This window comes from Paenibacillus sp. BIHB 4019 (genome assembly GCF_002741035.1).
Taxonomy (GTDB): domain Bacteria; phylum Bacillota; class Bacilli; order Paenibacillales; family Paenibacillaceae; genus Pristimantibacillus.
Map to the genome: position 1 here is coordinate 1499322 of NZ_CP016808.1, position 57671 is coordinate 1556992.

Here is a 57671-nt window from a genome sequence, read left to right on the forward strand (position 1 = left end):
CCGTACGCTCTCCGGTCATCTCATCGAGCAAATTATGCGTCAGCATCGTCTCCGTATATCCAACGACAGCCAGCGACAAGGAATAAGGAAAAATGATTGCGAGCGTCTCCCAGCTAAGCGGAATATTCGGCAGCAGAAACGATGGCAGCGAAGCGTCAATTGCGCCAACACGAGTAACACCGTCCATGCCGAATACCCATACAGCGAACGTTAGCACGACAACCGCCACCAGCGGTGATGGAATCGCCTTGAAATAACGGGGGAGAAAATAAATGATCGCCAGCGTCGCCGCAACTAACGCATACATTAGCCACGACTCGCCCTGAAAATAACGGAGCTGCGACAGGAGGATGAGAATCGCCAGCGCATTAATAAATCCGGTCAGCACGCCCTGCGGCACATATCTCATCAGCTTGCCCAGCTTAAATACACCCATAAAATATTGCAAAATTCCGGTCAAAATCGTAGCTGCAAACAAATATTCGATGCCATGCTCCTTTACAAGCGTCAGCATCAGCACTGCCATCGAGCCCGCGGCTGCGGAAATCATGCCGGGACGGCCGCCAAGAAACGTCGTAACGAGCAGGATACAGATTGAAGCATAAATCCCGACAACAGGCGGTACTCCCGCCATAAACGAAAAAGCCAGCGAATCCGGCACCAGTGCGAGCGTCGCCGTCATGCCCGCCAGCACATTCACCCGCACATCGGTCATCCACTGTCGCTTCCAAGATAAACGGCTCATACCCTTTTCACCTAATATCCTTCGCCTTTGCCGCCGTTCGCGATGGCGACGCTTGCGCTTGCACCAATGCGGGTGGCGCCAGCAGCCAGCATTTTGAGCGCGGTTTCCAAATCTCGTACTCCACCGGAAGCTTTAACACCCATGTCTGGCCCAACTGTACGGCGCATTAGCGCAATATCTTCCTCCGTTGCGCCGCCTTTGCCGAAGCCGGTCGACGTTTTGACAAAATCGGCGCCAGCCTCCTTGCAAATTACGCAAGCCCGCACCTTTTCCGCATCCGTAAGCAAGCCTGTTTCCAAAATGACCTTTACGATTGCCCTGCCCTTGCAAGCAGCCACAACCGCTTCAACATCGCGCTTCACGCCTGCTTCGTCGCCCGATTTCAGCAGCCCAATGTTCAGCACCATGTCCACCTCCGTTGCTCCGCAGGCAATCGCGTCTTCCGCTTCCGCTGCCTTCGCCTTTGAAGTCGTTGCGCCAAGCGGGAAGCCCGCTACCGTCGTAATGCCTACGCCAGAGCCAGCCAGCTGAGCAGCCGCAAGCGCGACCCAGCCTGCATTCACGCAAACGGTGGCAAAATGATACGTTTTCGCTTCGGCACAAAGCTGAATGATTTCCTCTTTTGTCGCGTCGGCCTTTAGCATTGTGTGATCAATAACTCCAGCTACATTCGCTGCATTCGTACTGCTCATTAATAAATCCCTCCACCTATCGTCTCTCTAGCCCGCCTTGTTCACGCCTCCGGCTTGTAATCCAGCAAATGCTTCGCCGTAATGTGATCGGTAATCAACGTATTAGCATATTGGCCAGCAAGCGCACCATACACCGCTTCGACCTTGCTTGGGCCGCCAGCTACCAGCACGGACCATTCCTTGCGCTTCAGCTCCCCCAAATCAATGCCAATCGTGCGCAAGTCCAGCTCCTCGCTGACCAACTGCCCGTTGATATCTATGAATCTTGAGCAAATATCCCCTACGCCGCGCGAGAAAATAATGCCCAAATCCTCATCGGAAAAATAATTCGCCCGCATCAGCACCGAATCCTCGGTTGGCGCTCCTACGGTAACAACAGCGATATTCGCTTTTTTGCCCATATCAAGAATTTTGCGTATATGACGATCCGCTTCAATCGCATGCTTCACAACCGCATGGTCAACAATAGCTGGAAGCGGAATCAAATAAGGCGACGTTTGATAAGCTTTAGCGAACAGCTGCGCGATCTCGTGGGCATACGTATCGGTCTCGGAATGGCTGACACCTCCGTTGAGCTGCACCACCTTGACCTTCTTCGCATGCTTGTTCGGCAGACGGGTCGCTACTTCATACAAAGTCGTGCCCCAGGTTACGGCAATCGTATCGCCATCCTGCACCGTTTCATTGAGAAATGCAGCAGCAGCTTCTCCTATTACCCGCTTGGCCATCGCATCCTCATACTTAGGTACCGTGGCTACAATTGCGCGTTTCAAGCCGAAGCGCTCCTGCAATTGCCGTTCGCGGTCCGCATTGTCTGCTGCCGGGTCCATAATCTTGATCTGTACGATACCGTCAACCTTCGCCTGCTGCAAAAAACGCGAAACCGTTGGACGTGACACGCCGAGCTTCTTGGCTATTTCCTGCTGATTGTAGTCAAGCTCATAGTACATGCGCGCTGCTTCAATCATTTTCATCTTTTTGTCGCTGAGTTCCTCCATCGGGCATCTCCTTTGGTGAGTCGCTCTTCCACATTTATCTATCTTGAGAATATGTTCAAATAATTGTAAGCAATATTTCAGTTTCATTATATAAGGAAAAAAGCAAAACAACAACTACAGCTTTTGGACAGGATTTTCATGTCAACATGTGGAATACGTATAAGGCGCGACCATAAACGACATTCTGATGGGAGGTATCACCTGCTATGTTGAACAAGTTTAAGTGGTTCACATCCATTCTTTTGGCCGCGGCCCTGCTTCTAGGCGCTGCAAGCGTCTCGGCGGCTGCATCCACCCCAGAGAAGGCCGGCAAGCATATTACGCTTCTGCATACGAACGATATGCATGCCCGGGCGGTCGAAGCCGAAAGCAACGGCGAGCTCGGCTTTGCACGGCTGGCCGGTATTATCGACAGCTACAGGGCCAGCAATCCGAACACGCTCCTGCTGGATGGCGGCGATGCCATTCACGGCACTACCTTCGCTACGCTTGTAGAAGGCGAAAGCGTCGTACGCGTCATGAACGCAATGGGCTACGATGCGGCAGTCCCCGGAAATCATGAATTTAATTATGGCTACAACCGCCTCGTCGAGCTAGAACCCCAAATGGAATATCCGCTTCTGAGCGCCAACATTAGAGTAAAGAAAGACGATTCGCCGCTGTTTCATCCTTATGTCATTAAAGAGGTGGACGGCGTAAAAATCGGTATCTTTGGCCTGACCACACCCGAAACCGCCTACAAGACGCATCCGAAAAATGTCGACGGGCTTGTGTTCACCGATCCAGCCGAAGAGGCGAAAGCGATCGTCGCCGAGCTGAAGGACCAGGTTGACGTCATCGTGGCACTCGGCCATATCGGACAGGATGAGTCGAGCGCCGATACGAGCATTGGCATTGCCAAGGAAGTTTCCGGCATTGATGTTTTTATTGATGGGCACAGCCATACGGTGCTGAAAAAAGGGCTTGAAGCCGGACATGGCACCCTTATTGCAAGCGCCGGTGAATATACCAAATACATTGGCGTCGTCGATTTGTGGATCGATCAAGGCAAAGTAGTCAGCAAAGAAGCCAAGCTGATTGATTACAAAGCTGCTGCGGCAATTGCTCCTGATCAAAAAATTGCCGAGCTGGTCGATTCCATCGTCGCTGAGCAGCAGGAAATTCTCTCAACCGAGGTTGGCGAAACCGCTGTAAGGCTTGATGGCGAGCGCGAGCAGGTTCGCGCGGGAGAAACGAATCTTGGCAATTTGATTGCCGACAGCCTGCGTTCTATCACGAAGGCCGACATCGCCCTAACGAATGGCGGCGGTATCCGCGCTTCAATAGATGAAGGAATCATTACGCTGGGCGAGATCATTACGGTGCTGCCCTTCGGCAATCAAATCGTGACGCTTAACGTCACAGGCGCCGATATAAAAGCCGCTTTGGAAAATGGCGTTTCGGATTACCCGAATCCGAAGGGCGCTTTTCCGCAAGTATCCGGCATCGCCTTCAAGATCGATACCGCCAAGGCAAAAGGCTCGCGCGTCCATTCCGTAACGGTAGGCGGCGCTCCGCTCGATGCAAAAAAATTATATTCGCTCGCGACGAATGATTTTATAGCAGCCGGCGGCGATGAATATACGATGTTCGCCAGCTATCCGCAGGCCGGCATGTTTGGCGCACTGGACGAAGCGCTCACGAGCTATTTGCGGGAGCTTGGAACAGCGGCAAAACCAGCTGTTGAGGGACGTATAACAGAGGGAGCAACGCCTAGCTCCGCTTCGCCCTCCCCGTCTTCCAGCACGAAGCCTAAGCCGGAAGTTATCCAGCCCGGCCCGTCGTCTCCGGCAGGCACCAATCAGGCGGAGCCTGCGAAGGCTGCCGACTATGCCAACTACACGGTGAAAAAAGGCGATACGCTCTGGTCGATTGCGAAGCGCTATAATACGACGTGGCAGGCGATTCGCGACGTAAACCAAATTAAAAATCCCGACCGCATTTACATCGGACAGCAGCTCAAAATTCCGGCATAGCAGCAAAACAGCCCTTCGCCATTTTCAGAATGGTGAAGGGCTGTTTCTCTTATATCTCTGACATGTCCCGGCTAAGCTTGTATGGACTTGCTGCTAGACTTGCTGCTGGCCTTGCTGCGCAGCCTGCGTTCAAAGCCTACATACAGCACAATGTACAGGACGAAAAATCCGCCGGACAGTAAATACATCGTCGAATAGTTGGTCACAGCGGCTACAGCTCCCAGCAATATTGAACCGCTTCCGATGCCGATGTCAAAAGCATTGTAATAGGTGGCCGTCGCTACGCCTCTGCGCTCTGGCTCTACAAGATCGATAACCCAAGCCTGCAGCGCTGGGAACAGGGCGCCAAAGCCAAAGCCATAAAACAACCCCGACAGCAGCAGCATCGCGGTAGAATGCGTAAAATAAAGCATGACGCTAGCAATAATGCATAGAATAGCAGCAGGCAGCAGCACCCACATGCGCCCTTTGCGATCAAACAACGGGCCGCTAATAAAGCGGATCAGAAACTCGCTGATTGCCACGACAAGGAAGAAAATGCCGACACTGCCCAAGCCCTGCTCTTTGCCAAACAAAGCGATAAAGCTGAGCACCGTGCCGAAAGGAATGCCGATAAGCAGGCCAAGCAGCGAAGGCATAAACGCCTTGCGCTCCACGACGCTGTCCATCCAGCTTCCCGTTTCCGCCACAGGAGCGGCTGCGGCTGGCGCCTTCTTCTCCACACGCGGAAAGCGGACAAAGCAGGTGCTGATCAAGCTAAGCAGCATAACAACTGCCCCAATTAGAAACAATGCCTTAAACCCATATTCCGTCATAATCCAAATGCCAAAAAAGGGTCCTAAAGCGAATGAGATCGAATTCCCTGTCGCAAAAAAGCCCATGCCTTCTCCTCTTCGAGAGGCTGGCACTAAATCGGAGGCCGCTGTGCCGAACAGCGTCGTTGCAATGCCGAAGCCGACGCCGTGCACGACGCGCAGCACAAGCAGTACGGCAAGGGTCGCAGCTAAATAATAGCCGGTAAGCGCGATAAGACTGATGGCTACTCCAAGAAGCAGCAGCTTCTTCTGGCCCAGCCGCTTAATGCCGTAACCCGTTCCAAGCCGGGAAATGACGGCCGTAAACGTAAATAAGCCCATAATCAAACCAATTTGTGTTTGGCTGCCTCCCTGCTCCGCGGCAAACACGGGAAGTGTCGGCAGCAGCATCTCAAGCGCCATAAACAGCAGCAGATTAGAGCCCATTAATAAAATGAAATTTTTTGACCATAGCGCCTCGCGCATTTTTCTATCTCCTTTATGTCTACAATCTAAGTATGAGACGTTCCGATCCCCTTACGATTCGTTCATCATATAGCAGTTTAATTATCCTGTCTACGATGAAAATGCCGGTCTTCAATTTTCTATTGCGGTCTTCGGCAAGTGTGATAACCTTTAGAAGAGGTTGTCTTCAGAAATCTCATTTTCCACACGAAGTGAGGAGCCTGTCTATGAAACAAATGATAAGCGATGAACGGCTCGATGTGATTATTTTCAAAAAATTTATTGTTCAGCTTATCCGTAATTATCTGTTTGGCGGGGCTGTCGCTGTCCTTGGGGTAGGAAGCATCCTCATCTTTTCAACCTTGCAGCTATCCAGTATTGAAATTATTCGGCTGGCGCTGCTGCTCGTCGTTTCGCTGATCATCATGTTCAGCTGCGAATGGCTGGCTTTCAAACGGCATATTAGGCCTATACGCAATATTTTTTACATAGAAGCTACTTCTGCCCAGCTTCGAGAGGCCTATTTGCAAGTACATAACTTTCCGCTTTTATCGGTTAAACGGATCGCAGGTCCCCATTTTCTAGGTTTGGCAATTCCCGTTGGCAGTCTCACTTATATAAGTATAAAGCTGCAATGGATCGTATTTCCTTATTACTATATTGCGATAGGCGCAGCTTGTGCGGTGCTGATTGCGGCGATGCATGCCATGCTTGAGTTTTTTCTGACGACCAGGGCGATACCTCCGCTCATTACGCATATACGCGCGATGCATATTAAACGGTTTAACGCTGATTTGACGCTGGAGGGGCAAGTGCTGGTGACGATCAGGCGCAAGTTTCTGCTCAGCGCTTTTATTATCGGAACGCTGCCGATGCTTATGTTCAGCCTGGCGACGCAAATTCGCATAGAGGGGTACGCCAGTACCAGCTCCGCTTCTGCCGCCTATTGGCAATGGGCCGTCCTCATTCTTATTATTGGCATTTTATTTTCCTGGCTTAGCGCATCGCTGCTTTCCAAGGATATTCAATCGCCCATCGAGACGCTCCAGCAGGCGTTGGTCAGCGTTCAGGAAGGCAAGCTCGACCATAAGGCCGAGGATATTTATTCGGATGAGTTTTCCAAGCTTGTGGCCGGATTCAACCATATGGTCGATGGGCTGAAGGAGCGCGAGAAGCGCAACGCCCAGCTGCTGCAAAGCTATTTCATTACTCTAGCTGCGGCGCTTGAGGCTCGCGACCTCTACACCGCCGGGCATTCCGAGCGCGTAGCTGAATACGCTGTGCTCATCGGGCAGCTCGCTGGCTGGGACGATTCCGTTCTGGATACGATTCGCAAGTCGGCGCTGCTCCATGATATTGGCAAAATCGGTGTTCGTGACGCCGTGCTGCTGAAGGACGGCAAGCTGACTGACGAGGAATTCGATCAAATCAAACAGCATCCGATTTTGGGTGAAAATATTTTACGGCGCATTGAGCCGGCTGATGCGATGGAGCATCTGCTTCCGGGCGTGCGCTCCCATCATGAGCGTTTTGACGGCAAAGGCTATCCCGACGGGCTCGCAGGCGAAAATATTCCGCTGCTCGGCAAAGTCATTGCCATCGCTGACGCCTTCGATGCGATGACCTCCGATCGCCCCTACCGCAAGGGCATGACTGTATGCAAGGCGCTCACCATTTTGGAAGAAGGCAAGGGAACCCAGTGGGACCCTGGCCTAGCCGAGTTGTTCATCCGCTGGCATAGGGAGCAGCAAGCATCAGAAGATACGCGTGCAGAGGCGTAAGCAAGCAAGCTCTGACGCTCGATGCACGGCATGCGGCATAAAGACCAAAAAAATCCGCCTGCATGAGGCGGATTTTTTTATAAAATCGTTTGAATGTTTGGATTAACGTTTAATTAATTGGAAATCATCATAATGGAAGCCCGGGGAAACAATACAGGAGAACAGCGATGGCTCGTCGCCAAGCGGCTGCGACATTTGCCACTCGCCTGCTGGAACTACCGCTTGCGGCTGCTGGCCATTCAGCACATCGCCGCCTACAATAATTTCCTTTCTAAGCGTTGGGTCGTCTGCAGTGCCGCCCAGGGAAAGGGTAATTGGGCCGCCAGAATGCCAAATCCACAGCTCATCAGATAGTACTTTATGCCAATCCGACATCTCATGCGGATGCAATAAAAAATAAATCGAGGACGCTGCGGCACGTGGTCCGGAATAAGCCTCACCAAGCAGCTCCTGCGGAATTTGGAAGGAAGCCTTCCACAATTCTTTATACCAACCGCCCTCTACATGCGGTTGTAAGCCCAATGCTTCAACTAACGGCGAAATCGCCTTGTTCGCTTCACTCATCATTCAATCTCCTTCCAGCTGGAAAAAATGCTTATTTCATTTAATTCCCCCAGTGTATCCAACACTTGGGACAACGTCAATACCTTTCGCAGCAGCCTTGTGACATTCGGCCTACAATCATTTATAATAGTAATAAGAGACAGGGGGTGAATAGATGAACAACAACGTTTTGCAGCAGCAAGCAAGGCAAAGCCGGTTAGTGAAAGGCCTGATCATACTAGCATTGCTGTGTACAGCCATACTATTTGCTTATCAGGCGGAGGACTTGCCTGAGCTGAAATCTCCCTCCGACCAACTGACGATTGCAGCAGGCGACCATCATGGTGTCGCGATCCGATATCAATCCGGTATTTTGAAGCAGCTTTTCCAGATGACGCTTATAGGCGTCACCATTATTTTAGGAATACTCGCATGCCGAAAGCAGCGGCTGATTCCACTATCCATTCGCCGTGCCTTTATACCGCAGCAAATAAAGGATTTATTTTTGATGCCTGTTAAATTCACCGGAAGCTTTATATAATCTATAGCCAGCATTATACGTATCCGTCCTATCACGATACCCACACAAACTCACGATATAGGAGCTGGCGAATATGAATATTAGAGAATCGGATTTACCAGGCATTGGACGTAAGTATCAAATGGAGACGAGAGGCGGCGACAAGCTTGTTGTCGTCATCCATGATGACGGAAGAAGAGAAATGTACCATTTTGAATACGATGATCCAGATGACAGCATTTCCATGGTTTCCATGGACGACGAGGAGGCCCGTCAGGTTGCTGCCATTATTGGAGGAATGACCTATACGCCGAAGGCGCTTGAGACGATTGAAGTCGCGCTCGACGATTTGACCATTGAGTGGTATAAAGTCGAAGCCGGAGCAAGCTGCGTAGGCAAAACGATCGGTGATTCGGATATCCGCAAGCGGACGGGGACGACGATTATCGCCGCGATCGATAAGGACGGCAAGCATATTAATCCGGGTCCGGATTATATTTTCAAAGCCGACTCTACACTGATAGTTGCAGGTGAACGCCCGCATCTTAAGACGCTTAAGCAGTTGCTCGTGAATGGGAGCCGTTAATTATGGATCATCTGGTGCTGGAGATTGGTCTCGCCGTCACTTTGATTGCCCTAGTCGGCTTAATAGCAAATAAAGTAAAATTTTCAGTCATTCCGTTTTATATTTTGATCGGGATGGCTGTGGGGCCGCATGCTCCTAAATTCGGCGTTTTCGACTTCCGCTTTATCGAAAGCGCCCCCTTCATTGAATTTCTCGGCCGATTAGGCGTGCTGTTCCTGCTCTTTTATCTCGGTCTGGAATTTTCGGTCGGACGCCTGATGAAATCGGGAAAAAACATCGCCGTCGGCGGTACGATTTATATTATTATCAATTTCACGCTTGGACTTGTCTATGGCTTCTCCTTAGGCTTCCCGCTTGAGGAAACGCTCATTATGGCCGGTATTACAACGATTTCTTCAAGCGCCATCGTTGCAAAGGTGCTCGTAGACCTGAAACGAACCGCGAATCGGGAAACCGAGATGATACTCGGCATTATTATGTTCGAGGATGTTTTCCTCGCTGTGTATATTTCCATCCTCTCCGGTCTTGTACTGAGCGGCTCCAGCTCGCTTGGCGGCGTACTCCTCTCCGCAGCCTATGCGCTTGGATTTATGCTCCTTGTACTCGTAGTTGGACGCAAGGCTGTTCCTCTGTTGAACAAAATATTAAACATCCGCTCGAACGAATTGTTTCTTCTGCTGATCTTCGGGGCTTTATTCCTCGTCGCAGGCTTCTCCGAAACGATTCACGTCGCTGAGGCAATCGGCGCCCTTCTAGTTGGGCTAGTGCTAGCTGAAACCGCTCATATGAAGCGGATCGAGCATCTGATTTTACCTTTCCGCGATTTCTTCGGGGCGATTTTCTTCTTCAGCTTCGGTCTGACGATTGATCCGACGGCGCTTGGAGGCGCAGTATGGCTATCGCTAGGTGCTGTTGCTATTACGCTGTTCGGCAACGTGCTTGCAGGCATGCTGGCGGGGAAAAGCGCAGGGCTTTCGCCTAAAGCGTCCGCGAATATCGGTCTGACGATCGTCTCGCGCGGCGAGTTTTCGATTATTATGGCGAATCTCGGCAAAGCCGGAGGATTAATGGAACTGCTTCAGCCATTTGCTGCCTTGTATGTTCTGCTGCTTGCGATTTTGGGGCCATTGCTCACCAAGGAATCCAAGCTCATCTACAACGGCATGAACAAAGTATTCCGCTTTGACCGCAAGAAGGCTAAAGACAAAGAACCCATCAAAGAGCCGGACGTTTCCAATTAAACGACGGGTCTGCCTTTGCAGCCTAAAAATTTAACAAGCCTGCCCCAACCGACGAAGTGTTATTTTCGCGGGTCAAGGCAGGCTTGCTTTTTTTTATAATTGGTTTATTTAGCTTGGCGTCCTAGTCGATGCCGTCTTTAAAGTTTTTGTTCCAATTTTTATCGCCTTTGTGAACATAGTCCTCCACTGTCTTGTGCAGGGTGTTCACAAGCTCTTCCTTGATCTTGGCAATCGTGTCGTAAAAGACAATTTCCTCCGCGCCCGAAATTCTCACTCCGGCTACTGCCTGTGTGGCAGCGAAGCGGCGATGCTCCGATTCAAAGTTTTCCAACGCCTGCAGGGCATGCTCTACATAATGGGATAATTCCTGATGTTCCTTCGGAAGTTGAGCTTTAAGCTCTTGAATGCGTGTTTTTAATGGCATTAGAATCACCTCAGCGTTAGTATTTACCTCTGTTTATTTACTATAACCGATTTTTATGCTTCGAGCATCCCAAAATATGCTAACCCGGCAATGATGCGCCTATTCACGACGGATTGACCTGTACCATTACCTGCTTGCCGCTTACTTGAATGCCGGTCTGCGGCTTGCCTTGCTCTGCCAAATCGGCGAGCAGGCGCTCCAGCAGCGTCTTGCCAGCAGCCCCCTGCTTGCCTCCTTGAACGCGCACGACGAGCTGCACCGCATGGCCCGACTCCAGCAGCTTCGCAGCCTGGCGCTGCTTGGTGTCGTAATCATGCTGCTCGATATCAATGCCGAGACGCAGCTCCTTTACCTTCGCTGGCTGGCCTTGTGCCTTCTCCTGCCGTTTGGCCTGGCTAGCCTCCTGCTTCGCTGTACCGCGCCCCATCAGCTTGCAGGGCGGCGGACTGCTCATAATGGACAGGCATACGAGATCTGCCTTGTGCTGCTTCGCAAGCGCAAGCGCTTCTGCGCGGGAGACGACACCAAGCGGCTCGCCGTTCAAGCCCGTGAGCTCCACCTCAGAAGCTTTGATTTTCTCATTCATCAGCATCGTAACAACCTTCTTTCTGCTGCTCTGTTCTATTCTCATTACCCAGCTAATCCCGCAGCTACTCTTGATGCTGCTGAATCAGGTCCATCTTCATCTGCCACGTTTTCTCGCTTAGATGAATCGGATAAAATTCCGGATTCAGCTTGCGCTTCACTTCCGGAAGGAAGCTGCTTAGCTGCTCCTGATGGAACTGCCGAACCTGCGAAAGGGACGGCAGCTCATAAACGAGACTGCCCTTGTCGAAAATACATTTGAGCAGCGGGACCGCTTCGTAATTGTTCACGTATTTGTATATATACGGGTGCAGCGGATCAAATAGCTTAAGCCTGCTGCCGTCCGGCTTCTCTTCCTCGCCGCATAAAGCAATATAATCAGCCCGCGCCAGTCCCGTATTCAGGTTGCGGATACGGAACACATCCTTGCGGCCCGGCGTCGTCACCTTCTCGGGATTCGCAGACAGCTTGATGACGGGCACGTAATGCCCGTCCTTCCAGCGCGCGGTCAGCTTGTACACGCCGCCCAGCGAAGGCTGGTCCGCAGCGGTAATCAGCTGCGTGCCCACGCCCCATATATCAATGCGCGCCCCTTGCGCCTTGAGGTTAAAGATCAGCGTCTCATCGAGATCATTCGATGCGACGATCTTCACATGCGGCAGCCCCGCAGCATCCAGCTGCTTGCGCGCCTCCTTGGACAATAGCGCGAGATCGCCGCTGTCGAGGCGAATCGCGCTGAGCTGCTTGCCTTGGCTCTCCAGCCAGCGAGCCGTCTTAATCGCATTCGGCACGCCGCTTTCCAGCGTGTCGTACGTATCGACGAGCAGCGTCACTTGATCCGGCAGCGCCTCGGCATATTTCATGAAAGCTTCTTCCTCGGTATCATGTCCCTGCACCCAAGAGTGGGCATGCGTTCCTTTAGCCGGGATGCCGAACAGCATCCCCGCCCGCATATTGGATGAAGCGTGGAAGCCGGCAATATAAGCGGCACGCGCGCCCCATACGGCAGCATCCGCCTCTTGCGCCCGTCTTGTCCCGAACTCCAGCAGCGTATCGCCGTCCGCAACCTGCACAATACGCGACGCTTTCGTCGCAATCAGCGTCTGGTAATTCATGAAGTTCAGCAGCGCCGTCTCAATAAGCTGCGATTCAAATATGGTGCCCTCCACGCGAATGAGCGGCACACCCGCAAAGACGACCGTGCCTTCCTCCATCGCATACATGCTGCCCTTGAAGCGGAACGCCCGCAGCCGTTCGAGAAAAGCGGGCTCGTACTGTTCCTCCTGCTCAGCCAAATACGCAAGCTCCTCTTCTCCGAAGCATAGCTCTTCTATATATTTTACAATGCGTTCAAGTCCCGCAAATACAGCATATCCATTGCCAAAAGGCAGCTTGCGGAAATACGCCTCGAATACCGCTGGCGTATCTGCCGTTCCATTTTTCCAGTGCGCATACATCATGTTGATTTGATATTTATCCGTATGCAGCGTTAAATTTGCGCTATTCACAGACACAAGTCACTCCGTTCTAAATGATGTCTGACAGGGGCTGCGAAGAAGGATTGTCCATGCCTGATGAACGGCGGCGCTTTCAAGGTGAAACGGCTGTCGCCGTTCTCTGGCGGCGCAGCACGTCTCAGTCCGAGAAATATAGTGAAAGGATGGCGAAATCATGTCCTTTCCTATATTTCAAGGTGAAACGGCTGTCGCCGTCCTCTGGCGGCGCAGCGCGTTTCAGTCCGAGAAATATAGTGAAAGGATGGAAGATCCTATCCTTTCCTATATTTCAATTTAACGCGACCTTCCTTTTCTATATAACAGCTTTACCATTGCCAGCAGAAGCAGGCACACCGCAATTCCGATACACGCTCCTGTAAAATCAACGACCACATCCATACGATTGCCCGTCCGGTTCAGGCTGGTTAATTGGTTTCGCTCATCGAGCGCTGCCAAGGTTACCGCCGCTAACAGCGACAGCATCGCTGGCGCAAGCAGACGTCCCTTCATGACGACGCGCAGCAGCATAAACCAGATTGCTCCTAGCATAGCATAAACGAACAGATGGGCGCTCTTGCGAAAAATAAATTCGACAAAATGATACGGATTCGTTTTGGCCTCAATCGTCTTGCCTAAATACGTGATCGACAAATCAGGCAACAGCCGAATCAGCTGCTCCTTCCCGATCCATGCTTGCAGCTTTGGCCTAATCGTCTGCTGGTCAAAGGACTGCGAGGAGAGATGAAACACGAACAAAATCCAAGCTGCCAAAATAACAAGCCATATTCCTATTATATAACGATTGCTCCTAGTTTCCACCTTGATCAGCTCCTATCCCTTCATTCCGCTCTTTCGAAACAAAACGTTTCATAATTGATCCTAATTGTATCAAATTTTCATTCCGACCTACAACTTGCTCACGCATTACCTGTTAAAAAATAAACGAAAAGCCCCCGACTTTGGATCGGGGACCTTTCATCGACTGGCTATACATCGCTCAAAGCGACCTGCCCGCTTTAGAAGGAGCTTCTTATGGCATTCAGGGCATTACGCCAACGATTCAGCATAGGAAAGCACAGTCGCCAAATCCTTCTCAAATGCGGTGCGGTACTCCGCAATAACGGCTGTGCTGTGGCCGTTAGCCGTCAGCTTGGCTGCCGTATCCGCTAATATCGCTTCGAAATCGCTTTTGATCCGGGCAACCTCCGTCTGGGCCTGCAGCTTTAGCTGCTCCTTCGTTGCTTCATCTCGCGCTGCCACAAACGACATATACAAATTCGTCAGCGTCGAGGTCGCTTCGGTTTTGAGCGTATCAAGCTTGCCCTCCGCCTCGCTTGTAATAACCTCATACGCCACCTTCGGCGTATTGTCGACTGCTCCGCCGCCTGTGCCAGGCTGGCTGCTTCCTCCGGTACCAGGCTGACTGCCTTCCCCGGTACCAGGCTGCGTGCCGCCGCTGCCCGCCGAGCCGCCGCCGCTCCCACTGCCGCCTGCTTCAGCCTGCTCCTGCTGATAAGCGGCGGTTTCGCCAGTTACAGCGCCTGTCTTGCTATCCCATTTAATCGCAGCTCCGGATGCTTCCGCCATAAAGCGGATCGGCACATAAATCGACCCTTTGGAATAAAAAGCAGACTGATTCGCAGGCAAAGCCTGTTCCTTTCCTTCAAACACGAAAGAAGCCTGCACCTCTGTCAGTCTAATTGATACGGGTGAAGCAGTCGCCGCAGCCGCAGCCGCAGCCGCAGCCGCATCATCCGCAATCGCGCCAGCAAGCTGCTTTTTCAATGCCGCCGCTTCTTCCGCCGTTGGCTCAGCTACCGTTACCGTCGCCGTCTCGCTATTCCATTTCACCGTCTTTTGAAGCGCATAAGAGACGAATCTAACCGGTACATAAGTCCGGCTTTGATATTCAAATACGTATTGACCGTTTGGCAATTCGAGCTTCTGCCCATCAAAGGCCAGGCTGACGGGAAGCGGCTTTGCAACAATCGCTTTATTGGAACTGGAATCGCCCTGCGCCGAGGCCGCATGAGGCAGCAGCATGCAAAGCATAAGGCCAAGAAGCATAACGGATTTAATTTTAAATGTTTTCATTGGGTGGTCGTTCACTCCATTCCTCGCCCGGCCCCCTTGCTCCCAAATGGCTTAGCCAGCAGCAAGCAAAATGGAAACCGTGCTTTTCCTAAAATCATCTCTTAAATAGGAAGCAGCAGCAAGGGACTCGGCTCTTATATTCAAAAACGGGTTTTGTCCGCATTCAGTCTTCATTCAGCCCTCATTCGATCGGTTTCGACATTATTCTCGCCACCTCTTGCATTTGGACCCCATTGTCCTAGCTCCTTTCAGCCCACAGCAAGACTTTGCGAAAAAAGGAAAGTCTCTTGCGGCAAATTTTGCGCATGGTACAATAACCTTATAATGTAAGAGACTGCGACGAAATAAAGTACCGCTAATTTCCTCGCAGCTCCTAATCCACATGAAAAGATAAGGCGGGATGTTGTATGTCATATTTATCGCTGAACAGCTGGAGCCTGCATAGACTGCTTGGCCCGCTTCATTGGACGTCCTGGGATGCCGAAACGCAAACCCACCAAACGACTGATCATGAGCAGCCCTTGGAGCTGACACTGCTGGAGCTGCCAGCTGTCGCAGCAGCTAAGGGCTATAAAGCCATCGAAGTATGCCATTTCCATTTCCCATCTACGGAAGCCGCTTATTTGCAGCAGCTAAGAGATTCTTTTTCGGCTGCATGTCTATCCTTTGACACACTGCTCGTCGATTATGGCGATCTCACCTCACCCGAGGCGGCACGCCGGGAAGCTGACTATCAGCTCATGCAGCAATGGATCGAAGTAGCGGCAGCTTGCGGGGCCAAGCAGGTCCGCATTATCGCCGGCGAAGCAGAGCCAACCGATCACGCAGCCATTCGCCAGTCTGCCGAAGCTTTAATCAAGCTGGTGGACTACGGCGCCGCGCGCGGGGTGAAGATCGTAACCGAAAACTTTAAATTGCTGACGAGTGTCGGAGACAGCTGTATGGAGCTGCTGGAACAGGCAGGGGATTCGCTTGATCTCATTACGGATTTCGGAAATTTCAGCGGACCAGCCAAATATGAGGATATTGGCCGCACAGCTGTGCGCAGCGTATCCATTCATGTGAAAGCGATAAATAATGAGCATGGATATCCCGATCAGGACGAGCTTCGCCGCTGCCTTGATCAGGTACAAGCTTCCGGTTTTGATGGCGCATACGTGCTCGTCTATGATGGGCCGGGAGATATGTGGGAGGGGCTGGAGCGGGTGAAAGCTGTTGTTCAGCCTTATATCGCTTAGTTATTCATAAGAAAGACAGCTAGCGAATAGGCTAGCGGCTTCCTACTAAGTGGTGTGACGCATTAAAAAATTAAGCAATGACGTATTTGTATTATAAATAGCGTTGCTGCTCGCATAAGGAAGAAGCCTTTCTCTACCGTTAACCCTATGGCAGGGAAAGGCTTCTTCTTGCTTGCACGCAACTTACATGATATATCCATATACCCACGCTGAGCCGAAGTCTTCACTTCAGCCGTTTATGAGCCGGAAGGCTTCATTTTGCGCCACAGCGTCGAGCGGTTAATGCCCAGACGCTTGGCAGCAGCAGATTGGTTCATATCCTCCTGCTCCAGTACTGTGCGAATAATATCATATTCAATCTCATCAAGCGTCTTGCTCAGATCAAGCCCGCCTGCATCGGAAGAATGCTCGGAGCCTTCATGCCCCCCGGCACCTAAGCCGGAGCCCGCCTGCTTCAGCAGCTCCACTCGCTCCGCTTCCACATATTCGCCGTCGGAGCTTCTGACAAATTGATCAATAACGTTGCGCAGCTCGAACAAGTTGCCGCGCCACTCATGTGTGCGCAGCGCCTCCATTACTTCCGGGCGCAGGCCGACAATTTGCTTGCCATAACGCTCGTTGTACATAATGAGGAACGTGCGGATGTATTCGTCCAGATCATCCAGCCGCTCCCGCAATGGAGGCATGCTGACGATTCGCCCGGCAAACGTGTCACAGAGCTTGCCGTCAAGCGCATTGCTGCTTTTCAGCTCTAGCGGACTGCGGTCAAACGATAAAATGATTTTGCCTGGCGCTGCGGCAAGCACAGGTGCCAGCTCGCGCTGATCAGCGAGCGACAGCTGGTCAACGCCGCGAATATAAATAATAAGCTCCTCATTGTCCGTTGACAGCAGCTTCGTTAATGCAGCGAGCGCTGCTGCATCATAACGCTTTGTGATGGACAGTTCAATCATTTCACTGCCGCTTTGCGGCATGGAGCTCCAGCGCTTAATGGCAAACAGCCGCTTGCCTGCTCCCGTCTCGCCAAACACAGCCAGCGGATAAGCGCGCTCGGAAGGCGACTGTCCGGCAAACTCATGATCGGTCATTACGAGCGGCGGAAAGGAGTCATCCTGCTTGCTTGTGTACATCATCGTAATGCCAGAGCCCGGCTGGTCTACTGGGCGAACCTTCAAATAAAACATGCCGTCGCCAGCCGCATCATTCATTTTGCCGCCAGATACTGCGACCTGGCGCTGCCCATCCAGCTGCACGAGCACCTCCAAAGCAACGCCCTTGTCCAAATCAGCCATATAACGGCTGAATACGGGATAATCGGCGTACAGCCCGGTTTGATTTTCAGGCAAATGGAACCACGCATTAAAAGCTTCATTGGAAAATTGGATAATGCCCTTGCCATTCACAATGGCATAGCCGGTATCCATCGTGTCCAGCAGCCGCTCGAAAGCGAGCTTCTTCTGCTTGTAGCTTTCCGATACTTTATAAATTTGCTTCGCCTGAGCGAACGCTTCAAGCACCGACTCGCGCCCAGACGTAATGAGCACCCCCTGCATGCCATGCTCATTGGCTTTGCGCACCGTAATGTTATCGCCTACTATGACTTTGACGCCCTCAGCCTTCGCAAGCTGCAGCGCCTCGTCCACCTCGCTCTCCTGCTGAACCGAGGCATAGGGTATATCAACCTCCATTAAACCGGATACCGAAATAAAGCCCTCTATAATATTAGGAAATCCGATCATCTTGATCTTCGCCTGATAGCCCTTCACAACCATCAAAATCCGCATAATATCAAAGCCGGACACCTGAATGTCAATGACGGGCAAATACGAATGCTTGCGCAGCAGTCGAGCCGTTCCGCCCCGGCTAATGATAATATCATAACCGTCCAGATGGATGCGGTTCATAAGCGGCAGCACTTCGGACAAATCGCCCTGCAGCACCTTGATTTCGAATTCCTTCAGCTCTTCCCGCAAGCTAGTTGTCAGCTCTACGAGCCCCGGGTAAGGGGCAACTACTACTATTTTTATTTTCATCCTCATCATCACCGTTGCAGTTTAATACACTCATTATAGCTAAACGCGATCCGAATGAACAGTATTGTGCCCGGCAGGGTGCGGCTTGCTGCCACCTGCACCTTGCAGCAGATGCAGCGTGCGGACGAATACATCGCCCGAGCCGAAGCCGCCCGCCTTCGTTACCCCATATACTTCTTTTGCTCCTGAAAATAACCCAATCGGCACGCCCGTCTCCACTTCGCCCTGCAGGCGGAACTTCTCCATGCCGGCGAAGCGGCAAAACTGCTTCGCCGTATCGCCTCCCGTCAAGATGAGGCGATTCAATCCATACGCCTCCATGAGCGTTGCGGCCGTACGGCCAAGCGCTTCCGCAATCCGGTCGCTGACTTCCGTCTGTCCCATGCCCAGCTTGCTTCCAGCTTCCATTGCCAGCCTGATCTCATCTGGTTCGCCGGAGGAATAGAGTACAACTGGCCTCCCCTGCTCCAAGGCAAGTGCCGCCGCAGCGTATACGCGCTTTAACTCCGCGTTGCAAGCCGCATCAGGTGCAACCATTACATGCGCCTCCAGCCGGATGCCGGCAACCTGCGGCTCAGCGAGCAGCAAGGCGAGCTGCTGGCGCGTCTTAAAGTTGACGCTCCCGATAACAGCAAGCACCGGCACAGCGCTCGTCGCCAGCTTGAGCACATTTTCACGAACGGCTCCGCCAGCTGCGGTCAGGCAACCCGCTAATCCAGCCGAACCTGCCCATATGATGCAATATTCAAGCTTCTCAAACAGTGATACGATCCCCCGCAGCTCCTGCTCGCTTTGCGCATCAAATACGAGATAATGGCATCCGTCAGCTGCCAGCTCAGCAAGCCTTTGCTTCAAATGCGCTTGACCAAGCGCCATATCAGCGCTCTTGATTAAGGCTACTCTACGCCCGGATTGTCTGCGAATAAGCTCAGGAATGCCGGAGATGGTAATCGGCGTCTTCGGATCAAGCGCAAATTCCGTCTCATGCAGCAATTGCCCATTTAAATATAAGGAACCGTCCCTCACCGTACGGTTGTATTCCGGATAGGCAGGCGTACAGACGATAAAATCCGGCTGAAGCACGTCCTGCAGCGCATCGAATTCTGCACCAAAGTTGCCCCTGAGCGTCGAGTCCACCTTTTTGAAAATCACATCAAAGGGCTTCGACTTCACATATTCAGCCGCCGTCCGCACGCGATCATACGCCTCTTGAGCAGCAAGCGAGCGGCTGTCCGTATCTATAATCACAACGTCATCATCGAAGGCTGCGGCTGTATTTTCATCAAAATTAAGCAGAACCGAAGCTTTGAGGCCGCTTCTTGCGAACTGAACGCCAGAGTCGTTAGCGCCTGTAAAATCATCTGCGATTATTGCAATTTTCAAGTCATCACCCCGCGTCCAAGATCAGCCTTTGACCGAGCCAAGCAGCATCCCTTTCGTGAAAAACCTTTGCGTAAACGGATAAATAAGCAAAATCGGCACAACCGCGAGAAATATCGAGGCCGCTTGCAGGTTTTGCGGCAGCAGCTGTACGCCGTTTACCGTAATATTTTCAAGCGAAGTACCGCCCTTGCTGGAATTAATAATCATATTGTAGAGAATGACCGTAATCGGCTGCATGCTGCGGTCCTGCAAATAAATCATCGGAATGAGGAACTGGTTCCAAATGTAGACCGCATTAAATACGCTGATCGTTGCAATAATCGGCTTGCTGAGCGGGAAAAACACCCGCCACATGATTTGCCAATCGTTCGCGCCATCGATAACAGCCGCCTCCTCCAGCTCATAGGGCAGCTCGTCGAGGAAGGATTTTGTAATGATGAGAAGAAAGGTGTTGACCGCCATCGGCAAAATCATGACCAGCCAGGAATTGACCAGCCCCAGCCCGTTATAGACGATATAGTTCGGAATGATTCCCGCCTCGAACACCCAAGTGAATAGAAACAGGAGCATGATCGTGTAGCGCCCAACCAGCCTTTTGCGTGACAGCGGGTAGGCCGTCATGAATGTCACCAGCACCGCCACAAAGCCGCCAACGACCGTATAAAAGAAAGAATTCAGCAGCCCTGCCGTTACCCCAAGCCGTTCATTGCCGAGTATATATTTGTAAGCTTCGAGATTGATGCCCTTCGGCAGCAAATATACCGAGCCTGCCACGACCGCTTTGCCGTCGCTTAAGGATGTGGCCATTATGAGCACGAACGGGTAGACGCACAGCAAGGCGACAAGGACAAGCAAAGTGTTGTTGATCAGATCAAACCAGCTAAACTTCTTCATCTTGCCGCCTCCTAGAACAACCGGGACTCGGAATATTTTTTGGATACTTTATTCGCCATCATCACGAGCACGAAAGCAATGACAGACTGCATCAGGCCAACAGCCGCGCCAAAGCTGTAATTCGGGAAGCCGTCGCTTGCGAACGCTTGGCGATACACGTAGCTTTGAATGACATCCGCCGTATCGTAAATGCTCGGGTTGTACATAAGCAAAATTTTATCCAGATCGACGGTCAATATTTGGCCGATAGCCAAAATGAACATGACGACGATCGTGCTGGAAATCGAAGGCAGGGTCACATGAATAATTTTCTTAAATCGGTTCGCGCCATCAATGTCCGCCGCTTCATACAGATGCGGGTCGATGCTCGTCATCGCCGCCATATAAATAATGGCGCTGTAGCCAAATAGCTGCCAAACATTAAGCATGACATACAGCGGGCGGAACCAGCCGGGATCAGCCATAAAGAATACGCTTTCAAAACCTGCGAAATTGAGCATTTGGTTCACTAGTCCGCCTTGGGGCGACAGCACTTTATACAAAATTGAAACGATAACCGCTGAGGAAATAAAATAGGGAAAGAAGCTGAGCGTTTGCACGAAACGCTTCACCGCCGACAGCCGCACCTCGTTAACGAATAAGGCGAAAATGATCGGGATCGGAAACACAAACAGCAGATTGAAAAAAGCGAGCAGCAATGTATTTCTGACCAGCTTCCAGAAATAAGGGTCGCTCATGAACTTGCTGAAATGCTCGAGGCCGATCCATTTGCTGCCCATTATGCCTTTAAATATGCTGTAATCCTGAAACGCAATGACCAGCCCGAACAGCGGCAGCAGCTTGAATAAAATTAAATGAATCAGGCCCGGCAGCAAAATCAAATATAAAATTTTGGCGTCCCACATCCGCTTAAGCAGTCCGCTATTTTTGGATGTTGCCCGTTTTGCGATTGAGCTCATCTCAGCCCACCTCTGGATTCAAATTGAAGGGCAGCCCCTCTCTTCCCAAACGCCGGAGCGAAAGGAGCCGCCTAAAGCTTATTTAGACATAGCGTCGTAGGCGGCCTGGTCGATATCGGTCAGCTTGTTGTAGCCCGCCTGCTCCATTTCGCCAAGGAAAGCATCCCACTCGGTCAGGCTGCGCTGGCCGCTGATGAATTTCACAAGCGCCGCATTCAGCGCCTGCTTCACATTCGCGAGAAGCGTCGTTCTTTCTTTCAATTGATCCGTCGAATATTTCAGCGAGCTGAATTCCTTGGATGTGTATTTGTCGAAAAACGTTGTTGCAAAGGACTTCGTCAAATCATCCATCCACTGGTAATACGCTTCATTGTTGACAGGTACCGGGAACGTCAGGCGATCCTGAAGGAAGTTCCATACCGGCGTGCCAATCGGCTTGTTGCCCTGCTCCTCGAATTTGACGGTAAATGCCTTCTTGCCGCCTTCCTCCTTGTAGGACTTGCCTTCTACCCCGTAGTCCATCAGCGTTCTGCCTTCATCCGAGAACATGTAGTCCATAAATTTGATAATGCCTTCCGCTTTGTCCTCCGCCTTCTCATTAATGACGAAAACCCGGTCCATTCTGTATTTCTCTTCTGTTGGAGGCAGCATCGTCTGATTGCCACTCGCATCCTTGAACGGTTCCATTACTTTAATGCTGTATTTCGGATCATTTTCCGGTCCGCCGTTGTTCATGAACCACGATGGGCGAGTGAAGAAGTCGCTGCTGATTGCGCCTTGGCCCGTCAGCATTTTTGTCTGCCATGATTCCTCGGTTGCGGTACCAGCTACCCATTCTGGATCAATGAGCTTATCTTGGTACAATTGCGCATACCACTCGATGAGCGATTTAAAGCCCGGCGAATAAATATCCGATCCTTTGCCATTCTCATAAATGCCATGCACTTTGCCATCGACGATTTTGTCATTAGCCGCAAAAGCTTCCTGGAACTTCAAGTAGCCGTCCCGCCCTGTAAACGGGTAGAAATTAGCTGTATCCTTGTACGTTTCCTTTAGCTTTTTCAGTACATCTGTAAACTCCTGAACCGTCGTCGGGTTCGCCGTAATGCCTGCCTTCTCAAACATATCGGCCCGGTAAAAGGTTACATTCGATATTGTCGGATATTCCTGCGCCAAGCCAAAAATTTCGCCATCCTTCGTCGTCATCAGCTTGGCGTAATCCGGATTCGCATCCAGATAAGCTTTAATGTTTGGCGCGAATTTATCAATATAGGGCTTTAGATCAATGAACAGCCCTTGGCCGCCGTATACCTCAGATTGTGCCAGCGAGACGATGCCGGAATCCGGGAACTGGCCGGAGCCGATTTTGAGCTCCAAATTTTTCTTGTAAGCATCATCATCTTCACCGCCGTTCACCAGTTCAACCTTCGTATTCGTCTTCTCCTCAAGCACAGGGTACCAATTCAAATCCTGAAGCCAATTCGTATATTTTCCCGCCATCATATAGGAAAAGGTTGTCGTTCCTCCGGCCGATCCTTCATCTGTACCCGTTGAAGCTGAAGGAGCCGCCTTATTTCCTCCATTGGAGCAAGCGGTCATTGCAAGAAGCAGCACCATCGACATCGTCGTAACGGATTTCCAATTCCATTTGTTGTTCATTTGAGCATTCTCCCCCAATTGTCATTTGGCTTGCATAAGTAAGCACTAACAATTCGAACATCTCCACTCCATTAATTGTTGCTTATTACAACACATTTCAGTAAATCAATTGACCTCCTGCGAAATGTAATCGCTTTCTTGTATCTAAATTATCGCAAAATAGAGCAAATTGCAACCATTTTTTCTAGGAACAAGCTTCTGGTGAAGTTTACCTTTTGGCATTTGCAACAAATAGTTGCGATTTCCTTACCTTTAGTTGAAGCTTCATCCCTTCAGGCGCCTCAATTTCTAATAAAATCAGAGCACTGACTTTAAAAAATAAAGGCTATAGTATGAAATTAAAGCTCTTACTTATCAAGTCCGCATAGATTCCCCATTTTTTAGTTTCATTTAGCAACACTATTGCCTTAGAGGACTTCAATAAATCGGATCAGAACCCTTCGCTTTTCCAAGTGGGCATATCAAAACGGGCGATCATTATTGCGGGGAACTGAACGCATATTACATATGTCAGCTTCTTCGAGGACTGGATACGGGGCGCCGGCAAAAATAAATGGCCATGGGACAGCTTCCCGATGGAATAGCAATAATAGGAAAAAGCCCACTCCTCGAAGCGGGCTTCTTCACGTGCGAACGCATAGCTGTACGGTCACAGAATTATAGAGCTTTCATATACCCCTTTCTCCAATCATCGTGAGCAGGCTTAATAAGGCGCTTGAGCCCTTCATATCGGAGCGAAAAATAAATTCGACAGGCAGGTCCCTATACGCTTCCGGCAGTTGATGAAAGGAGACTAAACCTTCCTTTGCCGCCTTGGCGATTGCGGATTTCGGCAGCAGGGAGACGCCAAAGCCCGCCGACACCCCCTTGACGATTAAATCCAATGTGCCGAACTCGCGAATTTCATAGGAAGTCCGCCCGCTTTCGTGTAAAAAATGCTCTGCCCTCGTCCGATGCGTACAGCCCACGTCAAAAAACAGCATTGGCTTAGCCAGCAGCTCGGCCCTATTGTCCTTGCCTGCTTCCGATACGAGTACCAGCTCCTCAGAAAAGGCCTGTACACAGCCGATATTCCGTTCCTCAATCGGACCATACACAAAGGCGCCATCAAGCTCGCCTCTAACAACCTTTTGCACGAGCGAATGGGTTCCGCCTGTAGATAGAGATAGCTGGACAGCAGGAAACTCAGACTGATAGCGGCTAAATAGCGGAAGCAAATGCGTCAATGCAGCCGTCTCAATGGAGCCGATTCGCAGCGGCCCGACGGGCTGCTCGCTATATTTGGTTGTACGAGCCGCTTCATCCAGCAAGGCCAATATACGGTCAGCGTATTGCAGCAGATTTTCGCCCGCCTCCGTTAAAGCCATCCCTCGATTGGAGCGAACGAATAGCGGGAGCCCCAGCTCCGACTCCAAATATTGAATTCGGGTCGTCACGTTGGACTGCACATAGTTCAGCGCCTCAGCCGCCTTCGTCGCACTGCCCTCGCGGGCAACCGCACGGAATATTCGCAAATCCCCGCTTTCCATCTCGTCCACTCTTTTCACTATGATTATTTGTGATAGCGACTATCTAATTCAATCATTTTACTTGATGATTTTCGCTGTGTACAATTCGTTTAGCTAAGAGCTACATCAACGATTATTGGCAGGAGGAATTAGAATGAAGGCAATTTCACATAGAGGAGCAAGCGGGATCGAAGGACTCAAATACGAGGAAAGTGCCGATCTCAAGCCGGGGACTGGCGAGGTAAAAATACGGCTGATGGCGGCCGGAATCAACCATCGGGATTTATTTCTAATGGCGGGGCGAACGGCATCAGACGATCCGTTCATTCTCGGCTCGGACGGCACAGGAATCGTGGAGGCAGTCGGCAGTCTGGTCAGCAGTGCCACCATTGGCGATGAAGTGATTATTCATCCTTGCATAGGCTGGGAAAAAACAGATGAAGTTCCTCCAGTGCCCGCTATATTAGGCTGCCCCTCAAACGGCACATTGGCCCAGTATGTTATTGTTCCAGCGGCAAATGTGTTTTCCAAGCCAGCCTATTTAAGCTGGGAGGAAGCCGGGGTGCTGCCCTTGTCCGCCTTGACCGCCTATCGGGCGCTGTTCACGAAAGGGCAATTGCGGCGGGGAGAGCATGTTTTGATCCCCGGTATTGGCGGCGGGGTCGCTACCTTCGCCATGCTAATGGCGCTAGCAGCAGGGGCAACGGTAAGTGTAACCTCCCGCAGCAAAGCCAAGCAGCAAGCGGCTGTCGAACAAGGAGCTAGCTTCGCTTTGGACAGCCATAGCGACTGGAGCAGCGGCTTGGGGCGGCAAGCCGTCGATCTGATTCTGGATAGCATTGGGCCGGCAACCTTCGGGCAATATTTCGAGGTTATTAAGCCGAACGGACGCATCGTCACCTTCGGCGCAAGCTCCGGGGATGAAATCACGATTCCGATCCGGGCGCTATTTTTCCCCCAGGTCAGCATAATCGGCACTTCCATGGGCAGCCGCGAGGAATTTGCCTCCATGCTTGCGTTCGTGGAACAGCATCAGCTCCATCCTGTCATAGACCGCGTTTATCCTCTTGCGCAGGCCAAAGAGGCCTTTGAGAGCATGGAGCGCGGGGAGCAATATGGAAACATAGGCATTAGCATGTCAGAGTGTCCGTTCGATCCTGCTTGATATCCATTAAAAATTTTTCCAGCTGGAGGGTGAGGCTCTTCAGCTCATGCTCCAGCTGCAAGAAGCTAATGAGCGCTTGTATTATGACCACTTTAGGCTGCTCCCGCTTAAATTCATCGGCGAGCGCCTCGACTGCCTGCGTCAGCTGTGCCCGTCTGGAGTTTGTAAGGACAAGCTCCTTAATCATCGCCAGCATCGCTTCGAGCAAATAATCCCGCTGCTGCTCATCCGGAATCCGCTTGCCTTCCTTCCTTTGGCTGATCACATCGCCCATAAGTGCATCGGTTAGAACAGGAGCCTGCTGCTTCGCCAAAATGTTTGCAGCTATCTCCTCCAGCCGTTCCACAACAAAGAAGGAAATATCCTTAACGCGGAGAGGCTTATTTTCAAAAATCATCAGGAAGTTAAACTCTTTAACCATCCCGCTGTAGACAGTCGCAATATCCCAAATATGAGGCTTTATTTCTTCACCCAGCAGCCGAATCAAGCTTTGTTGATGAAAGTCGAGCAGCCTGGTTCGCATTTGCATGACGAATGGCGCCATTTCCTTCTTCGTTTTGATGAGCTGCCTCATCTCCTGCATAATAAACTTGTTCAATAGGAAAAACTCCAGCGTCACTTCCGTTTCCCGCATAAAAATTTCCCGGGCAGAAAGGCCCGGCTGCAAACGGATGCTCTCAAGCTGCTCGTTAAACTTATCCTGCTGGCTCAATTGAACTTCCTTGAATAATTCCTCTTTGGACGGAAAAAATTTATATAAAGAACCTTTTGCGATTCCACAGTCATCGGATATATCCTGTATCGACGTCGCCACATAGCCCTTCTCCGAAAAATGGCGGACGGCCGATTCAATAATTCTGTCTCTAATCAGGCTCAATAAAATCCCTTCTCTCAAAATCATTTGACTTTCAGCAAAAAATCGATAAAATAAAGCCTAGCGTGACCGATCAGTTTTACAAAGAAACCACGAGTCAATCTTACGCAATCTGCTCCTTCTTCGTCAAGGAGCGGCTCGCTAGGCTGGCTATTTCTTTGAGCTAAGATCGGCATAAGAAACCTAAGAGAGGGCGAGGAGCCTACACATGTCTACACCAAACGCTTCACAGTTAGCCTCAGAGCCGGATTTTTCCATCAAATCGATATTGGCGCCGCTTCTTGCCGTCATTATTGGGATGATGATGGTCATTTTGGACAGTACCGTCGTCAATGTTGCCGTTCCTAATTTGCAGCATTATTTCGACAGCTCGCTCAAGACGATCCAGTGGACGATCACGGGCTATACCCTTGCTTTATCCGCCGTTATTCCGCTTGCCGGATGGATGACCGATAAATTTGGCGCCAAGCGGATTTTTCTAATTACCATTGCCCTGTTTACACTAGGCTCCGTGCTCTGCGCATTAGCGCAAACACCGGAGCAGCTGATCTTGTTCCGCGTGCTTCAAGGCATTGGCGGCGGCATGGTGTCCCCGATCGGGATGGCGATGATTTTCAAAATGGCACCTGCCAACAAACGCGGAGCTGTTATGGGCATGCTCGGCATTCCTATGCTGCTCGCTCCTGCGATTGGCCCAATTTTGTCAGGCTGGCTGATCGGCTTTGCCTCATGGCACTGGATTTTTCTAATCAACCTGCCAATCGGTATTGCCGCATTATTCGTCGGTATGAAATATTTGCCGAAGCTTGAACGTCAAAAAACGCCTGCTCTCGATATTATCGGGATGATCTTGGCCCCTATCGCCTTTTCCATGCTGGCATTCGGCGTTAGCGAAGGGGGAACCGACTGGGGCTCGGCCAGAACGTTGACCGGTCTCATCGTAGGCGGATCGGCTCTTATTCTATTTATTATTGTTGAGCTGCTTCAGAAGCAGCCTCTGCTGGAGCTGCGTGTTTTCCGCTCGTCCGATTTTACTCGCAGTATTATTTTATCATGGATTTCACAAATTGCCTTGTTCGGTTCGATTCTAATGATTCCGCTGTACTTGCAAACCGTCAGGGATTTCACTCCGCTTGAGAGTGGTCTAACGACGCTGCCGATGGCGATTTGCTCGATGATTTTCATGCCTATCAGCGGACGGCTGTTCGATAAATGGGGAGCTCGTCCATTAGCTATGGCCGGTTTGTCGGTGATTACGATTGCCCTGTTCTTGTTGTCCCGGATTCATGTGGATACGGCGATTGTTATGGTCATGATTCCACTTGGCATGATGGGTATGGGCATGGGCTTGTCGATGATGCCGCTTAACACCCATGTGCTGAACTCAGCGCCGCGCAGACTCGTCAGCCGCGTGACGCCTCTGACTTCAGCTAGCCAGCAGGTCGTTACTTCCTTTGCAATAGCTGGGCTGACCGGATACTTCTCCTCTCAAGCAACCTCGCATATTAAGGAAGCGGGAGCAGGCGGCAATATGCTGGAAAGCACCTCTCTGGCATTTGGAGATACTTTCTTGCTCGCAGCTGGCATCGCGATAGCAGGCGTATTATTGAGCACGATTCTGCGCAAGCCGAAGCTCAAGGATGATCATGAGCAAGAGGAAGATGCGCCAGACCCTGCGATGATGATGGGCCATTAATTCCTAATGGCGTTTAAGCAATAATTGTTGTTGAAGCAAAAAATGTATTTTTAAGCAAATCTAAAAGGCTGATTTCTGCACGCTGCAGCAATCAGCCTTTTTATTTACATGCAAAAGGCAAAAAGGCACCTGCGATCTGAGCGTTTGGATCGAAGGTGCCGCTGCTTATGCTGCTTATTTTAAGATGCTACTTATGATGCTGCTTCTTTCATACTCTCTTCTTCGTTAAGAAACCGCCGAATTCTCAAACAGCGAGACGTGCAGCTTCACGACCGCCTTGCGTATCGTCATTTCCGCTTCAACGCTGCAGCATGGACGGTGGATATCATACGGGAAAAAGACAGCAAACATGCCGGGCGTAAGCACTATGTCCGATTCATCGCTTACATCCTTATACGACAAGCGGTCGCGGCTATCCAACTCGTCTGCTGTAACGACAGCTTCCCCATTATCGCGGGCGACGCGAATGAGCTCCCGTCCTTTCAGCAGCAGCTGAATGTCGATATATTGCTTGTGGGACTCCGCCAGCTGCTCTTCCGCTGGACGGGTCTCCACATGCTGGACGAGCACAAATAGGCGCTCGCCATCAATTTCATATTTTCCAGCCGGTGTATCCTCCGTCACTTCCTGCTCCAGCCATGCCAGTGCCTGCCGAAATGGCGGCAGCCAGCCCGGCTCCTGCTCCCAGCTTCGCAAATCGCTAATGATCATCCTGATCCGCTCCTTTATAAATGGATTTATCCATGTTACGGTCTGAGTATCGTGCCGCCAATATAGCGAACGCCGCCTCTTTGCTGAATCGTATCCTTCGCATCATTGAAATAATAAGTCGCCAATATTTCTCCGGCGGTTGTCTCGACAGCTCGCGGATAGCCAAGATCATTGCTGCCGCCATCGTCACGTAAAATCAGCTCCGGGCCCCAGCTTAGCCCATTATCCTCGCTTACCCTTGCCCGAATGCCGAATGGCGGCCTTCTGAAGCCATAGACGGCAAACAGCCTGCCATCCTCCATTAGCGTCAAATGCACCGTATCGCCATGGTCGTTGATGCGCGAGACGAAGCGCCACGTCAGCCCGCCATCGTCCGAGGCGTAAAGCTCGCACCATGCCGCCACCATCGCCGGCTTGCATCTGACTGCAACCATAATGATGCCATCCTTCATTAGAACCGGGGATGGACAAATCATTCGATACTCCTCGCTATGCGGCATTAACGACACAAGCGACCAATTGCAGCCATCATCGAAGGAAGCGAAGACGACGGGGCGATCATGCGGATTATTTCGCGGCCTTGCCGTCAGAAAGAGCAGAACAACACCGTCTGGCCGCACAATATACGATGGCCTGCCTTGATAGCGGGGAATGCCACAATCCGGCAGCATCACTGGCTCGCTCCAGGTCGCGCCTGCGTCACGCGACATTTTCACCCACGCCTGGGCGTGGTCAACGGCGGAGTTCGGCGTGCACCAGCATTCGAGCAGCGTATTGGGGTCGGAGAAATCGAAGCCCTCCTCGAACATATGCGGCTTGCCATACGGGAGTTGATCCAGCAGCTTGTAATTGTCGGCGATTTGCGCGGCCTCCTGCCAGGTGCGGCCACCATCAAGCGTGCGGACGGCAGCGATGCGCCCGAAGGTTTCTACCCGGTCATGGTTCAGGTTTCCTGGAATCTGATAGTCACAGCCAATGCTCATAAACGCGAGCAAGATGTTTCCTTCGCTTATTTTCCACATACCACCATTAAAAGGCCAAGAGCAAAATTCATTGTCTTTGCGGTAAATTTCAATATGCTGCAGCTGCTGCGGTTTCACTGGCTTCGTGTATCGACTCATCTCGTCATCCCCCTTGGGCTGGCGTAAACGGGCTATTTGCTGTGAAGCGACGGCAAAGGCCCGTTTCGCGGTAAGCATAAGTAGAGCGGCCAACAAGCGTGCAACCGGGCAAGGCTTATTTTTTCATAAAAGTCCCTGCTGCCGGTACTTCTCAACCATCAGCTTCAATTCGCCATATGCTGCCGGTGTCAGCGGTGCTACCGGACGGCGGGATGGGCCAGCAGGCACGCCGATCTCATTGAGCACCGCCTTCAATACCGAAGGCAGCGTGCCCAAGGAAAAGGCACTACGCAAATCCCGCAGCACCCGCTGCGCCTCCTCTGCCTCCCTATACTGCTCCGCCTGAAAATGCTCATAGATCGCCGCCACCTGCGCCGGAAATACATTAGCCGTTGCTGCAATCGCACCGCTGCCGCCCGCCATAAGCGTCGGTAAAATGAGCGAATCCGTTCCCGCCATCACCGAGAAGGAATCCGGTGTCTGTCCGATATATTGCAAAATCATATCAAAGCTGCCGCTGCTGTCCTTAATGCCGACAATATTCGGGATTTTCGCAAGCTCGGCTACCGTTTTGGGCTGCAGCGCATTACCTGTGCGGGCCGGGATGTTGTACAGCAAGACGGGAATCGCAACCGCTGCCGCTACCTGCTCAAAATGATAAATAAGCTCCTGCTGAGTAAACGAAAGGAAATAAGGAGTAATGACCGAGAGCGCATCGACGCCTGCTTCCTGCAGCCGCTTCGCCAGCCGAACCGTTTCCAATGTGCTCGCACAGCCTGCTCCGGCATAAACCGGCACGCGGCCCTTCGCTTCCCGCACAATGATTTCCGCTATCCGCACCTTCTCCTCGAAGGAAAGCGAGAAAAACTCGCCATTTGTGCCCAGACAGAACAAGCCATGAACGCCAGCGGACCTAAACCTCTCCACCATTAGACAAAGCGCCTGCTCGTTCAGCTCCTCCTGCTCATCGAACGGTGTAACCATCGCCGGAATAATACCTTTCGCCAATTCCATCGCTAGTCCTCCTTTTTAAAGTAAGCCCTTACATTTCATTTCGCGCCATATGCTGCTTGCCCGCCTGCACGACGATGCCAAGCTGGACACCCCCTCAAATATGATGTATATAAGATTTAAGAAGAAACTGTTGAAAGCGTGGTGCTGCAATATGGATTTGCCGAAAATTGATAATTCTAACCTGTGGGACAAAACCTATAACCTGTTAAAGGAAAAAATCATCCGCCGTGAATTTCTCGGCAATCAGAAGCTGCTCATTCCTGAGCTGGCTGCCCAGCTTGGCGTTAGCCGAACGCCGATTCGCGACGCCTTAAACCGTCTGGAAATGGATGGTCTTGTGAAGACGGTATCCAAGGTCGGCACCTTCGTCAATGCTATTGAAGTACAAGACGTAATGAATGTTACCGATACGCGGATGATGCTGGAATTTTGGGTGGTGGACAAGCTCAGCTCCTGCACGAAGCAACAGCTTCATGAAGAAATTAGCAGGCTGGAAAGCATTGTCGAGCTGTCACTAAGCGAGCTTGAAGCCCTTCCGCTCGATCAGTATTTGCAGAAAGACTACAATCTGCTGTTCCATTTGGAATTCATGCAGCTTGGGCGAAACAGCCATAATGCAGCCATCTATAAAAGCCTGATGAACTATCGTTTCATCGCTGCAAGCAGCTCGCTTATCAGCAAAGAAATGGTAGCTGCCGCCATTAAGCAGCATCAGAACATCATTGCTGTCCTAAAGCTTGGCGATGCGGAACAAATGCGCGCGGTTATTCGTGAGCATCTGGAGGACTCTAAAAATCGCCTCATTGCTAAAATCACAGCAAATGGCGGCTCCATTTAGCATGGATTTGCATTTGGCCATTCTTTCTTCTGTTTTGCGGTTTTGAGGTTTGAGGTTTAGCGTTTGATAACCTTTGAAGCCTTTAACGATAAATGTTGTATACATCATTTAATGCTTATAATATAGCTTAACCCCTCAGCCTCGTCAATCCTTCTCTTTGCACCCTGCCCAATTAAAAGGCAAGATGACTTTTTGCGCGGAGAAGGGTACAATAAAGGGAAGTAAGCTAATATCTATTATTGATTAACAGACAAAAGGAGTGTTACAAATGACACAATATCGTGAAATAGATTCAGCTGAGCAATGGGATGCCGCTTTGGAAGGCTCGAAAGACCGTGCCCTGGTTGTTTTCAAGCATAGTACGACTTGCCCGGTCAGCGCGAACGCACACCGCGAGTTCACAGCCTACCTGGACGCCAATCCGCGTCAGGATACCGATTATGTCCTTGTAAAGGTCATCGAATCTCGCCCAGTATCAAACAAAATCGCTGAAGATACATCGGTTAAGCACGAGTCGCCGCAAATTATTTTCATCCAAAATCAAGAGAAGGTTTGGAGCGCTACGCACTGGGCAATCACGTCCGAGCATATTACAGCAGTTCTTGACTAATCGAATGGCCGCTGCAAAATAACTTTCTTTTGTAAAAGCTTAAAGACCGAGCCGCTTGTTATCGCAAGCGGCTCGGTCTTTTTGGCATGTGCGCAGGGCCAGGCTTCCTTCTATGCCTGTCGGCAGTAAATGACTTTCTATTTGCCGTTCTAATTACCGTTCTAATTGCCTTTCTAATTGTCTTTCTAACCGCTTCCCGCTGAATATTTCATTTGCAATAAAGCTGTTCCCTTTTTTAAGGGCGGATTGTTCTTGGGAGGAAAAAAGAGTGTTTCAACGGCCTTCGTTTGCGCTCGGATTACTTGCAAAAAGACGGTGTTCCGGTCGCTATCGACCTGAAACACCGTCTTTATTTGCAGCCTAGCAGGCTTTGTTGTTATTCGTATAATACTGAAAGCACCTTGGCAATTACGACTGCGGATTGTGCCCGAGTTGCCGTTGCCTGCGGCGCGAAAGCGCCATTGCCCATGCCGGAAATCAGCCCCAGCTGCTTGATGGCAGCTACTGCTTCCTGCGCATAATCCGAGATTTGCTCGGCATCCGTGAAGGAGGCTGCTGCGCCCGTAGGTTGCGCCGCCCCTGCATCTGCTGCGAATCCGCTTTGCTTCGCAGCGCGGTACAGCATAACCGCCATCTCTTCTCGCGTGATGGAAGCGTTGATGCCGAAGGAGCCATCCGCTCTTCCTTTAATAATGCCGTTCTGCTCTGCGGCAAGGACAGACTGCTCATACCAGCTTCCAGCCTTGATATCGCTCAGCTTCGTTGAAGCGCCGTCTTTGCTCGCAAAGCCGAACGCCTGAACGAGCATATGCACAAACTGTGCACGGGTAACGCTGCCCGCTGGCTGGAATTTGCCTGCTGCCGTGCCTTGAACGATGCCTTTGGCAGCAAGGCCTTCAATTGCAATCTTCGCCCAAGGGTATTGCGCGATATCATTAAACGAAACGTCTGCATAAGCCGCTGCATAACGGCTGAAATGTGCCGCCTGGAATACGATTACTTGATCATTTTGGCGATACACACTGCTATGGACAGCTTCCAAACCGCCATTGCTATTCAAATAATAAACGACTGCCTGATGCGGCTGCTCGCCTGCTTTCAGCGTGTACGGCAAGGCTACTTCCACTTGCCCTTCGTTCCATGTTATTTGCTTGCCATCATGGACAAGCTTCAAATCGTAAACTTGATTCGCGCCAACCTTCGCGCGTTCCTCCGCTGTTAGGGCAGCCGAGTCAACTTTCTCGGCTGTGAAGGCCAGCATGGCGGCGGTGTTTTGCGCCGCTGCGCTGGCAAGGGCTTCGACGGCGACGCTAATTCGTACGCCGTCCAGCCATACATGCAGCACCGGCACATTGTGATCGGTCAGCTCTTTAATAGCAGCCGCGGGCAGCTGTACGACTGCCTGCTGCGGTGCAGCTGCTGGAACGACGCGAATCGTGACGTCGTTCCCGTTCGCCTGCGTCGCCGCCTTGCCCAGCTCGCTGGCGGCGACTGTCGCGACCAGCTTGCCGGAAGCATCCGGCAAGCCGTTCGCGATTGTAATTACAGCAGCAGCCGATGGCGCTGCTGTTGGCTGCGGGCTCGCCGTCGGAGCAGCCGGCGTCGACGTGCCCGGCGTCGACGGAGATGCCGTTGGTGCCGGCGTCTCTGGTGATGGCGTCACCGGAGATACTGTCGGTGTCGGAACCTCTGGCGTTGGCGTTACCGGAGGTACTGTCGGTGTCGGCTCCTCTGGTGTTGGCGTTGGTGTTGGCGTCGGTGTTGGCGTTGGCGTTACCGGAGGTACTGTCGGTGTCGGCTCCTCTGGTGTTGGCGTTGGTGTTGGCGTCGGTGTTGGCGTTGGCGTTGGCTCCTCCGTCGCCACCTCCAGCCCGGCAATCGCAGCTGTCACTGCTGCTGCGCTCGCAGCTACCTGCGCCTGATCAGCTTCCAGATCAGCGCTTGCCCGCTGCGCTGCAGCCAGCGCTTCGGCAAGCACGGACCAGCTTCCTGCCGTATAATGGCTTTGCGTCAAGCCAGCTGCTTCAGCAATTGCGGCAATCAGCTCGGCCTTATCAGCCAGAGCCAGCCCGAATGCCTTGAAATCCATCATGCCGACCCAGCCTTGGCCTTCGGTAATCGTCACCTTGAGATAACGGCCCGTATTATTGTCCGTCAGCTTATGGCTGTCCGAAGGCATGGCCAGCGTTTGCGTATCCGCTGCTGTACGGAATGTTGCGCCATCATCAGAAATTTCCACTTTATAATGGACAACTCCCGCCCATTTGTTGAGCACCACTTTTTTCACTAGCGAAGCTTGGCCCAGATCGACCATCCACCAGCTGCCAGCCCCTTTATCTGTCCCCCACGAAGTGCCTTCATTTTGATCGACTGCCCCTTCTGGAGCGTTGGCCTTGCCGCCGCCGCTGCCGGCGTTGCTGGAAGAAGTTGCTGCTTTAAACGCTGCAATATCCTGCAAAGGCTTAAGCGCTTGAATCGCGGAGGCAAGTGCTTCCGTCGCAGCCACAACCGCCGTTTGAACAGCCTGGCCATCATTGTTGACCGTCTTCGCATTCGCTAATGCAGCTTGCAGCACAGCCCAGCCGGCCGCATAATATTCCGCACCGTCGAGCTGCTCTGCCGATACGATAGTGGTGACGAGCGTGCCTTTGTCCACGTTCGACAAACCATTCAGCGCGGCCTGCAATCCGGCAACCGCATGATTGACAACCGTTTGCGTAGCTCTTGCATCACCAGACGCCGTCCGTGCAACAGCAAGCGCACTTTGCAGCGCCTGCCAGCTTTTGGCCGACCAGTCCGCCTCTTGCTTCGCTTCTGCATCGGCAATGAGCACTGCCAGCGCCGCCTTGTCCGCCGGAACCACTTCAAGCCCAGCGACAACGGAAGCCAGCTGCGCCTGTGCCGCATCCACTTCAGCTTGCGTTACCCCTTGAGGCGTATACGCCTGATCGTGAACGAGCTGCGCCTGAGCGATAGCAGGTGCAAGCTGCGGCCAGCTCTGCGGCGTAAAATCTGCCTCTACGAGCGACTTGGCTTCAGCAATTGCGGCCGCCAAATGCTGGCGATCTGCCGGGACTGCCGTCAATCCATGCTTATAAACGTTCAAGGAATCCAGCGCATAGCCCTTATAGGCGTATCCGCCGTTTGCTGGATATTCGTCATAATCAAACATCGCATGATTTTCCCATGCGTCGCCCTCAGACGCAATCCAGCCTACATTCGATGGAATCCATGCCGGTTCCCAATAGAAAAATCCGGCTCCCTTGTTATTTTCCACATTGGAGATCAAATCCATAATCGTTTGAATTGCATCATATTGGCCTTGAACGGTCGCGTCCCATTTCGCTCCGCCCGTCTTCAGCTTTTGGTCGGAGTTAATAATATTTTCATGGGCATCGCCATTTTTGTACGAAAACGGATACGACGTCTCGGCAATAACGACTTCCTTGCCATATCGCAGCGCCATATCGTCCATATTAATTTTCACCGCTTCCAGCGTACCGTGCCAGAACGGATAATAGGATAAGCCGATAATGTCGTAATCGACTCTGCCATTGATGCCGTCGAAGAAATAACGGAAGGTCGCATTTTTGCCGCCTTCAGCAAGATGAATCATAATTTGAACATCATCGCCGCCAGGAAGGGCGCGGACAGCCGACGAACCGCTGTTCAGCAGCAGCGCTTGATCGTCAAAATTAACCGAGCCGCCTTTGCCCGTGAGCACGCCGCTGTTGATTTCATTGCCGATCTGTACCATGTCAGGCATCGCATTTTCTGCCTGCAATTCAGAAATAACCTCGTACGTGTAATCGTATACCGCTTGGCCCAGCTCCGGCATCGTCAGGTTTTTCCACGCCGCAGGCCGAACCTGCTGGCCCGGATGCGCCCAGTCATCCGAATAGTGGAAATCGACAAGCAGCTTAAGCCCCTTCGCCTTCACTCGCTTGGCAAGTCTAAGCACATCTTCCTTATCATTGTAGCCGCCCGAGTTTTGCGGATCATTCCACACCCGCAGCCGGACGTAGTTCACGCCCCGGTCCTTCAAAATGTCCAGCAAATCGCGTTCCACGCCATTGCTGTCGTAATATTTTCCGCCGTTGTCCTCAATTGCGGTCAGCGTCGAAATATCCACCCCGCGAATAAAATCGTCGCGATAGCCCAGCACCGTGACAGACGCATTCGGCTGCACGCTCGCTCCCGTTACCGTTCCTGCTACTTCAAAGCTGCCCCCACCTGTATATTGCTGCGGGTCAACAGCGTCCCATGCGACATTGACGAGCCCAAAGCTGCCGTCCGCATATGCTGCATTCACCTGTGCCGGAAGGCTAGGAGCCGTGCCGCTGTAGGTTTCGATATTCACCGCATCATAGCCGGTAATGTCCGCTGGACTTTTCACCATTTCCTTCTCTGTTACCTTTAATTCTTTAATGCCCGGCCACCAGCCGCTACCTGCATAGAAAGAAATCGTGACGCGCACATAACGCATGCTGTCCGCCTCGAATGCAAGGCTTGCCGTCTGCTGCTTTGCCGCATTAGCCGATTTATCGGCAGCGACCGTCCAGTTCACATCGTCCGGCGATACCTCGACGATATACTTGACGATTTCATCTTCCTTCCAGGTGATTTCCACACCAGAAAGATCATATTCGCTGCCCAGATCCACTTTAAGCCAGTGTGTCGGACTTACAGCGCTAGCTGCGCTCCATGCCGTATCCGGATTGCCATCGACCGCGTATTCCTTCGGCTGCCCCCACTGCGGATCTATATATTCTTGGCTTGCTGTAACGATTTTGCCAAGCGCCAAATTTGCTGCAGCTGCCTTTACCGCCGCTTGCGGCCAGGCCATTTGCGTCATAAACAGCGCTACGACCAGCACGAGGCTGATATACCCTTTCCCCTTTTTCATGTAAACCTCTCCCTTGATTATATTGTTTCTCCATGCTTCATCTAATTGTAAGCGATTTTATGAAAAACGATATACATACCAAAAGCAACATTCCAGCATTTTATGCAACCTGTTTGACGCCGCACATTCCGAATTTTGGTAGCGCTATCATTCATAGGGTTTTCATAAGCAAAACCTGCGCAAACAGACACTTCAAATACTATCGATTAGAAAAATCCTGAAATAACGCGCTTAAGCCCCATCCCGAGCATTAACGAGAATTTCGGCTAATCACTTGTTATTCGCAAGCCGATGTTTTATATTGACATAACAGTAGGTCAAAAATAAAAGAGGTGAACGGACGAGATGACTCCACGCACGAAGGAACAAAACGATGAGATCCGGCTGCGCCGTCTGGCGCAAATCCGGAAAGCCGCGGCCGATGTGTTTTTGAATAAGGGCCCTTTACTGGAAATCCGCGATGTAGCCGCGCAAGCGGGACTCGGCTATGGAACGGTATACCATTATTACAGCAATAAGGGCGATTTGCTTCAAGATCTGCTATGGGATGCGTTCGAGCGGGCCGGGGATTGGCTGGTAGCCCCGCTAGAGGCAACACTAGAGGCAACGATAGAGGCCTCCCGCGCTTCGGCCTCGGGGAAGGCTCCAGCGGGCGGGCATTTCGGCTTGCCTGCTGCGGAGGACACCGGGAACTCGGCTTCCGCAGATTCCCGAAGCGGAAGCAGCGAAACAGCCGCGGCCGCAGAGCTTGGTCCCGTTGCCGCCGCAGGCGTACGGCTGCTGCAGCTATGGGCGGAGGACCACGCTCTTTACCTGTTGTTTAAGATGGCCGGAGAGAACTTTGCCTCGCTGCCAGAAGCGCGCTCGGCCACGCTCTCGGCCGCCTTTCATCGTGAGGTGCTGGCGCCGCTTGCCGCGCTGCTGGAAACCGGGCGTGAGCCGGACGGGGCTGCCGCTTCCGGCGGAAACGCGGCGGAGCCGCCGTATCAGCTACAGCGCGCGGAAATGCTGCTGGCCGCCTTGGTCGGCTGCGCCTCGATTTCGCTTCGCCGCGGAAGGCTGCACGAGGAGGCTGGCGATATCGCCCGGTTATTAAAATTATAGAATGGATAAGGAGCGAATAATTACAGATGATCATACTAAAATCACCTAGGGAAATCGAAGAGATGAAGCCGGCGAGCCAAATCGTTGTGGACTGCTATCGCGAGGTGTCCAAACTGATCGAGCCTGGGATCACCACCCAAGAAATCAATGACTTTGTTGCCAGACACATCACCAAGCTGGGCGGCAAGCAGTTTACGAAAGGGTACAACGGTTACCCCGCCGAAACCTGCATTTCGGTCAACGATGTGGTCGCCCACGGCATTCCTTCGAATCAGGTGGTTATGGACGGCGACTTGCTGAAGCTCGACATCGTTGTGGAATACGGCGGATGGTTCGGCGATTCGTGCTGGTGCTATGCGGTGGGCAATATCCGGCCGGAGGCGCAAAAATTAATGAAGGTGACCAAGGAATGCTTGGAACTGGGGATCGCCAGGGCAATTCCCGGTGGCCGGCTTGGCGACATCACGTCGGCGATTCAACAGCATGCGGAAGCAAGCGGGTTTTCGGTCGTACGCGATCTGCTGGCGCACGGGATCGGGCGGAGCCTGCACGAGGAGCCAAGCTACGAGCATATCGGCGTAGCCGGCAAAGGCATTCGGCTAAAGGAAGGCATGGTGTTCACGATTGAACCGATGATCAACGAAGGTACGTACCGTATCAAGATTGACGACGATCGGTGGACGGCGAGAACGGCCGACGGCAAGCTGTCGGCGCAATATGAGCATACGATCGCAGTTACGGCGGACGGACCGCTCATTTTAACGGCCCAGTAAAAATAGAGACGACGGACGGGAATGCGTTATTTTAGGAAAAAAGCCGCTAACCCGGCCTGCTTGGCCTTACGCAAGCCCGTAATCCGAAATGACGAGAAACCGCGTTGCCGCAAAAAGAAGGCTGCTCTCCGTTTCCGGAAAACAGCCTCCCGTACATCTTCTAGAACCCACACGATTACCTTTGTCACGCTACTCTTTAACCGAGCCTACAACGAGGCCCTTAACGAAAAACTTTTGCAAAAACGGATAAATAATCAGGACCGGAAGAGCACCGATGAAAATTTGCGCCGCACTAACCGTCTTCTGCGAGATCAAGGCAAGCGATACGGGATCGAGGCTCATGGAGCTCATGTCGCGTGAAATAATGACCGTTTGCAGAAAGGTTGCCAGCGGATATTGGTGAACGCCTTCTGTGTACAGCAGGCCGTCAAACCACGAATTCCAATGGAATACGATGCTGAATAGGCTGAGTGTTGCAATAGCTGGCTTGGATACCGGCAGAAATATCGTGAACAGTACCCGGAAGTGGCCCGCTCCATCAATCATAGCCGCTTCCTCCAGCTCCTTCGGAATGCCCCGGAAGAAGTTCATCATCAGGATCGTTAAATAAATATTAACCGCTCCGGGAAGTACCAGTGCCCAGAAGGAGCCCATCAGGTTCAAATTCTGGATCATCATATAGAAGGGAACAAGCCCCCCGTTAAAGACCATCGCGAAGACGAAAATCCAGGAGTAGTAGGAACGTGCCTTGAAGCTTGTGCTTTCTCTGGAAAGCGGGTAGGCTGCCATAAACGCCAGCAGCAGCGTAAGCGCCGTGCCAATGGACGTCCGCATGATAGATATCCAGATCGAGTTTAGAAAGATCGGGTTGTCGATCGTTTTGCGATAAGCCTCCAAAGTGAAATCTACCGGCCACAAATTAACGATATTGGCATCAGCCGCCGACTTTGCGCTGAACGAAATCGCCAATACATGAACAAGCGGGATAATGCACAGGAGCGAGATAAACAGCAGCCCTGTATTATTGAGTATAGAAAATATGCGGTATGACAGTGTTTTGTGGTACATTCTAGGCTCGCTCCATTCTTAGAAAATTCGATAGTTTGCCCATTTATAGGCCATGCGGTATGAGACGAAAATCAAGATCATGCTGATAATGGATTTGAATAATCCGACTGCTGTTCCAAAGCCCATTTCCCCGCTTATAATCGCTGTGCGATAAACGAACGTATCAATAATGTCGCCTTTATCGTAGACTAGCGGATTATACAGGTTGAAAATTTGGTCAAAGCCCGCGTTCAAAATGTTGCCGAGTGCCAGCGTACCCACGACAATCGCCATCGGCACCATTGAAGGCATTGTAATGTGCAGCGTCTGCTTCCAGCGGCTTGCGCCATCCACTTCAGCCGCCTCGTACAGCGAAGGATTGATGTTCGAGAGAGCTGCCAGAAAGACGATCGTTCCGTAACCGAACTCCTTCCACACCTCGGATATAATTACCGTAAAGCGGAACCAGTTGCCTTCTCCAAGGAAGAAGATCGGCCCGATCCCGACCATGCCCAGAATCCGGTTTACGAAACCGCCATCGCTAGACAATATGTCGATCAAAATACCGCCCAGAATGACCCATGACAGGAAGTGGGGCAAATAAACCATCGTTTGCACATAACGCTTGAAAAGCTCTTTGCGCACCTCATTTAAGAAAAGAGCAAAGGTGAATGGAGCTGCGAGGTTAAAAATGATTTTCAAAACCGCAATGACCAGCGTGTTCCAAATAACCTCCAGGCTGTCCTCCCGCTCAAACATGTAGCGAAAATTATCGAGACCGATCCATTCCGAGCCTGTAATGCCCAGCCGGGGCTTAAAGTCCTGGAAGGCCATAACAATGCCCGCCATTGGCAAATAGCTGAACAAAATCAGAAAAACTAGGGATGGCAAAATCATGAGATGGAACGGCCAGTGGCGCTTTAGCTGCCTCATATTGTAGTATCCTCCTGAACGCATTTGTATGAATTACCTCAATTATAGCAACGCCCCAAACCGCCTGAACACATGACGGAACCAACATTGATGGCACTATTGCAACTACTTTTCACAGGAGACTCTCATAAAAACAAAAGCAGCCTGCCGAGGGCAGACTGCTTTGCTGACTTGCACTATTTTACAGATGCATACCATTCATTTACTTCCTTCGTAATTTGCTCGCCGCCGGATTTATTCCAGTTGGCAACGAATGTATCGAAGGCATCAATCGGCTTCGTGCCGTAAATAATTTCGTTAAACGTTTGAAGCTCGATTTTTTTCAAGTAATCCATTTTCGACTTCATCGTCGGCGTTGTAGGGCCCGTGAACATGTTCATAAGCGCAACATCCTTCTGGGACATGAGCACCTTCGCCGCTTCTGGCGTTTGTTTGCCAAAGCTGTTGGCAATGTCTTTCTCCAGCTTCGTCTCCGGCTCCTTGCCATCTGCCAGCGCCAGCAGAGCTGTCATTTGCGCATCTGGAATACGGGCGCCATCGCGAACGAGGAAATAACGAACAATGTTGATATAGCCTCCAGGGATATCATCTTGATAAAGCGTGTTGCCATTGGCATCAACATCATAGTCATAACCTTTGAACATGCCAACCTCAAGCGGGCTGCCCTTCGCAGGGTTTGCGAAGTTGTCAAACATCCAGTTCTCATAAGTGAACAAAGCCTCAGGATGCTTAATATCTTTGTTGATCAAAATAACAGCGCTGGAAAATGGCGTGCCATGGCTTGTCGCTTTGCCGTCAGGACCTTTTGGCAGCGCGATCGGCGTCCATTTTGCCGTTGGCACGTTTTTCGCCGTATCGACAAGCGGCCAGCCGCTCATCCAGTATGGTCCAGGAATAATGCCCGCTGTTCCTGCAACTGCTGGCTCAGCTGTTTTGTTCTCATCCCATAGAGCTGCTTCTTTAGGGATAAAGCCTTTTTTGCTCCATTCCGAAAGCTTCTCAAGGCCCTGCTTCATGCCTGCATTAATAGAGCCGTATTCCAGGTTTCCGTCAGTCCCGACATTCCATTGCTCTGGCATCGCGCCGTAAGCGCCGAAAATCCATGATGGGTCGCCCATCCAACTGCTCAGCTTCGTTTTGAAGCCAATGCTAAGCGGCGTTACTTTATCTGGAGCTAATCCGTCCGGATTGTTGTTTTTAAAAGCTTCCATCACCGTTTCCAGCTCGGCAATCGTTGTCGGAGCTTTCATATTCAGCTTGTCCAGCCAATCTTGGCGAATCCACAACAGGTAGTCGTTGTTATAAGCGTAATCCAATACAGGGATGCCCATTTTTTTGCCATCGCGCATATATGGATTCCATACGTTAGGGTCAAGCTCCATCGCTTTTTTCCAAGTGTCATTTGCGTATTGGTCAAACAGGTCGCCAGCTTCGCGGAAATAGCCGGAATCGACCAAATCAGCTACCAGCTGCGGATCGTTATTGCCGACAACTAGCACGTCCGGCATATCCTGTCCCGAGGACATAGCCAGGCGCAGCTTTGTAGCTAACGCATTGTTCGTGTCCGTTACCGACCACAGCGATTTAATCTCGATGCCGAATTGCTCCTTGGCCCATTTTGTCGCTACGTTGTTCTCGATCGTTTCACCATTTTTATATTTCACCTCAGGAGCTACACCCCATACGGTCGTCAATGTAACAGGCGGATCATATTTCTCTTTATATTCATTTCCTGTTGAAGCTCCTGCGTTCGTGCCCTCGCCTGTTCCTGTGTTGTCCTTGCCGCATGCTGCGAGCAGGCCGACAACGAGAATGAGGCTTAGTACGAGCAGCAGCTGCTTTTTGTAAGCGCTAATCATTTTTGTTTTTCCCCCTCCAACTGTGTGTTGCAATTGTTTATGACTTTATTATAGGAGCATTGCTGGGGAAGTCATATGACAATAACCGAACATTTCTGCACCTTTGGCAACCTGTTCGTTTTTTGCTATTGGTCGCGGAACTCCTGCGGCGTCATGCCATAATGCTTGCGGAAGATTTTGCTGAAATATTGCGGATTCTGATAGCCCAGCTCCGAAGTAATTTCATAAATTTTCTTATTGGTCTGCTTCAGCAAATAATGCGCCCGCTCCATTCGCATCCGGGTAATATAGTCACTGATGCTCTCGCCAGTCTGGGCTTTATAAATTTTGGACAAATAGACCGGATGCAAAAACACCTTGTCCGCAATCGTCTTCACCGACGTATCATGGCCAAGGCTTGCAGACACCAGCTCCTGCACCTGCTTGACCAGGCTGCTCTTGGCATATTCCTCCGTACTGGACAGCTCCGTGCGCAAGCGCTCCAGCATATCCGTCGACCAATTTCGCAGCTTGTCCAGCGAATGAATTACGGTGTGGTCGAGCAGCATGTCGAAGCCCGCATGATCAATTTCATAAATAAATTGTCCCTGTTTATGGGCCGTATACATAAAAGCATTCGTAATCGAGAGAAACACTTCATACAGATGCTCCCGCGAAAACTTCACCTGCTCCAAATTGCCGAACACCTCATCGATTTTGAGCAGCGCCGTGTCCCACTGCTTGGACTCCAGCAAATGAATAAGGGTAGGCGGCTTATACAAAGCCTCCATCAGATTCACTCGCGTCTCCGGCTCCGCCTGATGGCTTTCCAAATAGACGGCAATGCCCGATTCATGAATCGCGCTCGATAAATAGACGCTCATCCCCGTCCGGTACGCATTCGCCATGCCGCTCGGGAAGGAGAACCAGTCGGAAATAATGAGCGATACTTCCGAACGGAGAAAATGGGAGATTTGCCGCCTAAAGACGTCCACTGCCTGCTCCAGCATCGCCCGCCGCTGTCCTTTGTAATCCGGCGAAAACTCCAGCAGCCGCTGCTGCTCCTCATTTGGCTGCGCGACGAAGATGAGGCAATTATGCGGCGCTTTGCCATACCATACGTTCATATGCTCGGCGAACACTTCCTCGCCGATATTGCCGACCGCATATTCCATGAGTTCCATGCTGCTGCGGTTGCTTTCATCATAAGGATTGCTGTATTGAATCAGCAAAATGACAGAAGGAGCATCAAGCCGCAGCGGAATTTCGTATTGCGCCAGCTTGGCGTCAATCGTCGTGTCCGACAGCTGGCGGCCTAGCAGCAGATCATGCAGCAAATTGCGCCGCAGCAGTCCATATTCCGACTTCATATTGTAAACGAGCTGATGGTATTGCTCCGCCTGCTCCCACTCCACCTTCAGCTCCTCGATCGTATTCATCAGGCTGCGCACAAATTCCTTATCGTCCACCGGCTTCAAAATATAATCGGATGCCTGCAATTGGAGCGCTTTTTTCGCATATTGGAAATCGGAATAGCCGGTCATTAAAATGCAGCGCAAATCCGGCCAGTGCTTCTTCGCCTGTTCGATCAGTTGCAAACCATCCATCCCCGGCATCCGAATGTCCGTGACCAAAATATCAATGTCGCCTGCCTCCATAATCGCAAGCGCCTCGGCAGCGGACTCGGCCCGGTACACTTTGCTGACGCCAAGCTCTTCCCATGGAATGGTCTTCTCTAAGCTCAGCGTCACATAGGCCTCATCATCTACAAGCAGCAGTTCAATCATTATGATGCCCCTCCTTAAGTCAGTGTCTGTTCGGTTTGTTTCTCGCGGGTCACATTCCAGCGAATTTGCACCTTCAAGCCGCCTAGCGGCGAAGGCGACAGCACAATGCCTGAGCTTGCGCCAAAACGCAAATGCAAGCGCTGATGGACGTTCCAAAGACCGCAGCCCATCTCCTGCTCCATAGGACGTGTCAATTGGTATTGCAAGGAAAAGAGCCGCTCTGGGTCGAGCCCAACGCCATCATCCTCTACCGTAATTGCTGCAAACTCGCCGTCAAATTCACCCGATATGCGAATGCGTCCTGCATTTGGCGATTGCTCAATTCCATGGATGACCGCATTTTCCACCAACGGCTGAATGACGAGCGGCGGAATTTGAAACCGCAGCAGATGCTCCGGGATGTCCAGCTCATAAGACAGCCGATTCATCCGCATTTGCTGAATATCCAAGTAGTTGCGGACAAAATCAATTTCTTCCCGCGCATCGACCAAATCCCGCTCCTGCCGTGTCGTATAGCGGTAGTAGTTTGACAGGTTCTGGCTCATTGCAATGACCGACTGATAGTTTTCCAGCTTCGCCATGCTCGATATAAAAGAAAAACAGTTATAGAAAAAATGCGGGTTGATTTGCGATTGCAGCTGCTTGAGCTTCGCTTCTCGCACATGGATTTTTTCCAAATACACATTTTCAAATAGTTCTTGAATTTGCTGAACCATCCGGTTGAAACGGATAAATACGAACTTAAATTCATTGTTGCCGCGCCCCTTCGGCGTAAGCCGGACGCCGTAATCGCCGTTTTTCAGCTTCTGAAAGCTGACTACAAGCTGCTTAATGGGAACCTGCACCTGCGCATAAAGCATATAGGCGATTAAACAGCTCATCAATAGCAGCAAACCAACCGAATAATAAAATAAACGGTTCGTTTGGTTGATCGGCTGGAGCACATCCGATAACGGGATATAATCAATCAAATCCCAGCCTATCGTTTCTGAACGGACAATATTGACCAAATAGCGCTCCCCGTTCACTTGGACGGTATGGCTGCCGCTGGCCAGCAAGCCGTTCTCGTCCAATTGGGCTATGAGCTGATTGCCCAGCTGCTGGTCGGCGGTACGATTGTATATCGTGCCCCATTCCTCATTGTAGTAGAAGGGGTCGCGCCGTCCATCACGCTTGAACTGATCGAGCATGCCTTGAATATTCGAGCTGTCAAAGCTCACCTCAATGAGCAATCCCGTATCCGTAGCCTGGGACAAGTTATTGTAAGGCAGCGCCGTCATCAGCGAGAAACGAAAGCCATCCGCGCCAAGCGGCTTTACCTGCCATCCGCGTTTCAGGCGGGCGGCTAAAGTCTCCTTATTATAGGGAACGGCATCGTTCACCGTAATGACGCGGGCTAGCGTTGGCGAATAGATCGCCAAATTGCTTTTCCAATTAGAGGAGCTTTCCTGAATGCTCAGCTTGGTCTGAATGCGCTTGACCATCGTAATCGCGGGCAAATCGAGATTGTCGAGTTCGACATAATAGTCGCGCAAATTCGCAATGTCCGGATCTTGAATGAGCAAATTTGGCCATAGCCCCAGCAGATTAATCGAGGAATTGACCTGATTTTGAAAAAAAACGAGCTGATTCGTATTCGAGCGATTGAGCTCGGAATCTAGAACTTCTGTACTAATATGATTGGAATAGGAGTACAGTCCTATTATCGGCAGCAGCATAATAATCAGCAACCCAACGATTTTGGAAAACAAATTCACTTTAGGCATCCGTACACCTGGCTTTCTTCTAATCAAAATGCTGCATTCAGTATAATGTCCCTCTCGAATTGGAGCAATGCCTGACCGGACTGAAGCAAAGAAAATATTCGGCTGGTCTGTCATTATATGTCGAAAATCTCGCATAAAAATGATAAACTATTTAATAGAATTTCAACGAGAAGAGGTTTAGCATGTACAGCGCAATAAAACGCAAAAAAGGCTTTACTCTGGCATCCATCATCTCCTGCATCGTGCTTTTGTCCGTCCTCATTACCATCGTCATCAATGTCATTATCGCTTTCAAGTCCCAAAGGGAATCCCTTTATCATAATACACTGGAATTAAATCGCATCACGGCTGGCGATATTAGCAAAACGACGCAATCATTGCTTGTGTCTATGAAGCATAGCCTTGAAATCGCGGCAAATTATTTATCGGATGCCGACCTAGAAAGCAGCGCTGTGCTGGCACAGCTTGATTTTTTTATGGGAACCAACCATTATTTCAATTCGATTGCTGTCGTCGATGCTGAAGGCGTCATCGTCTCCAGCTCTCCTAACAATTTGGGCATAATCGGCCACAAGCTGTCAACTGATGAATCGAAGCTGGCGCTTAAAGTGCAGAAGCCGCACATATCCAAGCCTTATATTTCTTCTACGAAGCGAATGATCGTGCTGGTCAGCCAGCCGATTTTCAGCCGGGAGGGCACTTATCGGGGATATGTGGCCGGAACGATTTATTTGCAGTATGAAAATATTTTCCGAGAAATTCTTGGCGTGCAAAATGAGAACAACAGCGGCTCTTATTTTTACGTCGTCGATGGGGAAGGCAACATGATCTATCACCCGCATATGGAGGATCATCCTGCTAATGTAAGCATGAATCCTGTTGTGCAGCAGCTGATGCAGGGGAAAAGCGGGCAGCAGCAGGTGGTCAACAGCCAAGGTATCGAGTTTCTTGCCGGTTATTCCGTCGTACCCGAGACCAACTGGGGAATTGTTTCCCAGACGCCAGTCAGCTACGTGGAAAATAAAAGCTGGGATCTTATTACGGATATGCTGAAGGTTTCGACGCCGTTCTTGCTGCTGCTGCTTATTTTGACTATGTGGCTGTCGCGCAAGCTGTCCTCCCCGCTCTACCAGCTGGCTAATTATGCGGCGCAGCTGACCAAGATGGATCAAGTTCCGGAAACGCTGCCTTCGCGCGTTTACTGGAATTATGAGGCGAACCAGCTCAACACCACCGTTGCGCTAGCTTTTCATGAGATGAAGCGGAAAAATGAAGAGCTGTTCCATGAGTCGCAGACGGACGCCTTGACGGGACTGCCTAACCGCCGGACGCTTAAGCTGATTACCGAGGATTTGGAGCTCAGGCAAATTCCGTTCTCCGTCATTATGCTGGATTTGGACCATTTCAAATCGGTCAATGACGAGTTCGGCCATCCGAAGGGCGATGAGGTGCTGCGCCTGCTTGCTGCAAAGATGCTGGAGCTCAAGCGCGAGGGCGATTATTGCTTCCGTTACGGAGGCGAGGAGTTCACAATCGTGCTGCCGCACACGTCGGAGGAAGAGGCGTTTGACGTAGCAGAGCAGCTGCGAATGCAGATGGAGCAGGCGATTACGCCAATCGGCCGCCAGGTCACCTTGTCGCTCGGCATCGCCTCCAATACAGCTCGATTAAAAGATACCGACGATTTGTTCAAGCAAGCGGATGATGCGCTGTATGCTGCCAAGCATAGCGGCCGCAACCAAACGATTTTGCATAGTCAAATTTCGGAGTAGCAGTAGATACGATAAATTAGCAAAATTTTCGGTTTGCAGCATGAAGCACCGCTGCCACTTGGCTTTCTCAGCCGTGGCAGCGGTGTTTTTTGCTGTCTAGGGTGTGTTCGCACCGGAGCACGGAGCTCGCATGCTGCTGCCTGAGCTCGTCCTCCACGCCCCTTATACGACAGTCGTCAAGCGTCTCGATAAGACGACTGCGGCCCGCAAGCCCATTCTAAATTGCACCTGCGGTTAGCTGCTTCACATTCAGGAAATAACTGGAATAGAGTAGTGTTCCATCGAAAATAGGTTTACAATGGAAATAACGATGGAACCTACAGGATGTGATTGCACATGGATTTTTCTTGGAAAAGAAACTTATATGTATTGTGGATTGGCGTGTTTTTTACGAGTACGGCTTTCACCACCTCCATTCCATTTATTCCGCTGTTTCTCTCAACCGAGCTTGGTGTTGAGAAGCATCTGGAAGCTTGGTCCGGCATTTCTTTCGGCATCACCTTTCTGGCAAGCGCGCTTATTGCCCCTTATTGGGGATCGCTCGCCGACAAATATGGCCGCAGGCCGATGCTTATTCGCTCAGGGTTCAGCCTGGCCGTTCTTTACATGCTGACCTACTTTATTTATGATCCCTATTTGTTCGTTGTGCTTCGAATATTCCAAGGCCTGCTTGCCGGCTTTGTCCCAGCCTCGATCGCACTAGTCGCCACCAACACGCCCGAAAGCAAAACAGGCTACGCCCTTGGCATAATGGCGACAGCCGGCGCGACAGGCGGTATTATCGGCCCCGTCATTGGCGGGGTCGTCAGTCATTACATCGGCAATCGCGAAGCTTTCCTGTTCTCAGGAGGCATCGTCCTTATTGCCGCGCTGATTGCCGTTTTTTTCGTGAAGGAAAAAAACTTCAACCGCTCAGGCGCCCGTTCCTCGATCAAAGAGGACTTGAAGCTTGCACTGTCCAACCGTTCCTTCACTACACTGCTGATTTTGGCGGCTCTGGCAACGTTCTCGGTGATGATTCTGGAGCCGCTGCTCACCGTCTATGTCATGCAGCTTGGCGTCAGCGGCAGCGAAGCTGCCCTGCAGTCAGGCATCGTCTTCTCGGCCGTCGGGATCGCCACGCTCATTGCAGCCCCGCAGTGGGGCAAAATCGGTTCAAGGATCGGTTTTTCCAAGGTGTTGTTCATTGGGCTTGTCGGCGGCGGGATCGGCAATTGCTTGCAATTTTTCGTCAGCGATTACGTAGAATTCGGCGCGCTGCGCTTTATCTATGGGCTGTTTTTCGCCAGCGTCTATCCAGCTATTAATGCCTTGATCGTCAAGGTAACGGACAGCAGCTTTAGAGGACGAGCCTTCAGCCTTAATCAGTCGGGCACCATGTTCGCAACGATGCTGGCTCCCGTTATTGGCGGCGTGCTTGGAGGCATCATCCCGATTCGCTGGGTATTCATCATCAACGGGCTGATGCTGATCGCAGCTGCCCTGTTCCTGAAAACCCACGCGCTCGGCGGCTCAGCCCAGCATGCAGCAGACACAGGCAAGCAGCCTGCACGTCCATAGCGAAAAGCCCCGCTCCCTCTGGATAAGGCGATGCCTTTAATCAGCAGGGGCGGGGCTTTAGTTGTTAAATCACTATATGACCCGGCGTGCGGTTACATACGTTTTGTCCCATGTGCTTCCGGAAAAAGTAGAAATCGTTACGCCGATTCCCTTCCGATACGTATGCAGCAGCTTGCCGTTGCCCATATAAATGGAGACATGGTTAATGACGCCGTCTCTATTCGTATCGGAGAAAATCAGATCGCCAGCCTTCAAATTGCTTCTGGATACATACGTGCCGGCCTTCGATTGGCTCAGCGATGAGCGCGGGAGGGTAATGCCGTTCTTTTTGTAAACATACTGTGTGAAGGATGAGCAGTCAAACGAGCTGGTGCTGCCCGCTGTTGCCCCAAATTTATAATCAACGCCCAGAAATTTCTGTCCCGTTGCAATGACGCCGCTGGCAGTGGATGACGATGCAGCCTCTACCTTAGCTGCTGGTACAGCCAAAGCGCCTGTCAAAGCAACGGATAGGCTTAACGTGACACTAAGTAACGTTTTGCCTAGCAGGGTTTTGCCCATAAGGGATTTGTTTGTGCTATTCATGATGTATCCTCCTTTGGTAAAAACAGATGCGGTATAATGCCTGCTAATACCATACCACAGCTATTTCCCCCACCAATTACCAATGAGAGGATAACCCCTACATGCGCCTAGAACCAGTCATTTTCATTAAAAATCCATTTTAATTATGAAAGCACTTTTGCTTGACTTTTATTTTTGAGGCGCAATTTGCCAAAAAGCACATGCTCAGCCTGCTAAACCTTCATCTCGGAATGCTGAATCCGCGACGTTTCTATCTGAATCGTCGTATGCGAGATGCCAAACTGCTGCTCGATTTTCGCAAGCGCCTGCTGCAAAATATGCTGGCTGTCATGCTCATCCTCCACTAGCAAATGGCAGCTCAGCGAATCAAGACCCGATGTGATCGTCCATATATGCAAATCATGCACATCTATTACGCCTTCGATTTCCGCAAGCACCCGCTTCACCTTCTCCTGATCAATCGATGGCGGCGTGCCTTCCATGAGAATATGGAGAGTTTGCTTAATGATATTCCAGGCACTCCGTAAAATAAGCACCGACACGAGCACCGATATAATCGGATCGGCAATATTCCAATCAAACAAGTAGATGAGCAGCCCAGCAAGCACAGCCCCGACCGAGCCAAGCGCATCGCTCAAAACATGCAGATAAGCGCTTCGTACATTCAAGTTGTTATGCACATCGCCTTTGCGCATTAAAGCCCAAGCACTGGCCAAATTCGCCAATAGGCCAACAAGCGCAATGAGTATCATGGAGCCGCTGGCAACAGCAGGAGGATCGAATAAGCGATGGTAGGCCTCCCATACAATAAACCCGGCTATGACGAACAAGGCAATGCCGTTGAACAGCGCGGCCAATATTTCGAAGCGGTAAAAGCCGTAGGTTTTCGTCTTGGAAGCGGGCTTGCTGGCGAACCAGACGGCAACCAGGCTTAGAATAAGCGCGCTCACATCGCTCAGCATATGGCCGGAATCGGCAAGCAGCGCCAGACTCCTCGTCAACAAGCCGCCGAAAAATTCAAGAAACATAATGCCGACTGTAATCGACAGCGCAATAATCAAGCCGACCTTATTGCCATTGACATCAAAATGATGGTGGCCGCCCGGTCCATGGGAATGGTCATGCCCATGATGGTGACCGTGGCTGTTGTCATGATTGTGGTCGTTATGATGATCATGATCGTGGTCGTGGTTATGGTCGTGGTGACCACCCTCGCTATGGCTGTGCCCATGTTGATGCTTTTTCTTCGTGTCCATATTCTCTGCCTCCTGCTGCTATTAAAAGCGATACCATTCGCTTTTTCAAATAAAATAACATATGAGCATGTATTCATATATTATATAATGAACCAGCTGGACACATTTGTCAACCAGTGCGCTTCCTTATTTTTCTCCACTCGTCCAAAAAGCATTCATTCCTTCGCCTTCTCCACCCGACTTCCAAATAAAAAAGCCCGAGTATGCGCAGCTCAGCTTTTTCAAGCTTAGACGCGCACACTCGGGTTTCCTGTTTATTGCAAGGAGACAACGTCGCCCTCCTTCAAGCCTTCAAGCACTTCTACCTTATCTCCCGCCGACATTCCGACCTTGATGTCTTGGCGCTCATATTGGCCTGCGCCTTTTTCCAGCATGACATAAGACGAAGCTTGGTCGCTCATAATAGCAATGGAGGGCAAAGCAAGTGCACTCTCCTTACGGCTTATCTCAATGTCGCCAGTGAGCGACAATCCAGCAATCAAATATTCGCTTGGCTCAAGCGAAATAACAACCTCGAATTGCGCAGCTTGATTGAGGCTGTTTTGATCCGTGCCTGTTTTCGCGAACTTGGATACGCGCAGCACTTTGCCATCAAGCACAACATCCTTCATCGCCGTCATTTTCACCTTGACCAACATATCCTGCTTAATGCGGAATACATCCTGCTCTCCGACAAGGGCAATGAATTGCAGCTTGTTCAGATCAACAATTTTGCCAATCAGCTGGTTGTCGCCTACTGCTTGCAGTTGCTTGGCCGTTTGATCAAACAGAAAAATACCGTCGCCTGGTGAACGATATTGGGATTCATTCAGCTTCAGCCGCTTTTGCGTCAGCGCTTTGCGCCCAATCGATTCCTTCACATCGTTCAGCTCCTGCGTCAAACGGGCAATTTCCTTGGCAACCAGCGCCTTCTTGCGCTCAACCTCCGTCGCCTCAAGCATGCCCAGCTCATCTTCCGTATTCGTTACAAAAGCTTGCAGCTGTGCCTCCAGATCCGCTTTATGCAGCTCCGCTTCCTCCTGCGTTATTTGATTTTGCAGCTCGGTCTGGTCAAGCGTAAACAATACCTCGCCCTTCTTCACCTGCTGACCGTCCTTCACTTTCCACTGCGTCACTTTGGAGCTGAAAGGCGCATAAACAGACGTTTCCTGCTCATACAGCGACTTGCCCTTAACCTGAATCGTATTGACGAGCGTTTCCTTGGTCGCCTGAAATGTAATGGCCTGTGAATCGCCCGCCATATCGACCATCTCCGGCGGCTTCGACATGGAGTACAGCACCACGCTTATTCCGATTAATACAATCCCGATGATGATCCATTTAATCTTTTTCTTCATTTCTTCTTCTCCCCCTGGTTCCTCGCTGGCTCAGACATGCCCGGGCCATAGCGCTGGACCCCCTCTAATCTCTCTTGATTGCGGTCAATGCATCAGTACGCGAAGCGCTGACTGCCGGATAAATCCCCGATATAATGCCCGTCATCACGGCAAACGCCAGTCCGACCGGAATAGCAGACAACGGAATGAAGATGGACATATTTTCCTCGCCGGTAGACATCGATAAAATAAGAGCATTTATTCCCCATACGATCCAGTATGAAAATAAAACGCCCAGCAGTCCCCCCAGCAGTCCAAGCAGGGCTGCTTCTACAATGAACATATTCCGAATTTGCGCCAGATTGGCACCAAGCACCTTCATAATTCCGATTTGGCGGCGCCGTTGGTACGTGGACATCGTCATTGCCACAATAATGGAAATCGAGGCGATAATAAGAATGAATACGCCTGCGCCTACCGCGATGCTTTTGAACACAGCGAACTGCTCTTCAAGGGCCTCTTTTTGCAGAAGATTGGATTGGGTGTTTAAGGTAAGCTTCTTGATTTGCTCCTCCACCTGCTTCACATTTTCCTCCGCATCCACCTTGACCGTTACTTGATTGTAGGTGCCGTTAGCCGTCTCTTCACCGCTATTTTGCATGAGCTGCTCACGCAGGCTATTCGCCGTTTCAATCGATACATAAATTTTACGGTCATTGGAAAGCTGCATGTCGGATACACCTTTAGGCTTCTTCAACACCCCTACGACTCGAAGGCCCTCGCTGATCCTTTTCTTGTTATCCTGATCATAGTTCACCAACTGAATCTGCTTCTGGTACAAGGCGGAAGGTGTAGTCATCATCGTCATATATTGATCTTGCAGTGTTGAATCGCCTGGATTTAAATTCATGGCCTCAAACAGCTTATTCTGCTCTTCCTGATTCATTAGTCCAAGCGTCGTACCGTAACTTATTACTACAGAGTTTGGAGCATCCGATGCCGAACCCTGCCAATACGTATTGCCGAAAGCTTCCAGACTGCTCAAATCCGTTCCAATAATTTCGGCATAGGCCTGCTTATCATCCGTAGTCGTCATTTGCATGTAGCTCAGCTGCTGCATAGCTGCTACAGCCTTTACGTGCTTAATGTTGCGCATGATTTCGACCTTTTGATCCGTCAGCTTGCCCCGATTTTTCACTTCATCGCTTGCCGTGCTTTGGCTTCCAGGCCCTGCGGACGCGCCATTATCCGGCACAACCGTAATTTCATCCATTTTCAAATAGCTCGTGAGCTGGGTTTCGACAATTTTCTGCGTAGATTCTCCAATGCTCATCGCCAAAATAATAGCGGCACAACCAATCGACAAGCCAGCTGCACACAGCATGGTGACTACTTTGCGCCGTCTGACCTGATCCCATGACAGCCTCGTAAGATCGCTAACTCTCAATGGACTGCCTCCTCTACCGGATGCTTGTCCAGCTCAACAGCAGGCTGCGATTTTTCCAGAAACCCGTCGCGAAGCGTAATAATATGCTGGGTCTGCTGCGCAACCTCGCGCTCATGGGTGACGATAATAAAGGTCGTGTTCATCGTCTTGTTCAAATGCTTAAGAATGGCCAAAATCTCCTCTTCCGTCTTCGTATCCAAATTTCCCGTAGGCTCATCGGCGAAAATAACCGATGGCTCTGTAATAAGCGAGCGCGCAATACTGACACGCTGCTGCTGTCCGCCCGACAGCTGGGAAGGGAACATTTCCCCTTTATCCGGTATGCCGACCTGCTCCAGCAGCTTTAGCGCCTTCTGCTTGCGAATTGAAGGACGCGTCGATTGAAACACGAGCGGCAGCTCGATATTTTCACGAACCGTCAAGTTCGGAATGAGCTCATAAGCCTGAAAAATAAACCCGATATGCTCACGGCGGAACTCCGCCAGCTTGTTTTCATTCATATTTACGATGTTGTGATCTGCTATGTAAATGCTGCCCTCCGTCGGCTTCATCAGCCCCGCCATCAGATTAAGCAGCGTCGACTTTCCTGAGCCTGAGCTTCCCAGCAAAGCAACCATATCTCCTTTGTTTACGCGAAAATCGATCTGTTGAAGAACCAGCGTCGTCTCATTGCCGTTCTTAAATGCATGGGACAAGCCCTCTACACGAAGCAAATCCTTCACTCCCCTTGTCTCTCTAACTCTTAGCAAGCGTAAACGGCTGTGGCCTTCCTCTGGCGGCCCAAGCTACGTTTCGCGATGAAATATAGAGTAAGGATACAATTCATATCCTTTCCTATATTTCAAGCGTAAACGGCTGCGGCCTTCCTCTGGCGGCAACTTTATCTACACAAATTACAGCCAAAGCGCTTGTTGCTTTAACTGTTCTATATTCCATAATTATCCTTGATATTTCAATCGTACTATAACCTCTATTAAAGAACAATACTGCTGACATTGCTTCCTAATCTTCAAAAAAGCTATATGAATTTTATTCCTTTCCCCATAAAAAGTAGTTACAAATTAGTTACTTAGATTCGTTAAATGGAGCTTTTCACATTAAAATTTCTATTTTTAACTTGCATGCTTACTCTTTTCTGCAAAATAAAAGAAAAGCATCCCCAATTTCCAGCGAAATGGGGATGCTTTGTTGTAGCTGCGCCTGCGTATGATGCCGCCTCGCTGCTCGCTGCTCCGATTTCTACAAATCTATACGCAGTAAGACGCGGACGGGTTCAAAAAAACATCATATTTGCTATTTAATCGCTAATCTGCTGTTTTGTACCGTAGACAGCCACTCGCGGGCGAGCAGCTCATGCCCCGCCGCTGTCGGATGAACGCCATCCCATAGCCAGTAGGCTGCACCAGTCACTTCGCTCGCTTTGTCGAACACATGCTGCACACGTACAAGAACCGCATTATACTCTGCTGCCAGAGCAGCTGTTTTTTCTTGGTAGCCCTTAATAATTTGCTGCCATTCATCCCAACGCTCCAACGTCACGCCAGTTTTCAGGATGAATGGTTCGACAAGGACGAACCTCGTCTGCGGCAGCACTTCGGCTGTCTCCTCCAGCAAATGCCGATAAGCGCGCTCAAAACGGTCTGTTGCGCCGCTCGCTTCGCCAGACATCGTCCGCCAAGCATCATTGACGCCAATCAAAATGCTGAGCACATCCGGCTTCAAGCTGAGCGCATCTTCGTTCCATCTCGCGTACAGATCGGAGACGCGATCGCCGCTTATGCCCTTATTAATGAAATGGGGTGCTTTCTCCGCCAACTCATAACCAAGGCGTGAGGCAATTAAATACGGATAGCTATGGCCTAAAATATGATTTAAATCATCATTGCGCCCGCGCGAACCATCTGTAATGGAATCCCCTTGAAATAAAACGGTCAATTGCTGCTCGCTCATCTCGTCCCAGCTCCTTAATAGTGGATAAATTTATGATGCATGTTCGGTTGAAATGCTCTGCTTTATTACCTATTCAAGCCCCGGCTCCTCACGCTGCAGCTCTGCAAAGCAAGCCGCCGTCTCAAGTGCGGCATGGAAATTGCAGACCCCATCTTCGACACACCATGCTGCGGATAGCACCATATGGCTGAAGCCATAGGCAAGAACGCGCTCCCGTTTGAGGCATAGGGCATCGCTAAGAATATGGACGCGATTACGCAGCAGTTTGATTCGCTCCGCCCGTGTCTCAGGCAGCTGATTCATCAGCAGCGGAATAACGCCATAAGCCGCTTCGCCGATGACGCCCTTGGGATCAATCGCCAGCCAGCCGGCAGATGCTTCACCCTCTCGCGCGGCGGACAAAATATTGCCCTGATGCAGATCGCCATGCAGCAGCAGCTGCGGCTCGCTCTTGCCCGTGGCGAATAGCTGGCCGAAGGTCAGCTGTGCCTGCCGGACGAGCGGCTCCGGCAGCGGTCCGGTGCCGCCATCATGGCGCTGGCGCAGCCGCTCCAGCCCGCGCGCCCACTGCAAAGCCGTAGGGAAGCTTACGCCTCCGGCCGCTTCCCCTACAGCCGCTGCGTCCGCTGCTGGCACAGCCAGCTTACGCATCACTTCCGCAGCGATGCGGACGGCCGCCGCATCGTCTGCCACTTCCGAGAGCAGCTGTCCCGGCCTCAGCCGCTCCAGCAGCATGACGCCGCGCTCTGCATCCGATGCCAGCAGGCGAACCGCTCCTCGCCCATCGTACAGCTGAAGCGCGGCCAGCTCGGTTCGGCTTTCCCTGCACGGCACGCCCAGCTTCAGCACAGCCTCGCTCCCGTCCTTCCGCAGCGCCGGAAGCACCAGATTGAAGGTCAGCTCATACGGCGATCGATCCGCCAGCTGCAGCTCCCACTGCTCCGCACAG

The 57671-nt window shown here is 51.1% G+C and carries 47 protein-coding genes (2 of these 47 cut by a window edge); 14 read left to right on the forward strand and 33 right to left on the reverse strand.

Features of this window, described 5'->3' with window-relative positions; all coding sequences use genetic code 11:
* The 3 genes in view from BBD42_RS06295 to BBD42_RS06305 are tightly spaced (at most 41 nt apart) and all read right to left on the reverse strand, a layout consistent with a single transcriptional unit that may run on beyond the window.
* A protein-coding gene (locus tag BBD42_RS06295) for a SulP family inorganic anion transporter (protein ID WP_099517473.1) crosses the window boundary here: on the reverse strand, window positions 1-745 show its 5' portion. It extends 662 nt beyond the left edge of the window; only the first 745 of its 1407 coding nucleotides appear in the window; it begins with the start codon at window positions 743-745; its stop codon lies off the left edge, out of view.
* 11 nt (window positions 746-756) lie between these two features.
* On the reverse strand, window positions 757-1437 hold the full coding sequence (deoC, locus tag BBD42_RS06300) for a deoxyribose-phosphate aldolase (protein ID WP_099517474.1): 681 nt from the start codon (window positions 1435-1437) through the stop codon (window positions 757-759).
* Window positions 1438-1478: 41 nt separating this feature from the next.
* The gene (locus BBD42_RS06305; RefSeq protein ID WP_056031859.1) at window positions 1479-2435 is read right to left on the reverse strand and encodes a DNA-binding transcriptional repressor DeoR; all 957 of its coding nucleotides are present in this window, start codon (window positions 2433-2435) and stop codon (window positions 1479-1481) included.
* 209 nt (window positions 2436-2644) lie between these two features.
* Here BBD42_RS06305 and BBD42_RS06310 point away from each other — a divergent pair, with 209 nt between their 5' ends.
* Entirely contained in the window at window positions 2645-4450 is a 1806-nt protein-coding gene (locus BBD42_RS06310; RefSeq protein ID WP_099521493.1) for a 5'-nucleotidase C-terminal domain-containing protein, read from the forward strand.
* A gap of 71 nt (window positions 4451-4521) precedes the next feature.
* Here the strand turns inward: BBD42_RS06310 and BBD42_RS06315 are convergent, their stop codons facing one another.
* Window positions 4522-5730, reverse strand: coding sequence for an MFS transporter (locus BBD42_RS06315; protein ID WP_099517475.1), 1209 nt, complete (start codon window positions 5728-5730; stop codon window positions 4522-4524).
* A 206-nt stretch (window positions 5731-5936) separates the two neighbouring features.
* Here BBD42_RS06315 and BBD42_RS06320 point away from each other — a divergent pair, with 206 nt between their 5' ends.
* Window positions 5937-7490, forward strand: a complete 1554-nt coding sequence (locus BBD42_RS06320) for an HD-GYP domain-containing protein (protein WP_237163397.1) — start codon at window positions 5937-5939, stop codon at window positions 7488-7490.
* A gap of 102 nt (window positions 7491-7592) precedes the next feature.
* On the opposite strand, the gene BBD42_RS06325 is transcribed toward BBD42_RS06320, so the two are convergent.
* A complete protein-coding gene (locus BBD42_RS06325) occupies window positions 7593-8057 on the reverse strand; it encodes a cupin domain-containing protein (protein ID WP_099517476.1) in 465 nt (154 codons plus the stop codon).
* A gap of 151 nt (window positions 8058-8208) precedes the next feature.
* Between BBD42_RS06325 and BBD42_RS06330 the strand changes: the two genes are divergently transcribed.
* From BBD42_RS06330 to BBD42_RS06340, 3 genes are all read left to right on the forward strand, one after another.
* Window positions 8209-8574, forward strand: coding sequence for a hypothetical protein (locus BBD42_RS06330; RefSeq protein ID WP_099517477.1), 366 nt, complete (start codon window positions 8209-8211; stop codon window positions 8572-8574).
* A gap of 73 nt (window positions 8575-8647) precedes the next feature.
* Window positions 8648-9139: a cation:proton antiporter regulatory subunit gene (locus BBD42_RS06335; RefSeq protein ID WP_056031871.1), complete on the forward strand. Its 492-nt coding sequence runs from the start codon at window positions 8648-8650 to the stop codon at window positions 9137-9139.
* A gap of 2 nt (window positions 9140-9141) precedes the next feature.
* Window positions 9142-10380, forward strand: coding sequence for a cation:proton antiporter (locus tag BBD42_RS06340; protein ID WP_099517478.1), 1239 nt, complete (start codon window positions 9142-9144; stop codon window positions 10378-10380).
* Window positions 10381-10501: 121 nt separating this feature from the next.
* On the opposite strand, the gene BBD42_RS06345 is transcribed toward BBD42_RS06340, so the two are convergent.
* The 5 genes from BBD42_RS06345 to BBD42_RS06365 all read right to left on the reverse strand — a co-directional run bounded on the left by BBD42_RS06345 (window position 10502) and on the right by BBD42_RS06365 (window position 14979).
* The gene (locus BBD42_RS06345; protein ID WP_099517479.1) at window positions 10502-10804 is read right to left on the reverse strand and encodes a hypothetical protein; all 303 of its coding nucleotides are present in this window, start codon (window positions 10802-10804) and stop codon (window positions 10502-10504) included.
* A 103-nt stretch (window positions 10805-10907) separates the two neighbouring features.
* Window positions 10908-11435: a translation initiation factor IF-3 gene (gene infC / locus BBD42_RS06350; protein ID WP_237163398.1), complete on the reverse strand. Its 528-nt coding sequence runs from the start codon at window positions 11433-11435 to the stop codon at window positions 10908-10910.
* Window positions 11436-11454: 19 nt separating this feature from the next.
* A complete protein-coding gene (locus BBD42_RS06355; RefSeq protein WP_099517481.1) occupies window positions 11455-12897 on the reverse strand; it encodes a nicotinate phosphoribosyltransferase in 1443 nt (480 codons plus the stop codon).
* Between the two features lie 282 nt (window positions 12898-13179).
* The gene (locus tag BBD42_RS06360; RefSeq protein WP_172455416.1) at window positions 13180-13704 is read right to left on the reverse strand and encodes a VanZ family protein; all 525 of its coding nucleotides are present in this window, start codon (window positions 13702-13704) and stop codon (window positions 13180-13182) included.
* A gap of 228 nt (window positions 13705-13932) precedes the next feature.
* Entirely contained in the window at window positions 13933-14979 is a 1047-nt protein-coding gene (locus BBD42_RS06365) for a copper amine oxidase N-terminal domain-containing protein (protein WP_099517483.1), read from the reverse strand.
* Window positions 14980-15386: 407 nt separating this feature from the next.
* On the opposite strand from BBD42_RS06365, the gene BBD42_RS06370 reads away from it, so the two are divergent.
* On the forward strand, window positions 15387-16217 hold the full coding sequence (locus BBD42_RS06370) for a sugar phosphate isomerase/epimerase family protein (RefSeq protein ID WP_099517484.1): 831 nt from the start codon (window positions 15387-15389) through the stop codon (window positions 16215-16217).
* A 236-nt stretch (window positions 16218-16453) separates the two neighbouring features.
* Here the strand turns inward: BBD42_RS06370 and BBD42_RS06375 are convergent, their stop codons facing one another.
* The 6 genes from BBD42_RS06375 to BBD42_RS06400 form a co-directional block, all read right to left on the reverse strand.
* Window positions 16454-18250, reverse strand: coding sequence for a sigma-54-dependent transcriptional regulator (locus BBD42_RS06375; RefSeq protein ID WP_172455417.1), 1797 nt, complete (start codon window positions 18248-18250; stop codon window positions 16454-16456).
* Between the two features lie 39 nt (window positions 18251-18289).
* Window positions 18290-19633 carry a four-carbon acid sugar kinase family protein gene (locus tag BBD42_RS06380; protein WP_099517486.1) on the reverse strand — a complete coding sequence of 448 codons (1344 nt, stop codon included), beginning with the start codon at window positions 19631-19633 and terminating at the stop codon, window positions 18290-18292.
* Window positions 19634-19654: 21 nt separating this feature from the next.
* Window positions 19655-20527 carry a carbohydrate ABC transporter permease gene (locus BBD42_RS06385; RefSeq protein ID WP_099517487.1) on the reverse strand — a complete coding sequence of 291 codons (873 nt, stop codon included), beginning with the start codon at window positions 20525-20527 and terminating at the stop codon, window positions 19655-19657.
* 11 nt (window positions 20528-20538) lie between these two features.
* The gene (locus tag BBD42_RS06390) at window positions 20539-21486 is read right to left on the reverse strand and encodes an ABC transporter permease (RefSeq protein ID WP_099517488.1); all 948 of its coding nucleotides are present in this window, start codon (window positions 21484-21486) and stop codon (window positions 20539-20541) included.
* A gap of 78 nt (window positions 21487-21564) precedes the next feature.
* The gene (locus BBD42_RS06395) at window positions 21565-23145 is read right to left on the reverse strand and encodes a type 2 periplasmic-binding domain-containing protein (protein WP_099517489.1); all 1581 of its coding nucleotides are present in this window, start codon (window positions 23143-23145) and stop codon (window positions 21565-21567) included.
* A gap of 668 nt (window positions 23146-23813) precedes the next feature.
* The gene (locus BBD42_RS06400) at window positions 23814-24674 is read right to left on the reverse strand and encodes a LysR family transcriptional regulator (protein ID WP_099517490.1); all 861 of its coding nucleotides are present in this window, start codon (window positions 24672-24674) and stop codon (window positions 23814-23816) included.
* A 133-nt stretch (window positions 24675-24807) separates the two neighbouring features.
* Here BBD42_RS06400 and BBD42_RS06405 point away from each other — a divergent pair, with 133 nt between their 5' ends.
* Complete coding sequence (locus BBD42_RS06405) at window positions 24808-25818, forward strand: zinc-binding dehydrogenase (RefSeq protein ID WP_099517491.1); 1011 nt, start codon at window positions 24808-24810, stop codon at window positions 25816-25818.
* On the opposite strand, the gene BBD42_RS06410 is transcribed toward BBD42_RS06405, so the two are convergent.
* Window positions 25784-26695: a TetR/AcrR family transcriptional regulator gene (locus BBD42_RS06410; protein ID WP_172455418.1), complete on the reverse strand. Its 912-nt coding sequence runs from the start codon at window positions 26693-26695 to the stop codon at window positions 25784-25786. The genes BBD42_RS06405 and BBD42_RS06410 overlap by 35 nt on opposite strands.
* Window positions 26696-26900: 205 nt before the next feature.
* On the opposite strand from BBD42_RS06410, the gene BBD42_RS06415 reads away from it, so the two are divergent.
* Window positions 26901-28388, forward strand: coding sequence for an MDR family MFS transporter (locus BBD42_RS06415; protein WP_099517493.1), 1488 nt, complete (start codon window positions 26901-26903; stop codon window positions 28386-28388).
* A 225-nt stretch (window positions 28389-28613) separates the two neighbouring features.
* On the opposite strand, the gene BBD42_RS06420 is transcribed toward BBD42_RS06415, so the two are convergent.
* From BBD42_RS06420 to dapA, 3 genes are all read right to left on the reverse strand, one after another.
* Complete coding sequence (locus BBD42_RS06420; RefSeq protein ID WP_099517494.1) at window positions 28614-29099, reverse strand: NanQ anomerase/TabA/YiaL family protein; 486 nt, start codon at window positions 29097-29099, stop codon at window positions 28614-28616.
* Window positions 29100-29134: 35 nt separating this feature from the next.
* Entirely contained in the window at window positions 29135-30220 is a 1086-nt protein-coding gene (locus BBD42_RS06425; protein ID WP_099517495.1) for a sialidase family protein, read from the reverse strand.
* 123 nt (window positions 30221-30343) lie between these two features.
* Window positions 30344-31234 (reverse strand): 4-hydroxy-tetrahydrodipicolinate synthase, encoded by an 891-nt coding sequence (gene dapA / locus BBD42_RS06430; RefSeq protein WP_099517496.1) that lies wholly within the window; start codon window positions 31232-31234, stop codon window positions 30344-30346.
* A 151-nt stretch (window positions 31235-31385) separates the two neighbouring features.
* Here dapA and BBD42_RS06435 point away from each other — a divergent pair, with 151 nt between their 5' ends.
* Window positions 31386-32072, forward strand: a complete 687-nt coding sequence (locus tag BBD42_RS06435) for a GntR family transcriptional regulator (protein WP_172455419.1) — start codon at window positions 31386-31388, stop codon at window positions 32070-32072.
* 268 nt (window positions 32073-32340) lie between these two features.
* Window positions 32341-32682, forward strand: a complete 342-nt coding sequence (gene ytxJ, locus BBD42_RS06440; protein WP_099517498.1) for a bacillithiol system redox-active protein YtxJ — start codon at window positions 32341-32343, stop codon at window positions 32680-32682.
* 376 nt (window positions 32683-33058) lie between these two features.
* On the opposite strand, the gene BBD42_RS06445 is transcribed toward ytxJ, so the two are convergent.
* Window positions 33059-37588, reverse strand: a complete 4530-nt coding sequence (locus BBD42_RS06445; RefSeq protein WP_099517499.1) for a glycosyl hydrolase 53 family protein — start codon at window positions 37586-37588, stop codon at window positions 33059-33061.
* 345 nt (window positions 37589-37933) lie between these two features.
* On the opposite strand from BBD42_RS06445, the gene BBD42_RS06450 reads away from it, so the two are divergent.
* Together BBD42_RS06450 and map are read left to right on the forward strand one after the other, a co-directional pair.
* Entirely contained in the window at window positions 37934-38692 is a 759-nt protein-coding gene (locus tag BBD42_RS06450) for a TetR/AcrR family transcriptional regulator (RefSeq protein ID WP_099517500.1), read from the forward strand.
* 26 nt (window positions 38693-38718) lie between these two features.
* Window positions 38719-39465, forward strand: a complete 747-nt coding sequence (gene map / locus BBD42_RS06455; RefSeq protein WP_099517501.1) for a type I methionyl aminopeptidase — start codon at window positions 38719-38721, stop codon at window positions 39463-39465.
* A 189-nt stretch (window positions 39466-39654) separates the two neighbouring features.
* Here the strand turns inward: map and BBD42_RS06460 are convergent, their stop codons facing one another.
* From BBD42_RS06460 to BBD42_RS06480, 5 genes are all read right to left on the reverse strand, one after another.
* On the reverse strand, window positions 39655-40533 hold the full coding sequence (locus tag BBD42_RS06460) for a carbohydrate ABC transporter permease (protein WP_046231688.1): 879 nt from the start codon (window positions 40531-40533) through the stop codon (window positions 39655-39657).
* 18 nt (window positions 40534-40551) lie between these two features.
* Window positions 40552-41445, reverse strand: a complete 894-nt coding sequence (locus BBD42_RS06465) for an ABC transporter permease (RefSeq protein WP_046231689.1) — start codon at window positions 41443-41445, stop codon at window positions 40552-40554.
* 176 nt (window positions 41446-41621) lie between these two features.
* On the reverse strand, window positions 41622-43304 hold the full coding sequence (locus tag BBD42_RS06470; RefSeq protein ID WP_099517502.1) for a type 2 periplasmic-binding domain-containing protein: 1683 nt from the start codon (window positions 43302-43304) through the stop codon (window positions 41622-41624).
* Between the two features lie 125 nt (window positions 43305-43429).
* On the reverse strand, window positions 43430-45070 hold the full coding sequence (locus BBD42_RS06475) for a response regulator (RefSeq protein ID WP_099517503.1): 1641 nt from the start codon (window positions 45068-45070) through the stop codon (window positions 43430-43432).
* Window positions 45071-45084: 14 nt separating this feature from the next.
* The gene (locus tag BBD42_RS06480) at window positions 45085-46863 is read right to left on the reverse strand and encodes a sensor histidine kinase (protein WP_348272594.1); all 1779 of its coding nucleotides are present in this window, start codon (window positions 46861-46863) and stop codon (window positions 45085-45087) included.
* A 155-nt stretch (window positions 46864-47018) separates the two neighbouring features.
* Between BBD42_RS06480 and BBD42_RS06485 the strand changes: the two genes are divergently transcribed.
* Both BBD42_RS06485 and BBD42_RS06490 read left to right on the forward strand, forming a co-directional pair.
* On the forward strand, window positions 47019-48608 hold the full coding sequence (locus tag BBD42_RS06485; protein ID WP_099517504.1) for a sensor domain-containing diguanylate cyclase: 1590 nt from the start codon (window positions 47019-47021) through the stop codon (window positions 48606-48608).
* 336 nt (window positions 48609-48944) lie between these two features.
* On the forward strand, window positions 48945-50168 hold the full coding sequence (locus tag BBD42_RS06490; RefSeq protein ID WP_099517505.1) for an MFS transporter: 1224 nt from the start codon (window positions 48945-48947) through the stop codon (window positions 50166-50168).
* Between the two features lie 72 nt (window positions 50169-50240).
* Here the strand turns inward: BBD42_RS06490 and BBD42_RS06495 are convergent, their stop codons facing one another.
* The 7 genes from BBD42_RS06495 to BBD42_RS06530 form a co-directional block, all read right to left on the reverse strand.
* Window positions 50241-50753, reverse strand: a complete 513-nt coding sequence (locus tag BBD42_RS06495; protein WP_099517506.1) for a C40 family peptidase — start codon at window positions 50751-50753, stop codon at window positions 50241-50243.
* A gap of 212 nt (window positions 50754-50965) precedes the next feature.
* Window positions 50966-52009, reverse strand: a complete 1044-nt coding sequence (locus tag BBD42_RS06500; protein ID WP_099517507.1) for a cation diffusion facilitator family transporter — start codon at window positions 52007-52009, stop codon at window positions 50966-50968.
* Between the two features lie 254 nt (window positions 52010-52263).
* Complete coding sequence (locus BBD42_RS06505; RefSeq protein WP_099517508.1) at window positions 52264-53346, reverse strand: efflux RND transporter periplasmic adaptor subunit; 1083 nt, start codon at window positions 53344-53346, stop codon at window positions 52264-52266.
* Window positions 53347-53410: 64 nt separating this feature from the next.
* Window positions 53411-54772, reverse strand: a complete 1362-nt coding sequence (locus tag BBD42_RS06510) for an ABC transporter permease (RefSeq protein WP_099517509.1) — start codon at window positions 54770-54772, stop codon at window positions 53411-53413.
* Entirely contained in the window at window positions 54769-55485 is a 717-nt protein-coding gene (locus tag BBD42_RS06515; RefSeq protein WP_099521496.1) for an ABC transporter ATP-binding protein, read from the reverse strand. The genes BBD42_RS06510 and BBD42_RS06515 overlap by 4 nt, the downstream gene beginning before the upstream one ends.
* Before the next feature lie 580 nt (window positions 55486-56065).
* Window positions 56066-56722 carry an SGNH/GDSL hydrolase family protein gene (locus BBD42_RS06525; protein ID WP_099517511.1) on the reverse strand — a complete coding sequence of 219 codons (657 nt, stop codon included), beginning with the start codon at window positions 56720-56722 and terminating at the stop codon, window positions 56066-56068.
* A 69-nt stretch (window positions 56723-56791) separates the two neighbouring features.
* On the reverse strand, window positions 56792-57671 hold the 3' portion of the coding sequence (locus BBD42_RS06530) for an aminoglycoside phosphotransferase family protein (RefSeq protein ID WP_172455420.1). Its footprint extends 95 nt past the window's final position; 880 of the gene's 975 nt are visible here — the last part of the coding sequence; the start codon falls outside the window, past its right edge — the gene reads right to left on this strand; the stop codon is at window positions 56792-56794.

Excerpts from the sequence above, each read along its gene's own strand:
- deoC (WP_099517474.1), bottom strand. The coding sequence starts at position 1,437 with ATGAGCAGTACGAATGCAGCGAATGTAGCTGGAGTTATTGATCACACA.
- BBD42_RS06305 (WP_056031859.1), bottom strand. The coding sequence starts at position 2,435 with ATGGAGGAACTCAGCGACAAAAAGATGAAAATGATTGAAGCAGCGCGC.
- BBD42_RS06315 (WP_099517475.1), bottom strand. The coding sequence starts at position 5,730 with ATGCGCGAGGCGCTATGGTCAAAAAATTTCATTTTATTAATGGGCTCT.
- BBD42_RS06320 (WP_237163397.1), top strand. The coding sequence starts at position 5,937 with ATGAAACAAATGATAAGCGATGAACGGCTCGATGTGATTATTTTCAAA.
- BBD42_RS06325 (WP_099517476.1), bottom strand. The coding sequence starts at position 8,057 with ATGATGAGTGAAGCGAACAAGGCGATTTCGCCGTTAGTTGAAGCATTG.
- BBD42_RS06330 (WP_099517477.1), top strand. The coding sequence starts at position 8,209 with ATGAACAACAACGTTTTGCAGCAGCAAGCAAGGCAAAGCCGGTTAGTG.
- BBD42_RS06335 (WP_056031871.1), top strand. The coding sequence starts at position 8,648 with ATGAATATTAGAGAATCGGATTTACCAGGCATTGGACGTAAGTATCAA.
- BBD42_RS06340 (WP_099517478.1), top strand. The coding sequence starts at position 9,142 with ATGGATCATCTGGTGCTGGAGATTGGTCTCGCCGTCACTTTGATTGCC.
- BBD42_RS06345 (WP_099517479.1), bottom strand. The coding sequence starts at position 10,804 with ATGCCATTAAAAACACGCATTCAAGAGCTTAAAGCTCAACTTCCGAAG.
- infC (WP_237163398.1), bottom strand. The coding sequence starts at position 11,435 with ATGAGAATAGAACAGAGCAGCAGAAAGAAGGTTGTTACGATGCTGATG.
- BBD42_RS06365 (WP_099517483.1), bottom strand. The coding sequence starts at position 14,979 with ATGAAAACATTTAAAATTAAATCCGTTATGCTTCTTGGCCTTATGCTT.
- BBD42_RS06370 (WP_099517484.1), top strand. The coding sequence starts at position 15,387 with ATGTCATATTTATCGCTGAACAGCTGGAGCCTGCATAGACTGCTTGGC.
- BBD42_RS06375 (WP_172455417.1), bottom strand. The coding sequence starts at position 18,250 with ATGAAAATAAAAATAGTAGTAGTTGCCCCTTACCCGGGGCTCGTAGAG.
- BBD42_RS06385 (WP_099517487.1), bottom strand. The coding sequence starts at position 20,527 with ATGAAGAAGTTTAGCTGGTTTGATCTGATCAACAACACTTTGCTTGTC.
- BBD42_RS06390 (WP_099517488.1), bottom strand. The coding sequence starts at position 21,486 with ATGAGCTCAATCGCAAAACGGGCAACATCCAAAAATAGCGGACTGCTT.
- BBD42_RS06395 (WP_099517489.1), bottom strand. The coding sequence starts at position 23,145 with ATGAACAACAAATGGAATTGGAAATCCGTTACGACGATGTCGATGGTG.
- BBD42_RS06400 (WP_099517490.1), bottom strand. The coding sequence starts at position 24,674 with ATGGAAAGCGGGGATTTGCGAATATTCCGTGCGGTTGCCCGCGAGGGC.
- BBD42_RS06405 (WP_099517491.1), top strand. The coding sequence starts at position 24,808 with ATGAAGGCAATTTCACATAGAGGAGCAAGCGGGATCGAAGGACTCAAA.
- BBD42_RS06415 (WP_099517493.1), top strand. The coding sequence starts at position 26,901 with ATGTCTACACCAAACGCTTCACAGTTAGCCTCAGAGCCGGATTTTTCC.
- BBD42_RS06420 (WP_099517494.1), bottom strand. The coding sequence starts at position 29,099 with ATGATCATTAGCGATTTGCGAAGCTGGGAGCAGGAGCCGGGCTGGCTG.
- BBD42_RS06425 (WP_099517495.1), bottom strand. The coding sequence starts at position 30,220 with ATGAGTCGATACACGAAGCCAGTGAAACCGCAGCAGCTGCAGCATATT.
- dapA (WP_099517496.1), bottom strand. The coding sequence starts at position 31,234 with ATGGAATTGGCGAAAGGTATTATTCCGGCGATGGTTACACCGTTCGAT.
- BBD42_RS06435 (WP_172455419.1), top strand. The coding sequence starts at position 31,386 with ATGGATTTGCCGAAAATTGATAATTCTAACCTGTGGGACAAAACCTAT.
- ytxJ (WP_099517498.1), top strand. The coding sequence starts at position 32,341 with ATGACACAATATCGTGAAATAGATTCAGCTGAGCAATGGGATGCCGCT.
- BBD42_RS06445 (WP_099517499.1), bottom strand. The coding sequence starts at position 37,588 with ATGAAAAAGGGGAAAGGGTATATCAGCCTCGTGCTGGTCGTAGCGCTG.
- BBD42_RS06450 (WP_099517500.1), top strand. The coding sequence starts at position 37,934 with ATGACTCCACGCACGAAGGAACAAAACGATGAGATCCGGCTGCGCCGT.
- map (WP_099517501.1), top strand. The coding sequence starts at position 38,719 with ATGATCATACTAAAATCACCTAGGGAAATCGAAGAGATGAAGCCGGCG.
- BBD42_RS06460 (WP_046231688.1), bottom strand. The coding sequence starts at position 40,533 with ATGTACCACAAAACACTGTCATACCGCATATTTTCTATACTCAATAAT.
- BBD42_RS06465 (WP_046231689.1), bottom strand. The coding sequence starts at position 41,445 with ATGAGGCAGCTAAAGCGCCACTGGCCGTTCCATCTCATGATTTTGCCA.
- BBD42_RS06470 (WP_099517502.1), bottom strand. The coding sequence starts at position 43,304 with ATGATTAGCGCTTACAAAAAGCAGCTGCTGCTCGTACTAAGCCTCATT.
- BBD42_RS06475 (WP_099517503.1), bottom strand. The coding sequence starts at position 45,070 with ATGATTGAACTGCTGCTTGTAGATGATGAGGCCTATGTGACGCTGAGC.
- BBD42_RS06485 (WP_099517504.1), top strand. The coding sequence starts at position 47,019 with ATGTACAGCGCAATAAAACGCAAAAAAGGCTTTACTCTGGCATCCATC.
- BBD42_RS06490 (WP_099517505.1), top strand. The coding sequence starts at position 48,945 with ATGGATTTTTCTTGGAAAAGAAACTTATATGTATTGTGGATTGGCGTG.
- BBD42_RS06495 (WP_099517506.1), bottom strand. The coding sequence starts at position 50,753 with ATGAATAGCACAAACAAATCCCTTATGGGCAAAACCCTGCTAGGCAAA.
- BBD42_RS06500 (WP_099517507.1), bottom strand. The coding sequence starts at position 52,009 with ATGGACACGAAGAAAAAGCATCAACATGGGCACAGCCATAGCGAGGGT.
- BBD42_RS06505 (WP_099517508.1), bottom strand. The coding sequence starts at position 53,346 with ATGAAGAAAAAGATTAAATGGATCATCATCGGGATTGTATTAATCGGA.
- BBD42_RS06525 (WP_099517511.1), bottom strand. The coding sequence starts at position 56,722 with ATGAGCGAGCAGCAATTGACCGTTTTATTTCAAGGGGATTCCATTACA.